Genomic DNA, 54,754 nt, shown 5'->3' with positions numbered 1-54,754 from the left:
TTCGAGCGGGCCCTCGCCGACCTCGTCGCCGACCGCGACGGCCTCCCGGCCGGCTCCACCCGCGCCGTCGTCCTGGCCGGCGCGTTCATGACCGCGCTGCGCATCGCCGCCCTCGCCTGGACCGAGCAGGACCCGCCCCGCCCCATGGCGGACGTCACCGACGAGACCCTCGCCGAGATGGCCACCTCCTTCACCTGACCGCCTCGACCGGCGCCGGCCCGCCCGCCGCGTCCGCCGCCTTCGGGGGTGCCAGGCGGCCCATCGCCATCAGCACCCCGAGGTGCGCGAACGGCAGCAGGAGCAGGAGGTCGGCCAGATGCGCGACGACCGCCTCGCGCGGGATCCGGCTCAGCGGGAACAGCACCGCCCCCACCGACATCAGGGCGGCGGCCGGCAGCGGGACGGCGCGCAGCCGCATCAGCACCGCGCCGAGCACGAACACGCTGATCGGGAAGAGCGGCCCCGCCAACCAGAACGCCGCCTGCGCCGCCGCCTGGTGATCGCGGAGCAGGTCCACGGCCGTGTCGTGCGGGACCCCGAACAGCTCCTCGCACAGCCCCTGCACGCCGAACGCCGCGCCCCCGACGCACCCGTACACCGCCAGCGGGAACGCGAACGCCGCGTACCGGGGAGCGCGCCGCTCGACGAGCCGGAACAGCGCCGCCAGCCCCGTCACCCAGAACACCGTCGCGACGACGACGAGCGCGCCCGCCGCGATCCCCTGATCGCCGCCGTTCCAGAAGAACGTCGACAGTCCCTGCACCGCCGGCGCCGCGACCAGGCAGCCCCCGGCGACGACCCTCGTGTGAGCGTCCGTTCTCGTGTGAACATCCATGGAAGCGACGCTAGGAAGGCGCGCCCGCGATTCCATCGGCCCCCGGAGCGGCCCCGGCTACCGCGTCCGCGGCACGGCCCCTACTCCGATCGCGGTACCCCGGCCAGCCCGGACTGGTAGGCGAGCACCACCAGCTGCGCGCGGTCCCGCGCGCCGAGCTTCGCCATCGCCCGGTTGACGTGCGTCTTCGCCGTCGCCGGACGCATCGCCAGCCGGTCGCCGACCTCCCGGTCCGACAGCCCGTCCGCGACCAGCGCCACCACCTCCCGCTCCCGGCCGGTGAGCGCCGCGAGGCGCTCCGGCGCCACCGAAGGCCGCCCCGCCCGGTCGGCGAACACCGAGATCAGCCGCCGGGTCATCCGCGGCGCGATCAGCGCGTCGCCCGCGTGCACCGTCCGGACCGCGTCCCGCAGCGCGTCCGGCTCCAGGTCCTTCAGCAGGAAGCCGCTCGCCCCGGCCTGGAGCGCCGCGAACAGGTACCGGTCCAGGTCGAACGTCGTCAGCACCACGACCTTCACCCCGGACGGCCCGGCGCCCGCCACGATCCGCCGCGTCGCCGCGAGCCCGTCGCACCCCGGCATCCGCACGTCCATCAGGACGACGTCCGGCCGCCGGTCGCGAGCCAGCGCGACCGCCTCGTCGCCGTCGCCCGCCTCCCCGACGACCTCGATGTCGTCCGCGCGCTCCAGCAGCACGCGGAACCCCGCCCGGACCAGCACCTGGTCGTCGGCCAGCAGCACCCGGATCGTCATCCCGTCCCCCCGCACGGCAGCCACGCCCGCACCCGGAACCCGGACTCCCCCGGCTCGGCGGTGAGCGTCCCGCCGAGGGCCGCCGCGCGCTCGGCCATGCCGCGCACCCCGTACCCGCCGCCGTTCCCCTCGCCGGATGGCGGGCCGCCACGGCCGTCGTCGTCGACCTCCACGTCCAAACCGTCCGGCCGGTACCGCAGCCGGACCCGCACCGACCCGGCGCCGCCGTGCCGCAGCGCGTTGGCCAGCGACTCCTGGACGATCCGGTACGCCGTCAGCTCCACGACCCCCGGCAGCGGCCGCCGCTCGCCCTCGACCTGCAGCTCGACGCGCGGCCCGGCGGAGCCGTGACCGCGCACCAGGTCGGGCAGCCGGTCGAGGCCGGGCGCCGGAGCCTCCACCCCGGCGCCGTCCGCGTCGCGCAGCACGCCCACCGTCGCGCGCAGCTCCGCCATCGCCTCCGCGCCGGCCCGGCGGATCGCCCGGAGCGCGTCCCCGGCCTGCTCCGGGTCCTCGGTCAGCAGCTCGGCGGCCACGCTCGCCTGGACGCCGATCACCGCGATCGTGTGGGCGGAGACGTCGTGCAGGTCCCGCGCGATCCGGATGCGCTCCTCGGCGACGCGCCGCGCGGCGGCGTCCTCCTGCCGGGCCGCGAGCGCCTCCAGCCGCGCCTCGTACTCCGCGCGCCGCTGCCGCCGGCTGCGGACGGCGTCGCCGAGCAGCAGCATCGCGACGAACACGACGGTCGTCCCGTCCAGCAGCGCGGTGAACGGATGGGCGCCGTGCTCCGAGCGGGCCGACACGTCCGAGAAGATGAGCACGCCCGCCAGCACGAACCCCGCCCAGCGCCGGGGCGCGACCGCGACCGAGTACAGCGCCGCCCACACCGGCACGGCCGGCGCCCCGCCCGGGTACCCGCGGCTGTGGTAGACGATCCACAGCAGCGTGACCAGGCCCAGCACGAACGCGGGCCACCGGCGCCGCGCGAGCAGCGCGACCGCCATCGCGAGCCCGATGCCGTAGGCGGCGACGTCCGGAGCCCGGCCGTCCGGGCCGGCGGTACCGGTGCGGATCCGGTACGCGGTCACGGCGAAGGCGGCCGCCGCGAGCGCCGCGTCCAGCACACAGGGCGCCACCGCCACCGAGCGGTGCCGCACCCGGATGCTCCCCACGGGACCACCCTAAGGACAACGCCCCGCCGCCGGACCTGTCCGGAGGCGGTCAGCCCTGCTGGGTGAAGCGGATGCTGTTGCCGAACGGGTCGCGCAGCGCGGCGTCGATGCCGTACGGGCGCTCGGTGGGCTCCTCGGTGAACTCCACCCCGCGGCCCCGCAGCGTCTCGTAGGTCTTGCGGCAGTCGTCGGTGCCGAACACGAGGTGGCCGCCCATCGCGCCCTTGGTCAGCAGCTCGCGGACCTGCTCGGCCGTCTCCTCCGACAGCGCCGGCGGGCCCGGCCGCTCCAGCAGGATGTGCCGGCCCGGGTCGCCGGGGACGCTGACGGTCAGCCAGCGCATGAAGCCCATGTCGACGTCGGCGCTCACCTCCAGGCCGAGCTTGCCGACGTAGAAGTCGAGGGCCTCGTCCTGGTCCAGGACGTAGATCTGGGAATGCGTGATCGTGGTGAACATGCAGCTCAGGCTAGCGACCGCGCCCCCGGAAGACTTATCCGAAACTGCTCATCCCGCCGGCCGCGTCCAGGCCATCGTGAAGCAGGTCGGCACGTCCACGGCCGTCGCCGCCCGGCGGTACTCGCGCGGCGACCGGCCGACGATCGCGCGGAACGTCCGGCTGAACGTGCCCGGGCTGGCGAAGCCGACCTCGAAGCAGATGTCCGTCACGCTCCGGTCGGTCTCGCGCAGCAGGAACATCGCCCGCTCGACGCGGCGGCGTTGCAGGTAGCGGTGCGGCGTCTCGCCGAAGGCGGCCCGGAACGCGCGGGTGAAGTGCGCCGGTGACACGTGCGCGATCCGGGCCAGCGCCGGGACGTCCAGGGGCTGCGCGTAGGCGCGGTCCATCGCGTCCCGCGCGCGCAGCAACCTGCGGTTGCTCTCCTCCACAGCACGGCTCACACCCCCATCCCACCACGCGGGTCAGGGGCGGGGGATGTTGCGGAGGTTGCTGCGGGCCAGGTCGAGCATCTTGCCGACGCCGCCGGTCAGGACGGTCTTCCCGGCGGCGAGCGCGAAGCCCTTCACCTGCTGCGGGGTGATGTGCGGCGGGATGGACAGGGCGTTCGGGTCGGTGACGACGTCCAGCAGGTACGGGCCGGGTGCGGCGAGCGCGGTCGCCATCGCGCTGCGGACGTCGGCCGGACGCTCGACGCGCGCGGCGTCGATGCCGGCGGCCTGCGCGATCGCGGCGTAGTCGACGGCCTCGTGGTCGGTCTCGTAGGACGGCAGGCCGTCCACCATCATCTCCAGGCGCACCATGCCGAGCGACGCGTTGTTGAACAAGATGATCTTGACCGGGATGCGGTGCAGCTTCACCGTGAGCAGCTCGCCGAGCAGCATGCCGAGCCCGCCGTCCCCCGACACGGAGACGACCTGGCGGCCGGGCGCGCCGTACTGCGCGCCGATCGCGTGCGGCAGCGCGTTCGCCATGGAGCCGTGGACGAACGAGCCCATCACGCGGCGGCGGCCGTTCGGCGTGATGTAGCGGGCGACCCAGACGTTGCACATCCCGGTGTCGACGGTGAATATCGCGTCGTCGGCGGCGAGGTCGTCGAGGACGTCCGCGACGTATTCGGGATGGATCGGAATGTGCTTCTCGATGTCGCGCGTGTAGGCGGAGACGACGCCCTCCAGGGCGCGCGTGTGCCGGTGCAGCATCTCGTCCAGATAGGACTGGTCGTGCTTCTGCTCGACCTTGTCCATGACGAGCCGGAGCGTCTCGCCGACGTCGCCGTGGACGGCGAGGGTCAGCGGCGTGCGGCGTCCCAGCTTGGCGGGATCGTCGTCCACCTGGATGGTGTGGCGGCCCGGAAGGAACGGGTCGTAGGGGAAGTCCGTGCCGAGCATGAGGACGAGGTCGGCCTCCTGCATCGCCTCGTAACAGGCGCCGTAGCCGAGGAGCCCGCTCATTCCGACGTCGAAGGGATTGTCGTACTGGATCCATTCCTTGCCGCGCAGCGCGTGCCCGATCGGGGACAGCAGCTTGTGCGCGAGCTGCATCACCTCGGCGTGCGCGTTCTGCACGCCGGACCCGCAGAACAGCATCGGCTTCCGCGCCCGGTTGAGGGCGTGCGCCAATTGGTCGACCTGCTCGGCGGGCGGTTTCACGATGCCCTTGCGGACGAGGAAGTCGTGCTCGCCGGTCGGGTTTTCGGCGTCCTTGCTCGCCACGTCCCCGGACAGCGCGAGGACGGCGACGCCGCCGAGACCGACCGCGTGCTGGATCGCGGTGCGCAGGATGCGCGGCATCTGCCCGGGCGTGCTGATCAGCTCGCAGTAGTGGCTGCACTCGGTGAACAGCCGCTCGGGATGCGTCTCCTGGAAGTAGCCGCTGCCGATCTGCGTGCTCGGGATCTGCGAGGCCAGCGCGAGGACGGGCGCCCCCGACCGGTGCGCATCGTAGAGGCCCTGGATCAGGTGCGTGTTGCCCGGGCCGCAACTGCCCGCGCAGACGGCGAGCCGCCCGGTCGTCTGCGCCTCGGCGGCGGCGGCGAACGCGCCGGCCTCCTCGTTGCGGACGTGTACCCACTCGATGTCGCCGCCGGTGCGGCGGACCGCGTCCACCACCGGGTTGAGGCTGTCGCCCACCACGCCGTAGATCCGCCGGACCCCCGCCTGGCGGAGCACCTGGATGAACTGGTCCGCGACCGTCGCCATGATCCCCCCACTCGCCGACTGCACAGGGAGACGTGCCCATGATCGTCCCGGCGACACGTCGCAGAGTGATCAAAGTCTGTATCACTTCGGCGGCCGCCCGCGGCTAGGCTGGCGGCCATGGACGACGAGCGCGCGGACCTGGACTTCTGGTCGTTCGTCGATCTCGCCGGCGGCCGGCTGGCGGACGAGTTCGGCTTCCCGCACCGGCTCGCGACCCGGCTGCTGCTGACGCTGAACCGGGCGTCCGCGATCGTCACCTACGACCTGGAGTCCACGGTGCACCGGCCGCGCGGGCACTCCTGGGCAGGGTTCCGGCTGCTGTTCGTGACCTGGCTCGCCGGGCCGCTGGAGCCGGGCCGCGCCGCCACGCTCGCCGGGATGAGCCGCGCCGCCGTGTCGAACCTGGCGAAGACGCTGGTCGCGGACGGGCTGATGGTGCGGACGCCGGGCGAGCGGGACGGCCGCTCGGTGATCCTGTCGCTGACCGAGGACGGCCGCCGCCGGATGCTGGAGATCTTCGCCGGCCAGCACGAGCGGGAGCGGCAGTGGGCGGGCGTGCTCACCGAGACCGAGCAGCGGATGCTGATCATGCTGCTGGACAAGCTGATCGAGGGCCGGCACGCGTTCGACGTCCGCGAGCGGAGCTGACCCGCGGGCCCGCCCGGCCCGCCGGCTCGCCGCTCCGCGGGGCCCACGCTCGCCGCTCCGCCGACTCGCCGCGCCGCCGCTCGCCGCTCCGCCGATCGTCTCCGTGGCCGGAACCGGGGCCTTTCCTCGGCCCGCCGGGAGCCGTAGTGTCGCAGGGAGATAGTAAACGCATTAATCATCTGCGGGAGGCGAGGGACCCATGGCGCACTATCGGCGGGTCGGCGACGTGCCGCCGAAACGGCACACCCAGCACCGGGACGCGTCCGGCCGGCTCTACTTCGAGGAGCTGATGGGCGAGGAGGGCTTCTCCTCCGACTCGTCGCTGCTGTACCACCGCGAGATCCCGTCCGCGATCGTCGACTCGCGCCCCTGGGACGTGCCCGACCCGTCCACCACGCCGAACCAGCCGCTCAAGCCGCGCCACCTCCGGCTCCACGACCTGTTCCCCAAGGAGGCCTGGGCGGGGACCGACGCCGTCACGGGCCGCCGGCTGATCCTCGGCAACGCCGACGTCCGGCTCTCCTACGTCGTGGCCGCGGCCGAGTCGCCGCTGTACCGCAATGCGACCGGCGACGAGATCGTCTACGTCGAGTCCGGCGCCGCGACCGTCGAGACGATCTTCGGCGCGCTCGACGCCAAGGAGGGCGACTACGTCGTCATCCCGACCTCGACCACGCACCGCTGGCTGCCCGCCGGCTCCGGCGACGAGCCGCTGCGCGCCTACGTCATCGAGGCCACCGGCCACGTCGCGCCGCCCAAGCGGTACCTGTCCCGGTTCGGGCAGTTCCTGGAGAACGCCCCGTACTGCGAGCGCGACCTGCACGGCCCCGGCGAGCCCCTCACCGCCGCCGGCACCGACGTCGAGGTCCTCGTCAAACACCGCACGTCCCGCGGCATCGGCGGGACGCGCTTCACCTACGCGAACCACCCGTTCGACGTCGTCGGATGGGACGGCTGCCTCTACCCGTTCACGTTCAGCGTCCACGACTTCGAGCCGATCACCGGCCGCGTCCACCAGCCGCCGCCCGTCCACCAGGTGTTCGAGGGCCACAACTTCGTCGTCTGCAACTTCGTCCCGCGCAAGGTGGATTACCACCCGCTGTCCATCCCGGTGCCGTACTACCACTCCAACGTCGACTCCGACGAGATCATGTTCTACTGCGGCGGCGACTACGAGGCGCGCAAGGGGTCCGGCATCGGGCAGGGCTCGGTGTCGGTGCATCCCGGCGGCCTCGCGCACGGTCCGCAGCCCGGCGCGTACGAGCGCGGCATCGGCGCCGAGTTCTTCGACGAGCTGGCCGTCATGGTCGACACCTTCCGCCCCCTCGAACTCGGCGAGGGCGGCCTGGCCTGCGAGGATCCCGCATACGCGTGGACCTGGGCGGGAAGGCGGACCCCGTGAGCGACCTGCCCGCCTTCGCGCGCGGCCTGTGCGACGACGCGGCCGTGTTCCCGCCCGGCCTCGCGCCGCTCACCGACGCCGTCCGGGACCACCGCCGGCACCGGTCCGCGCCGTACGCCGCGCTCGTCGGGCCGCTCGTGCTGCCCGCGACCGCGCTGGACCAGCTGCACCCGCTGCTCACCGGCGACCCGCTCGACCTGTCGATCACCGCGCCGAACGGGCCCGCGCAGGCCGCGCGGGCGGTCGCGGCCGCCGCGGACCTGCCCGTCGCCGTGCACGCCGTCGAGGTCGCGGTGCCGACCGGGATGACGGCGGCCGACCTGCTGTGCGGCCTGGAGCGCATCGACGTCCCGGTGTTCGTGGAGGTGCCGCGCGACGAGCGCCGTCCCGCGATCCTCGCCGCGCTCGGCGAGACCGGGCACCGCGCGAAGTTCCGCACCGGCGGCGTCCACGCGAACCTGTACCCCGCGCCGGACGAGCTGGCCGCCGCGGTCCTCGCCGCCGTGCGCGCCGGCGTCCCGTTCAAGGCGACCGCCGGGCTGCACCACCCGGTCCGCAACACCGACCCGGAGACGGGCTTCCACCAGCACGGATTCCTCAACCTGCTGCTCGCCGCCGACGCCGCGACGCACGGCGCGGACGTCCCCGAGGTCGCCGCGGTCCTCGCCGACCGCGACGCCGCGTCCATCGCCGCCCGCGTCGCCGGACTCGGCGAGGCGCGCGCGTCCTTCGCCCGCGCGCGCTTCCTGTCGTTCGGCACGTGCAGCATCACCGACCCGCTCACCGAGCTCGCCGCCCTCGGCCTCCTCCCCGCCTCGCTGATCAAGGAAGACGCATGACCCGCATCCCGATCCCGGACGGTTCGCTCTACGGGCTCGACAACCTGCCGTACGGCGTGTTCGCGCCGGACGGCGGCGAGCCGCGCGTCGGCGTCCGGGTCGCGGACTCCGTCGTGGACCTCGCCGCCGTCCTCGGCGACGACGTGTTCTCCCGGCCGTCGCTCAACGCGTTCATGGAGCAGGGCCACGAGCGGTGGGTCGAGGTCCGCGAGCACATCATCGACGCCGTGTCGGACGATCTGCCGGACGGCGCCGTCCACGCGCTGGACACGGTGACCCTGCACCTGCCGTTCGAGGTCGCCGACTACGTCGACTTCTACGCGTCCGAGCACCACGCGTCGAACCTCGGGCGGCTGTTCCGGCCGGACGCCGAGCCGCTGATGCCGAACTGGAAGCACCTGCCCGTCGGCTACCACGGCCGCGCGGGCACCGTGGTGCCGTCCGGGACCGGCATCGTCCGGCCGAGCGGGCAGCGCAAGGCGCCGGACGAGGCCGCGCCCACGTACGGGCCGTGCCGCCGCCTCGACATCGAGGCGGAGGTCGGGTTCGTCGTCGGGACCGGCTCGCCGCTCGGCGCGCCGGTCGGCGTGGACGACTTCGCCGAGCGGGTGTTCGGGGTCGTGCTGGTCAACGACTGGTCGGCGCGCGACGTCCAGGCGTGGGAGTACGTGCCGCTCGGCCCGTTCCTCGGCAAGAGCTTCGCGACGTCGGTGTCGCCGTGGGTGGTGCCGCTGCTCGCGCTGGAGGCGGCCCGCGTCCCGACCCCGCTCCAGGACCCGGAACCGCTGCCCTACCTGCGGGAGAAGAACCCGTGGGGCCTGGACCTCGACCTCGTCGTGGAGTGGAACGGCCAGGTCGTGTCGCGCCCGCCGTACCGGGAGATGTACTGGTCGCCCGCGCAGATGCTCGCGCACATGACGGTGAACGGCGCCTCGTCCCGCACCGGGGACCTGTTCGCGTCCGGGACGGTGTCGGGCCCGGAGAAGGACCAGCGCGGCGCGTTCATCGAGCTGACCTGGGGCGGGAAGGAGCCGGTCGAGGTCGGCGGCGAGCCCCGGACGTTCCTGGAGGACGGCGACACCGTCACCATCTCCGCCACCGCGCCGGGCCCGGGCGGCGCCCGCCTAGGCCTCGGCGCGGTGACCGGCCGCGTCCTCCCCGCACGCTGAGCCGCGGCGCGCCGTCGTCATGGCGGGCCGCATGACGACGGCTCGCCGCAGGTCATAGAGGTTCGGGATGGTCGTGGCCATGAGGGTCGCGGCGGCGAGGGCGGCCACCGCGGCGAGCAGCGCGGCGGCCGCGAAGCCGAGCGACGCCGACAGGGCACCGAACGTGAACGGGGCGATCGTCGCGCCGGTGTAGACGCCGACCTGGACGGTGTGGCCCGCGTTCTCGGCGCGGTCCGGCAGGAGGCGGAGCGCCGCCGACAGGAGCAGGCCCGTCCAGCCCCATCCGGCGGAGAACGCCAGGACGGCGCCGGCGAGGAACGCGACCGGGTTCCCGGCCGCGATGAGCGCGAGCCCGGCGGCGCCGCTGAGCATCATCCCCGCGATGACCGCGCGGTCGCCCCGGGGTGCCCGGTCGGCGAGCGCGCCCGCGACCAGCCGGACCGCGATCGCGATGACCGCGCTCAACGCGAGGAGTTCGCCGGTGAGGCCGTCCGGTACCCCGGAGTGCGCGCCGAGCTGCACGAAGTACGAGGCCACCGCGTTGTTCCCGGTCGCGGACAGCGCCGCCGCGACGGCCCACAGGACCAGCGTCCGCCGGACGGCGCGCGGCATCGGCGCGGACGCCGCCGCCGTGCGCCGCCGGTCCGCCGCGGGCGTGCGGGTGAGCGGGGCCAGCGCCACGGGGGCGAGCGCGAGCAGCCCGGCGATCGCCATCGCGGCGCGCCAGCCGTAAGGGTGGACGACGAGCGCGACGAGCAGGCCGGGGACGAGGGTGCCGGCGCCGAGCGCGGCGCCGATCGTCCCGGCGGCGAGGGAGCGGCGGCGGTCGGGCGCACGGGCGGCGATGAGGCGCCCGGCGGCGGGCTGGACGAGCCCGTTCGCGAACCCCGCGACGACCAGCACCGGGAAGAGGACCGCGACGTGCCCGGCGCGCGAAAGGGCCAGCATCGACAGCGACGCGACCATGGCCGCCGCGGACAGCGCGACCGGGACGGGCAGCCTCGCCGCCAGCCGCTTCGCGACCGGCGAGCCGAGCGCGCTCGCCGCGTAGAACGCGCTCATCGCCAGCCCCAGCGTGGTCCTGCTCGTGTGCAGGGCGTCCTGCATGGACGGGGCGAGCGCACCGACCGTGAACCCGGGCATCACCGCCGCGGTCGCGGCGAGCGCGGCGGTGATGATCGCGGGCCAGCGCCGCCGGGCGAGGCGGGTCATCGGGACTCCGGGCGCCAGCCGGGGGTGCCGGGGACGACCCGTCCGAACTGCACGTCGGCGAAGTGGATGCCGAAGCCGAGGGTGTCCGGCCCGGCGAGGTCGGCGACGAGCCGGCGGCGGACCTCGGCGGACAGCACCGGGTCGTGGTCGGGCGCGGCGGACCACTCCGGGTGGTCGATCTGGACGGGGCTGTGCAGCGCGTCGCCGAACGCGATGAGCCGCCGCCCGCCCGAGGCGATCTCGTACGTGGCGTGCCCGGCGGTGTGGCCGTACGTCGTCCGGACCCGGACGCCGGGGAAGATCTCCTCGCCGCCCGCGACCGTCTCGACCTGGTCGGCGAACCCGTCGAGGATGTCGGCCCCCGTGCCGGACAGGTGCCGGTGCTCCCATTCCGCAGCGGTGAGCAGGACGCGCGCGTCGGCGAACGGCGGGCGGCAGGCGGGGGCGGCGGGCCAGAGCCAGCCGACGTGGTCGCTGTGCAGGTGGGTGACGGCGACGGCCTCGATGCTCGCGGGGTCGCGGCCGAGCGCGGCGAGGCCGTCGAGCAGCGCGCCGCCGCGGGCCGCGCCGAACGGCTCGGCCGGGTCGTCGGGCCAGGACCGGGGCCCGACGCCCGCGTCGATCAGCAGGGCGCGGTCGCCGCGCTCGACCAGCAGCCCGCCGATGCTCGCGACGAGGTTCCCGGACGCGTCGAGGTACTCGGGGTGCGCGTCCCAGAACTCCGCGGTCGAGCCCGGCAGCCAGGCCCGGGGCTTGAGCGCGACGGCGCCGTCCGGGACGTAGCTGACCTTCAGGTCGCCGAGCTGGATCGTGCTGGGGCCGGCCTCGGTGGCGAGCCGGTTCCGCGTGCTGGTGGGCATGGCTGTCTCCCTTCGTCACGGCCGCGCCCTGCGGCCGCCGCACGACGAGAAACTTACAACTAGAACTATTCAAGCTGCAACCATTGCAGCTTGATGTAAGCTCGGGCCATGAGCACCGATCCGGAGTTCGCCGCCACCGCCGAGCGGGAGCTGTGCGGGCTGGTGACCGGGCTGTCCCGGCAGATCGAGGAGCACGTCCGCGAGCGCGCCGCGACGCTCGGGCTCACCGGCCCCCAGGCCACCGCGCTCCGCGAGCTGACCGGGCCGATGACGATGCGCGACCTCGCCGACCGGATGAGCTGCGAGCCGTCCAACGCCACGTTCGTCGTCGACAAGCTGGAGAAGCGCGGCCTCGTCGAGCGCCGCCCGCACCCGCAGGACCGCCGCGCCAAGCAGCTCGTCCTCACCCCCGACGGCACCGACCTGCGCGCGCGCCTGCTCGAACTGCTCGCGAAAGACTCACCCCTAGGCGGCCTCGGCCAGGACGAACTCGGCGCACTCCAAGACCTCCTCCTACGCGCCCGCCAGCCCCACTGACGGCTCGCGGCTCACCTCCCGATCGCGCGTCCCGGCCGGCCGCCGTTCTCCTTGACTGCTCTCAGGCGCCTTGGGCGCGGCGGCGGTAGTAGGCGAACGTGACGGCCGCGAGCAGCGGCCCCCAGGCGACCAGCGGGACGTAGGCGACGAAGACCAAGGCGCCCTGCCAGGTGTGGACGTTCAGCGGCGAGTCGGCGGCGAGCCGTTCGCCCGCCAGGTTGCGGCCGAACGCCAGCATCGCGAACACCCACGTCCACAGGCACGTCAGGATGGTCGCGCCGATCGCGCCCGGGACGACGGCGGCGAGCGTCGGCACGCGCCGTCCGCGCAGGAACGGCACCCATCTAGGGAACACCTCGCCCCATGTCGAGACCAGCCCGACGGCCGTGAACGCGAGCAGCTCCGAGAGGACCGACAGCAGCACCACGTACAGCTCGATCGGCAGCCAGGACGGCAGGTTGCCGCTCTCGTCGCCGCCCGTGTCCCGGACGATCGGCACGTGCAGGGCGACGGCCGCGATCCGCCACAGGCTGGACGGCAGCACGACGAACGGGACGGCCAGCGCGGCGGTCCGCGCCCAGCGCGGCGTCCCGGCGGCGGGCGCGTGCGCGGAGGACCACATGGCTTGCAGCCGCCGGGGGCGCGCGGCGGCAACAGCGGAATCAGTCATGCCTCGACGGTCGCGCGCGCACCCCCCGCCGCACCTCCCCCGCCGGCACGACCCGCCTCCCCCACGGGAGGGAAACCGCCACCGCACCGCAGGGAAGGGCGAGGCCCGGCCGGAGTGGGAGCGCACCGGCCGGGCGTCTGAGGGGAGCGGTCAGGTGATGTTCTTCGGGCGGTACGCCTTGTACTGGCTGCCCTTGGCCAGCCCGTAGGTGCGGGTGCGGTGGTCCGTGCCGTAGTGGCCGCGCTGCTCGTAGGCCCAGTAGGCCGTGTGCTTGCTGCTCGTCCACTTCTCGAAGATGACGACGTGCCGGGTGGTGTTGCTCCCGATCGCGTCGATCACCAGGTCGCCCGTCTTGAGCTGCGACATCGAGATCCGCTTGCTGTAGGTCGAGGACGCGAGGCCGACCGTGTTCGGGCCGGGCTTCGGCAGCCGCAGCGCCATGGACGCGTAGCCCGAGCAGTCGGTGCGGTAGCCGCCATGGGTCTTGGACTGGCTGTAGGGGACGCGGCTGCTCGTGTGCGGGTGCCAGGTCTTGGCCCGGGCGATGACCTGCGCGCGGGTCACCTTCGGGACGGACGCGACCGCGACGGTCCCGCCGGCGTCGGCCTGCAGCCGCGCGCCCTGCGGCGCCGCGGAGTGCTCGGCGGGGGACGTCAGCCCGATCAGCCCGGCGGCGGTGCCGGCGGCGAGCGCGAGGGAGCCGGCCCCGATGAGGATGGCCCGAGGGGAAGCCATTGATGAACCTCCGTGAATGGTCGTTGAATTGCGTCCGCGAGGACGCCGTGAGCGGGTTTCGTCGATCGACCCGGCAGACGTTAGAGACCGTTCTGCGGAGCTGCGGAGACCTTGCGGCCAGGTTGGGACAAAGAGACACGCGCAAGGCTCTGACCAGCAGAGACACCCCTCCGAACGGGACGCGGACGGGACAGCCGCGCCTTTGCGGGACACCGCCGCCGATCACCCTTGGTGCGCATTCGGGAACGCACGGCGACGATTGCCGTTCCGGCCATTCCAGCGGCCGGACTGGGCATAATGGTCCGCCGCGACGGAGAGTGCCGGGCGTTGCCCGCGGCCCATTGCGGGCCTGCGGTCCGACCTGCAGGAGATGCACCGATGAGCCGAAGCCGCCCGCCGGCCCCACTGCCCGACGACCTGCCGGACGCGGTCCGCGTCCTGCTCACCGAGCTGCGCGAGCTGCGCACGGCGTCCGGGCACGACCTGCGCTCCCTGGAGCGCCGGACGCACGCCAGCCGGTCGTCGTGGAGCCGCTGGCTCGGCGGGGAGACCTTCGTGCCGCGCACCGCCGTCACGGCGCTGGCGCAGCTGTGCGGCGGGGACCGGCACCGCCTGGAGGCCCTCTGGGACGTCGCCGATCAGGCCCGCGAGGCGGCCGCCGCGTCCGGAACGCCCGACGTCGCGCCATCGACCGCGCCGCGCGGCGAACCGACCGCGCCGCCCGGCGAGCCGAGCGCGCCGGCCCGCGAAACGGCCCCGTCGCACGGCGAGACGGCCGCGCCCGATGGCGGACCGCCGGCGCCCGACAGCGAGACGCCTACGCCGACCGCTGGCGCATCGACTGAATCGCCAGCCTCCCCGCCGGTGCCGAGGAGGCGTGGTCCGAAGGTGGTGCTCGTCGGTGCCGTGGCGGGGTGCGTGCTCGTCTCCGGGGCCGCCGGCGTGCTGCTCGGGACGACGCTGCGCACCAACGCGCAGGAGTCCCCGGACGGGCCCGCGCGCGCGTCCGCCTCGCCCGCGCGCGCTACTCGCGCCACCGTCCACGCGATCTACCGGCACGAGGTCGTCGCGCGCGCGCAAAGCTGGCATCCGCACGCGCCCGGCCGGGTGCCCTATGACCAGGCGGCCAGCTACCAGGGCTACCGGGCCGACGGGTCGGGGTACGCGTCCATGGCGCTGGGGTTACCGGCGCCCGGCCCGAACTCGGCCGCGCTGCTGGCGTCCTACTGCGACCGGATCCCGCCCGCGCGGCTCGGGCCCGGCGACCTCGTCGTCAACGCGACCGGTGGCCCGGACGCCCGCGAGGTCATGATCTTCGAGCGGTGGACCGGCCCGTCCCGCACCGCCTACTGGGCGTACCAGCAGCGCCGCGGCTACGGCACCGACCACCTCGTGCGCGGCGCCGGCCTCACCCGCGACGGGCGCCACGTCGCCTGCCATCCGCGCAACCTGCGGGACGACCCCGTCGGCTGACGCGGCCGAGCGGGTCGAGCGCGGGTCAGATGCGGGACGCCAGGTGCCCGACGAGGTCTGCGGCCGGGGCCTCGGCGGCGGCGCGGAACGCGGTGCCGGCCCAGAGGTTGACGATGTCCGGGTCGCCCTGCGCGGCGGCGGCCTTGCGGAGCGGCGACGTCACGTAGTGGACGTCCGGGTAGGCGGCGGGCGCTCCGGCGGAGTGCTCGGTGAGGAACCGGTTGACCAGGCCGCGCGCGGGCCGTCCGCTGAACGCCCTGGTCATCGCGGTGGAGGTGAAGCGGGGATCGGCGAGCGCGGCCTCGTGCAGGGCGCTCGCGCCGCTCTCCGGGCAGCGCAGGAAGGCCGTCCCGAGCTGGGCCGCGACGGCGCCGAGCGACAGGATCTCGGCCACGTCGTCCGGGGTGCCGAGGCCGCCGGCGGCGATGACCGGACGGTCCGTGACGGCGAGGACGTCGCGGAGCAGGTCGCGGAGCGGGAGCGCACCGTCGAAGGTGTTGGTGAACGAGCCGCGGTGGCCGCCCGCTTCGGTGCCCTGCGCGCACAGCGCGTCGGCGGCCGACGCGAGCCGGGCCTCCTCGGCGGTCGTCACGGTGACGGCCACGACGACGCCGCGCTCCTGGAAGGCGCGGACGACGGCGTCGTCCGGGCAGCCGAACGTGAAGCTCACGACGGCGGGCGGGTCGGACAGCAGGTCGGCGATCTTGGCGTCGTAGGCGTCGTCGCGGGCCGCCGGGGTGCCGGGGTCGACGCCAAGCCGCCGCGCCTCGGGCGCGAGGGCGTCGCGGTAGGCGGCGACGGCGGCCGGGTCGACGTCGTCGTGCGACGGCATGAAGAGGTTCACGCCGAACGGGCGGGACGTCAGCGCGCGCGTCCGGTCGATGTCGGCGCGCATGGCGCCGGCCGTCTTGTAGCCGGCGCCGAGGAAGCCGAGCCCGCCCGCGTCCGACACGGCGGCGGCGAGCTCCGGCGTGGACGGCCCGCCCGCCATCGGCGCCTGGACGATCGGCAGGTCGGGAAGCCAGGATGCCGTCATACCGGTTCCCTTTCCGGGGCGCGGCGGACCAACCACCGCCAGCGCGGCTGCTCGAACGCGACGACCGCCGCGCACAGCACCGTCACCGCGACCGCGACGGGCATCGGCCAGGCGGCCCAGGACGCGGCGACGGCCGCGGCGAGCTGGAGGAGCACCAGCCCGATCGTCACGACACCGGGCACCGGGACCATGACGCGGGCCTTGTCGCCGGGCGTGGAGAACACGGTCGGCAGGCCGATCAGGACGACGTCGGCGAGCACCGCGAGGACGATCGAGTGCGGTGCGAGGGCCCAGGGCGCGGCGACCCAGGCGATGATCTCGGCGAGGAAGCGGAGCGCGGAGGCGGCGCGTCCGTCGGGGGCGGCCCCTCCGGGGCTCGCGGTATGCGTCACGATCGGAAAGATAGCCCGCGGAACACCGGTCGCGGCGGCCGGGTTCGGCGAACGTGAACCGACCGAGAGGGACCAGGATGCGGGTGCTGCTGCACTACGACATGGACCACACCGAGCCCGGCCTGGACATCGTCTCCTGCTCCGAGCAGGACGACGCCCGCTTCCGCGAGCTGCTGCCGGACACCGAGGTCATCTGGCACGTGCTGCGCCCGCTGACCGCCGCCGACATGGACCGGGCGCCGAAGCTCAAGCTGATCCAGAAGCTCGGCACCGGGGTGAACACCATCGACCTGGACGCCGCCGCCGGGCGCGGGATCGCGGTCGCGAACATGCCGGGCCGCAACGCGCAGGCCGTCGCGGAGACGAGCCTGCTGCTGATGCTCGCGGCGCTGCGCAAGCTGGTCGCGTTCGACGCGCGGACGCGGCGCGGCGAGGGCTGGCCCGCCGCCCGGTCGCTGGTCGGCGGTGAGCTGAGGGGCCGGACGGTCGGGCTGCTCGGCGGCGGCGAGATCGCGGGGCTGCTGCGCGGGATGCTGGAGGCGGTCGGCGCCCGCGTCCTGTACACCTCGCGGCGGCCGCGCCGCGACGACCCGTCCTGGCGGGAGCTGGACGACCTGCTGCGGGCGAGCGACGTGCTGTCGGTGCACGTCCCGCTGACCGACGAGACGCACCACCTGCTGAACGCCGAGCGGCTCGCGCTGCTGCCGCCCGGCGCGGTCGTGGTGAACACGGCGCGCGGCGCGGTGATCGACGAGGCCGCGCTGGTCGCGGCGCTGACGTCCGGGCATCTCGGCGGCGCCGGCCTGGACGTGTTCGAGCGCGAGCCGGTCGATCCGGGGAACCCGCTGCTCGCGCTCGGCAACGTCGCCGTGATGCCGCACGTCGCGTGGCTGACCGGCGAGACGTGGGACCGGTACTTCGAGGTCGCGGCGGAGAACTGCCGCCGCCTCGCCTCCGGCCGCGACCTCCTCCACCGCGTCGTCTAGGGGACGTCCAGGGGATGCCTACGGGATCAGGACCGGCTTGACGACCTTGCCGGACGTCACGTCCGCCTCCGCCTGGTTGATCTGGTCGAGCGGATAGGTCTCGATGAGGCGGTCGAAGGGGAACAGGCCCTTGCGCCACAGGTCGATCATCATCGGGATGAAGGTGTGCGGGACGGCGTCGCCCTCGATGATGCCCTTGACCGTCCGGCCCATGAGCAGCAGGTTCGGGTCGAGCCGGTACTCCTCGGACCCGACGCCGACGAGGCCGCAGACGCCGGTGGTGCGCAGCGACGCGACGGCCGCCGACACCACGGACGGGACGGCGGTCGTGTCGAAGGAGTACTGGACGCCCTCGCCGCCCGACAACCCCCGGATCCGACCGGCGATGTCGTCGTCGGCGCCGTTGATCGTGTGGGTGGCGCCGAGCTCGCGGGCCAGGTCGAGGCGCGCGTCGTTCAGGTCGACCGCGACGATCGTGGTGGCGCCCGCGACCTTCGCCGCCATCACCGCCGAGAGCCCGACCGCGCCCGCGCCGAACACCGCGATGCTGTCGCCGGCGCGGACGCCGAGCGAGACCAGCACCGACGCGGCGCCCGTCTGCACGCCGCAGCCGAGCGGGCCGAGCTTCTCCAGCGGCACGTCCTTGGTCACCGGGACGACGTTCCGCACGGTGCCGAGCGCGTGCGACGCGAACGACGACTGCCCGAACCAGCGGTTGCCGACCGCGTTCCCGCCGGCGTCGAGAGCGCGGGGCGTGCCGTCCAGCGGCACCGCGATCATGTTCAGCGCGGCCATCTGCGGGCACGCGCCGGGCTTCGCGTCCCGGCAGTTCGCGCAGGTCCCGCACGAGTCGAACGACATGACCACGTGGTCGCCCCGGGTGACGCCGGCGACGCCCGGCCCCACCGCCTCGACCACCCCGGACCCCTCGTGCCCGAGGATCACCGGCTTGCCGACCAGGTCGCCCGGCACCCGTCCGAGCAGGTCGGTGTGGCACATCCCGACGCCCGCGATCCGGACGACGATCTCGCCCGGCCCCGGGTCTGCGAGCTCCACGCGCTCGATCGTGTAGGGGGCGTCTGCGGCGCGCAGCACCGCGGCGTCGATCTGCACGAGGGCGTCCTCTCAGGCCAGCGAGTAGCGGACGGGCAGCCGCTTCAGGCCGCCGACGAACGTGGTCGCGATGCTCTCCGCCGGGCCCGCGAGCTCGATCGAGCCGAGCCGCGGCAGCAGCTCCTCGAAGAAGGCGCGGACCTCGATGCGGGCCAGCGCCGCGCCCAGGCAGTAGTGCACGCCGAACCCGAACGCCAGGTGCTTGTTCGGGTCACGGCCCACGTCGAACGCGAACGGGTCGTCGAACACCTCCTCGTCGCGGTTCGCGGACGGGTAGGACAGCAGCACCGCGTCGCCCTCGCGGATCGTCGTGCCGCGCAGCTCGTAGTCGCGGGTCGCGGTCCGCATGAACTCCTTCACCGGCGTGACCCAGCGGATCATCTCGTCCACCGCGAGCGGCATCAGCTCCGGGTTCTCGGTGAGCCGTTTCCGCTGGTCGGGGTGCTCGATGAGGGCCTGCAGGCCGCCCGCGATCGTCGCGCTGGTCGTGTCGTGCCCGGCCGTCGCGATGATGACGTAGTACGACGCGGTGTCGAAGTCGTTGAGCGGCTCACCGTCGATCCGCGCGTTCGCGATGGCGGACGCGAGGTCGTCGGTCGGATGCTTGCGGCGCTCCTCCGTCAGGCCCTGGAAGTACGCGAAGAAGTCCAGCAGGACCTGCAGCTTCTCCTCGTTCGACTGGCCGCGCTGCAGCTCGTCGTCGTCGCCGCCGAACAGCTCCTGCGTCAGCTTCAGCATCCGGTCGAAGTCGCTCTCCGGCAGGCCGAGCAGCGACAGGATGACGTACAGCGGGAAGTGCACCGCGACCTGCCGCGCGAAGTCGCACTCGCCGCCGAACTCCACCATCCGGTCGACGTACCGCTTCGCCAGCTCCTTCACGCGCGGCTCCAGCGCCCGCATCGCGCGCGGCCGGAACCAGTCCGCGCCGATCGCCCGGACGACCCGGTGGTCGGGGTCGTCCATGTGGATCAGCGTGCGCAGCGCGATGCCCTGCTCGGCGCGCTGCCGGTTCAGCTCGTCGAACTCGGCGGTGCCGAGCAGCGGCCGCGGCGCGTTCAGGAAGATCTCGTGGTTCCGCTCGATCTCCAGCACGTCCGCGTGCTTCGTGATCGCCCAGAAGGGCGTGTAGTCCGGCGCCTCCACCCACCGCACCGGCGCCTCGCGCCGCAGCAGCGCGAGCGCCTCGTGCAGCCGCGCGTCGTCGGCGTACGCCTTCGGATCCGCGAGCGCCCGGCCCGCCTCGTCCACGCTCAGGGTCATGCTGCTCCTTTTGGCACTGCCCTCGGCGTCAGGCCCTGGAGGGCCTTCCTTCAACGGGCATTGCGGCGATCGCTGCATCGCTCCGGCTCGCCCAGGGGCTCGCTGCGCGATCGGATTCTCGCAAGCTCGAATCCGGCTTCGCTCGCGATCGCAACGCTCGGGTGGTTGAAAGTCGAGCTTAGAACGCCGTGGGCGTGACCGTAAGTGCCGGGTTACTCGCGGGCGCCATTAGCCCAGGTCAGTGAAGTCTCCGTGGCGGCCCTGGCCGGCGGTGAATCGTCCGGCGCCTTCGAGGGCGTCCTGCAGGGAGCCTAGGCCGTGGCGGTACTCGACGGCGAGCGCCTCGTCCTCCGGCAGGCCCTCCGCGTCCAGGACGGACATGCGGTCGTTGCGCAGGCACGCCTGCGGGAACCGGGCGAGGTCCGCCGCCAGCTCCTCCGCCGCCTCCCGGGACGTCCCCGGCGGGACGAGCCGGTTCGCGAGGCCGATGTCGAACGCCTCCCGCGCGCCGACCGGACGGCCCGTGAGGATCAGGTCCATGGCGCGGCTCGTCCCAATGAGGCGGGGCAGCCGGAACGTCCCGCCGTCCACCAGCGGCACGCCCCAGCGGCGGCAGTACACGCCGAACGTCGCGTCCTCCTCGACGACCCGCAGGTCGCACCAGAGCGCCAGCTCCATGCCGCCCGCGACCGCGTGCCCCGCGACGGCCGCGATCACCGGCTTCGACAGCCGCATCCGGGTGCAGCCGAGCGGGCCGTCGGCGGGCGGCGCGTCCACCCGCGGGCTCCGCTCGGTGCCGATCGACTTCAGGTCGGCGCCCGCGCAGAACGTCCCGCCCTCGCCCCACAGGACGGCGACGCTCGCGTCCGGGTCGGCGTCGAACGCGCGGAACGCCGCCGCGAGCCCGTCCGCGGTCGCCCCGTCCACGGCGTTGCGCGCCTCCGGACGGGACATGATCACGGTCGTGACGGGCCCGCGGCGCTCGCTCCTTACCTGCATCTCACTCCCCAACGTGGACGAACGCGCCGTCCGCGAGGTCCTTGAAGCGGTCGAGGTCCTCGGCCGGCGCGTCGATCGCCCGCAGCGGGCCCGCGTCGGCGAGGTGCCTGCGAGCATAGAGGCGCGCGACGAGCGCCTTGCGGTCGGCGCCCGAGTCGGCGCGCTCCCAGCCGGCCTGCTCCAGCAGCAGCGCCGCCGCATAGACGTCGGCCATGTACTGCGCGAGCGGGTACAGGCGCGCCTCGGCGGTGGTGCGGTCGAGGCCGCGCCACTTCTCGATCGCCTCGCGGACGTGCCCGATCCGCTCGTTGACGAGGTCGGCCGTGGCGTCGTCGCCGGCGGGCGCGTTCGCGACGGCCTCGGTGAGCCGGTCGAGGAGCGGCTCGTGCGCGTCGTTGCGTTCGATGGCGCGGCGGACGTCCAGGCACAGGATGTTGTCGCCGCCCTCCCAGATCGGGTTGACCTGCGCGTCCCGCAGGATGCGCGCGACCGGCCACTGCTCGATGTAGCCGTTGCCGCCGTGGATCTCGATCGCGTCGCTCGCCGCCGTCACCCCGAGCCGCGCCGCGCGCAGCTTGATGAGCGCGGCGCCGATCCGCAGCCGGGGCCTGCCGAGGTACCCGTCGAACACCAGCGCCTGGACGGCCTCCGTCTCGACGATCATCTCCGCGAGCTTGCGGCGCATCAGCGGCTGCTCGTCCAGCGCCGCCCCGAACGCCTCGCGCGCCCGCGTGTAGCAGAGCGACTCCACCAGCGACCGGCGCGCGCAGCCGAGCCCCATCATCGAGATGCCGAGCCGGGCGCCGTTCGTCAGCTCCATCATCCGGGCGAGGCCCTTGCCGTCCCCGCCCTCGCCCGCGCTCGACGCCGGGGCCAGCAGGAACGCCTCCGCGTCGGTGAACTCGATCTCCGCGGACGCCACCGACCGGGTGCCGAGCTTGTCCTTCAGCCGGCGGATCCGCACCCCGTTGCGCGACCCGTCCCGCCGCTCCCGCAGCACCAGGAACGGCGCGATGCCGCGCACCCCGTCCACCGCGCCCTCCGGCTTCGCGAGGACGACGAACGCCGACCCGTTCGCGTTCGACGCGAACCACTTGAACCCGTTGAGCCGCCACGCGTCGCCGTCCCGCGTCGCCGTCGACTCCAGCGCCCCGAGGTCCGAGCCGCCCGACCGCTCGGTGAGCATCTGCGCGGCCTCGCCGGAGAACGCGCCCGCCGCGAACAGCTCCCGGACGCGCTCCTTCACCTCGTCCGGCGCGAACAGCTCGGTGAGCCCGACGACCATGTCGCCGCCCGTGCCGAGCGCGCACGCCATGCCGATGTCGGCCTGGTCGAGCAGGTAGCTCCAGGCGACGCCGAGGGGCGCCGGGTCCACGCCGTTCGCCTTCGCCTCCGCGATGAAGTCCGGCCTGGTGAACGACGTCGCCACCAGCTCCCGCCGGGACGCCTCGAACGACCCGGGCATCACGACCTCGCTGATGTCGCGGCCCCACCGGTCGTACTTCTCCAGCCGCGGCGGGTTCCGGTCGGTCTCCTCGGCCCACGCGTTCACCGGGCCGCCCATGAGCGCGCCCAGCTCGCGGAGCCGCGGCTCCGCCCAGCCGAAGCCGTCGCCGAGGTGGCGCCGCATCAGGAAGCGCAGCGTCGGGTCGCAGTCGTACCAGTTGAGGCCCGCCGCCCCCTGGTAGCGCTCCGTCGCGTACCGGCGGGCCTTGTCCGCGCCGCCGAACGGGAGCCGGTCGAACGGCTCGGTCAGGTAAGAGGCCATGCCCCGGACATTACGCTTCTTTGTCACGTGATGGAAGACTGTAATCTCACCGGTGTCCGCACCCGGACGCCGCGCCCCGCCGGGCCCGCACCGGATAAAGTCCGCAGCAGCCATGGACACGCTCCAGATCCGCCCCCTCACCGCGCGCTCGGTCGTGCTGAGCACCCTGCTGGGCGTCCACCCGCCCCGCCTCGCCGCCCGGCACCTCGTCCGCGTCGGCGACCTGTTCGGCATCGCCGAGGGCACGATCCGCGTCGCGCTCTCCCGCATGGTCACCTCCGGCGACCTCGTCCAGACCGACGGGAAGTACGCCCTCACCGACCGGCTCCTGCGGCGCCAGGCCCGCCAGGACGAGAGCCGCCGCCCCCGCACCCGCCCCTGGGACGGCACCTGGGAGATCGCCGTCATCACCGCCGAGCGCCGCCCCGCCGCCGACCGCGCCGCCCTCCGCCAGGCCATGTCCGCGCTCCGCCTCGCCGAACTGCGCGAGGGCACCTGGCTGCGCCCCGCCAACCTCGACCGGCCCCGCACCGAGACCGTCGTCCGCCAGTGCACCTTCCTCGAAGGCCGCCCCGAGCAGGACCCCGCCGTCCTCGCCCGGACGCTCTGGGACCTCGACGGCTGGGCCGCCACCGCCGAGGCGCTCCGCGCGTCCCTCACCGGCGCCGGCACCATCGCCGAGCGCTTCACCCTCGCCGCCGCGGCCCTCCGCCACCTCCTCCACGACCCGATCCTGCCGCCGGAACTCCTCCCGCCCGGCTGGCCCGGCGACGCCCTCCGCACCGGCTACGAACGCTTCGAGACCGACTTCGCCCGCCTCCTCACCAGCGAACTCCAGCCCTGAACCCCGCTCACGGCGCCGCGAGCACCCGGAACCCCGCGTCGACCGGGATGCGCGCGCCCGCCACCGCGGGCAGCGACCCGTCCACCACCGCGGCGATCACCGCCGCCACGTCGTCCGGCTCCACCATCCGCCCCAGCACCGACCGTCCGGCGAGCGCCTCCTCGATCTCCGGCGTCCGCGCGGCCGACGACCCCTCGGTGCGCACCGCGGCCGGCGCGACCACGTTGACCGCCACCGGGCTCGCCTCCGCCGCCACGTGCCGGGCGAACGCGTCCAGCGCCGCCTTCGCCGTCGTGTGCGCGCCGGTCATCGGCCGCGTGAGGTCGGCGCTCAGGCTCGACACGTAGACGATCCGCCCCTGCGCCGGCATGTCCGGCAGCACGGCCTGGGTCACGTGGTACGCGGCGGCGAGCTCGCCCTCCACCTTCCCGATGAACGCCTCCCACGGCAGCGACCGCACCGGCCCGAACGACGGGTCGATGTTCGCGTTGCACACCAGCGCCGTGACCGGCCCGCACGCCGCCACGAGCGCCGCCACCTCGGCCGGGTCGCGGACGTCGGCGCGGATCGCCGTCCCGCCCGTCTCCGCGGCGACGGCCTCCGCCGACGCCTCGTCCCGGAAGTAGTTGACGACCACGCGGTATCCGCGGCGGGCGAGTCTCCTTGCGGTGGCGGCGCCGATGCCACGGCCCCCACCGGTCACGAGCGCGACTGGTTCCATGCCGGCCACGCTAGGAGACAGGGCTAACCTTTCGAAAGTACGTACCTATAGGTAAGCCCATGCCGCGAGAGTTGGTGCCCTGATGGACGACGTCTTCCGCCGCGACTGCCCCGCCCGTGTCGTCCTCGACCACGTGACCCGCCGGTGGGGCATCCTCGTCCTCACCGCGCTGGACTCCTCCGACCTGCGCTTCTACGAGCTCCGCGACCGCATCGAGGGCGTCAGCGAGAAGATGCTGTCGCAGACCCTGCGCACCCTCGTCCGCGACGGCCTCGTCCTGCGCACGGTGGAGCCGACCGTCCCGCCCTCGGTCACCTACGCCCTCACCCCGCTCGGCCGCGGCATCACCGTCCCCCTCCGCGGCCTGACCGGCTGGATCCGCGAGCACGCCGCCGAGATCATCACCGCCCAGCACGCCTACGACACCGCGTCCCACTCGAACGTCACCGCCACCCCCTAACCTCCTCCCGACCTGGGCGACTCGGAGTTCGAGGCTGGCCGGGAGGCGCTGGAAGGGCGGGAGCGGTACCTGTTCCAGTTCTGGCTCGAAGAGCCCGTGGCCCGGCTCGTCGACTGGTCCGTGCTGAAGACGGACGGCGCGTTCCAGCGGCTCGGCCTCGTCGGCGCGGCGCCCGGGTCGGCGCCCGGGTCCCTGGAGGAGGCGGAGCGGCTGTGCGACGAGGAGGGCGTCGTGGTGAGCGTCGACCCGGCACGGTGGCAGGCGGTGCGCGTGTCCCTCTGGGACGGGCCGCCGCCGGTTCCGGAGCGGGATCACGGCGTCGTGGACGGTGGCCGGCCGCGTACCTCCGGGCCGTTGGCACTGTTCCGGCTCGACGGGAGGATCGCGCGCCTATGGCCGGTCGAGCTCGGCACGGCGCCCGGGGCGTACCGGGTGCGGGTGGTCGAGGCGGCGGGGCAGGCCTTCGTCCAGGTGTGGCCGGACGGGCGTCAGTAGCCGGCGGGGAATCGGTCCTTACCGAGGAGGCGGCGGCGGGTTTGGGGGGCGGGGGGCGGGCACATGATCTTCCGTGGCGACGGTGCCTGGGAGGTGGCTGCATGCCTTCGGTCCTGGACGGGATGGTCCGGCGGAAGCCGATCGAGCAGATCGAGGACGAGCCGGGGAGCGCGGGCCTGACCCGGACGCTCGGGCTGTGGCAGCTGACCGCGATCGGGGTCGGCGGCATCATCGGCGCGGGGATCTTCTCGCTGGCCGGGGCGGTCGCCAACGAGAAGGCCGGGCCGGCGGTGCTGATCTCGTTCCTGGTCGCGGGGGTGGCGAGCGCGGCGGCGGCGTTCTCGTACGCGGAGTTCGCCGGGCTGATCCCGAAGGCGGGGTCGGCGTACACGTACGGGTACGCGGTGCTCGGCGAGTTCACCGGGTGGGCGATCGGCTGGGACCTGCTGCTGGAGTACACCGCGATCGTGGCGGTGGTCGCGATCGGGATATCCGGCTACTTCGACGACCTGCTCGGGTTCATGCACGTCCACCTGCCGCTGTGGATGAGCGGGGCGCCGGGCACCGAGCCGAAGGGCGTGGCGGACGGCAGCTACAAGGTCAACCTGTTCGCGGCGCTGCTGTGCCTGCTGATCGCGTGGGTGCTGAACCTCGGGATGCGGAACGCGGCGCGGTTCGAGACGGCGCTGGTGTACCTGAAGGTCGGGATCGTCCTGCTGGTGATCGTGGTCGGCGTCTTCAAGATCCGGAGCGGGAACTACTCGCCGTTCTTCCCGTTCGGGCTGTCCGGCGCGTTCACCGGGGCCGCGACGGTGTTCTTCGCCGTGTTCGGCTACGACGCGATGAGCACCGCGGCGGAGGAGTCGCAGGAGGCGCGCAAGCACATGCCGAAGGCGATCATCTACTCGCTGGCGATCTCGATGGTGCTGTACGTCGCGGCCTGCCTGGTGCTGACCGGGATGGTCGACTACCGGGACATCAACCCGGACGCGGCGTTCTCCTCGGCGTTCAAGTCGGTCGGTCTGAACACGGTCGGGATCATCATCGCGGTCGGCGCGATCCTCGGCGTCCTGACGGTGCTGTTCACGTTCATGATGGGCGCGACGCGGGTGTGGTTCTCGATGAGCCGGGACGGGCTGCTGCCCGGCTGGTTCGCCCGCACGCACCCGGTGCGGCACGTGCCGACGCGGATCACCTGGATCCTCGGCGCCGCGTCCGCGGTGATCGCGGGGTTCCTGCCGATCGCGGAGGCGGCGGAGCTCACCAACATCGGGATCCTGCTGGCGTTCATCGTGGTGTGCGTCGCGGTGATCGTGCTGCGCTACCGGCGGCCCGAGCTGCCGCGGGAGTTCCGGACGCCGGGGATGCCGGCCGTCCCGGCCGTCGGGATCGTGTTCTCGGTCTGGCTCATCACGTTCCTGGAATGGCAGACGTGGGTGCGGTTCGCGGTGTGGTTCCTGGTCGGCTGCGTCATCTACTTCGCCTACAGCCGCCGGCACTCGCTGCTCAACCGGAAGTGACGGCCAGCTTGGACATCTCGGTGCGCATCGGCTCGGCGATCGGGACCGGGCGGCGGGTCTCGCGGTCGACGAAGACGTGCACGAAGTGGCCCTCGGCGATGAGCGCGTCGTCGGACGCCCGGTACATGCCGATCTCCCAGCGGACGCTGGAGGTGCCGAGCTTGCCGATCCGCAGGCCGAGCCGGATCGTGTCCGGGAACGACACCTCGGCCTTGTACTGGCAGTGCGACTCCACGCACAGGGCGATCGACGGCGCGTCGAGCGGCGCGAACCCCGCCTTGCCGATCATCCACTCGTTGATGGCGGTGTCCATCAGCGAGTAGTGCACGGCGTTGTTGACGTGGCCGTAGACGTCGTTGTCCTTCCAGCGCGTCGGCACGCTCACCTGGTGCGGGTAGTCGCTCATCACGCGCGCCAGTCTATGTACCCGCTGGTAACACGCGGCACGGCGCCCTCCAGGCCGCAAGGAAAGGGTTCTGAGCACGATCCCGGCCTGGAGAGCGCCGTGGTCCCGGCGCCCGCGGCGCCTACGCCGCTCGGGCCTTGTCGAAGCGGGCCTTGACGTCCGTCCAGTTCACGAGCGACCAGAGCTTCTCGACGTAGTCCGGACGCACGTTCCGGTACTGCAGGTAGTACGCGTGCTCCCACGCGTCGAAGACCAGCAGCGGCGTGGTGTTCATGCCCACGTTCCCGTGGTGGTCGTAGACCTGTTCGACAACGAGGCGCTTCCCGAGCGGCTCCCACGCGAGCACGCCCCATCCGGACCCCTGGACGGTGGATGTCGCGGTCGTCAGCTGCTTGCGGAAAGCGTCGAACGTCCCGAAGTGCTCGTCGATCGCGGCGGCCAGTTCGCCGTCCGGGCGGTCGCCGCCGTCCGGCGACAGGTTGTCCCAGAAGATCGAGTGCAGGACGTGCCCGGACAGGTTGAACGCGAACGTCTTCTCCAGGCCGACCAGCCCGCCGAACTGCTCCTTGCCGCGCGCCTCGGCGAGTCTCTCCAGCGTGTCGTTGGCGCCCTTGACGTAGGCGGCGTGGTGCTTGGAGTGGTGCAGTTCGAGGATCTCCCCGGTGATCGCGGGCTCCAGCGCGGCGTAGTCGTACGGCAGGTCGGGCAGCGTGTAGTCAGCCATGCCGCCACTATTGCAAATGATTCGCAGTTACGTCCAGCACGCAACAAGCGCGCCGCCCGACCCGCCGCGCGATCAGCGCGAGGTCGCCTCCTCGAGGTCGGCGATCACTTCGGAGGCCGTGACCGGGTCCAGCTCGCCGAAGCGGTACGGCCCGCCTTCGGGGCTGAGATGGGAGAAGTGCTCGGGAGCCGGGTCGGCGCCGATCCAGACCGCCTCGAACGTCTGGTCCCCCGAGGCGCGCACGTCCCCCGCATAGAGGCCCGTCGCCAGCGTGACGACGACGTACCGCCGGTCCGCGACGGGGCGGACCATGCAGTCGATCCCGCCGTCGGAGTCGACCGGGCCCCGGTGCCAGCCGCGCCGCTCCAGCCCGAGGACGTTCCCGAACGGGACGGTCGCCTTCTCGAACCGGGCCAGCCGCCCGCCCGCCTTCTCCTCCTCGGTGAGGGCGTGCACGACCCGTCCGAGCTGCGGGAACGGCTGCGTGATCTCGTAGTCGGCGAAGACTCCGGACCAGTCGTCCAGCGCGTCCGCGAGGTGCAGGGGGTGGGCGATGCCGATGGCGGCGCCGTCCGGCAGCGTGACGGCGGTGTCGGTGACGTCCGCGCAGGTGCGGTCCTCGGCGAGGCGGAACGCGGTCGCCGTGCCGCCGTGCTCCGCGAGCCAGACGAGGCGCCGGGCGATGTGCCACACCAGCGGGTGCCGGACGAAGAACGCGGTGAACTCGTCCGGCGTCCACCGGCGGCCCGTCGTCATCGCCAGTTCCAGGCGGCGGAGCTGAAGGCCCGCGATCGCGCGGACGTCCTTCTTCAGGTCCATGTACCGCCGGTGGGCGGCGGGGGCCAGCGCGGGGTCGTCCCGCACGCCGGGCTTGGGCGGGTCCGCCCGCCATCCGCCGTTCTCGTCGAGGACGTACGGGCGCAGCGTCTCGTCGAAGCCGGCGGCGAACCGCCGCGGCCCGTAGTCGAGGACGAGCGTGCCGGCCGCGTCCAGGCCGAAGTCGGGGACCAGCCGGTCGCCGAGCTGCTCCGGGGTGAGGCCGCGAGCCGCCGCGATCTCCTCGATCTTCTCCTGCGCGCGCTGCTTGAGCCCCTTGTATCGGGCCTTCTGGGAGATGGCGTGGAGCTCGCGCAGGGCGAGGTCCGTCCCGATCCGGGCGAGGACGTCGAGCCCGCGCACCGCGTGATGGTGGCCGCCCTCCCCCGGCCAGGCGCGGATCAGGGGCACCAGCGCGCGCACCACCTCGTCGTCGCCGAGCAGGCCGAGGACGGTGAAGCGCCATGCGTCCTTCGGCGCCGCGCCGTCCTCCCGCCAGCCGCGGAACAGCGCCCAGCCGAACGCGGCGAGCGACCGCTCGTCGCACGCGTCGAGGACGCCGTCGAGCCCGGGTTCCGGCTCGCCCGACGCCGACATCGCCAGCAACGTGAGCAGGTGCCGGACGGCCGGGACGGGCAGCGCCCGCTCGCCGCCCCGCAGCAGCACCTGGGGAAGCGCCTCGGCGTTCACTCCGGTGGCCTCCGGGACCTTCTTCCGGGGAACCAGGTCTTCCGGGTCGCCGGACAGCACCGACTTCACGGCGGCGACGGCCTGCTCGCCGTGCGGGCGCGCGGCGTCGACCACCGCGTCCTCGCCCTCGCCGCCCGCGACGAAGTGGAGCGCGTACTCGGCGGCGGTGCGCGCCCGTCCGGCCTTGCCGAGGGCCGCGGGGAGCAGGTAGGGCAGCGCCGCCCGGCCGTGCCGGGCGAACCAGGCGGACGCCGGCTCGCGGGCCCCGGCGACGCGCAGCAGCCAGCCGGGCATCGCCTCGGCGACCTCGGCGTCCAGGAACGGCAGCAGCAGCCCGGCGCCGCGCGCCGGGCGGGCGCGGGCGAAGCTCAGCGCGACCGGGAGCGCGTCGAGGCCGAAGCGGGCGATGATCGGCCGGAGCCAGTGGTCCGGGCTCCACGCGTTGCGCGTGCCGAGCCCCCGCTGGTTCCAGTCGGCGGGCCGCCACTCGCGCAGCGCCGGGCGGACCAGCTCCTCCGGCCCCTTCGCCAGCATCGCGCCCTGCCAGTAGAGCTCCCGCTCGACCGGGTGCAGCACCACGCCCGCGCGGATGTTCGCGATCCGCTTCTCCCAGGTCGGGTCCACCGCGGCCGTCGGCCGGACGGCGTGGATCGTCACGCCGCCCCCGCCGGGATCGGCGATCGGCGTGGCCAGCCAGGCGTCGCGTTCGCCGGGCTCCCACACGACGTCCTGCCGCTCGGGGACGGCGAGCCCCTTCACGACCACCGGCTTGCGTTTCGGCTGCGTGCGGGCCCACGGCGGATCGATCAGGAGGCGGGGCAGGTCGCCGGCCGAGGCCTCGGGGACCCGGCCGTCCGCCGCGGTCAGCTTCTCCACGACCGCGCGCGCCTCCGCCGGGAGGTCGGGCGGGACGGGCACGGCGCCGCTGCGCAGATGGTCGGCCAGCAGTTCCCCGGCCGTGGCATCGCCCGCGGCCGCAGCCGTCGCCAGGACGCGGACCGCGCGCACCGGGAACCGCCGCATCGTGTCGCGCAGCGCGGCGCGCATGTGCGTGTTCCCGCAGCGCGCCAGCATGAGCCGGAACGCCTCGTCGCTCGGCAGCCGGCCCAGCGCCTCCAGCAGCCCCTTGCGGCGCGGCGCGCTGTCGTGGTGGTGGTCGAACGCCTCGGCCATGAACGGCGCGATGGCGGGACCCACGCCCTCGGCCAGGGTGACGAGGTTCGCTATGGAGTAGCAGTCGGAGACCGAGATGCGCGCGGCGGCGCCCAGGATCTTCAGGTGCTCGGGCGACCCCAGGGACCGCAGCAGCAGCTCCCTCGGCACCGTGTGCTCCGGGAGGGCGCAGCACTCGGCGACCCAGTCCAGCTCGGTCGGGACGAGGTAGGCGGCGATCATCCGGCGCATCGGCGTCGTGCGCAGCCCCGCGAGCACCTCGACCGCCTCGCGGTACGCGGCTTCGTCGGCGCCGGCCAGCACCGTCCGGAGCCGCTTGGCGGCGTCCCCGAGCTGGTACTCGTTGAAGCTCGGGGCGTCCAGCGCGACCACACCGCCCCTGCCGGTGCCGTAGGCGCTGCCGGACGCGACGCCGACCCGCTCGACGAAGGCCCGGACGGCGAACGGCAGCCCGTACGTCGTGATCCAGGCGTCCAGGAACCGGACGGTCGCCTCGCCCGAATGGGTCTCCGACTCCGGGACGACGGCGACCACCGCGGCGCCCAGCGGATCGGCCTTGCCCGCGAGATGCTCCCGCGCCGCCGCCGCGAGGGCCGGGTCGGTCCTGGCGTGGCTCAGCGCCGTCTCGATCGCAGCCGTGTAAGGGGCGACGATCTCCGCCTCGGGCGTCCCGGAGATCTCGGTCTTCGGCCCGGGGTGGCCGCCGCGCCGGGGATGCAGGTGCCGCCTCCAGGACCGCGGGACCTCCAGGACGTCCTCATCGGGCGGCGGAGGGCTCTTCTTGATCATGCTCGGACACCGTAGTGGAGGGTCCCGACATCCCCCGCCGGTTCAGATTTCGCGGGCGTCCCCCGGCGCGAGGAGCGCCATCTCCAGGCCGGTCAGGCCGTTCAGCATCGCGGCGACCGAGTTCTGCCCCAGCTCGCTGAGCATCAGCTCGTGGATCTGCAGCAGGCGCGCCGGCCGGACGCCCCGGACGAAGTCGACGGCCTCGCCGACCTTCGTCCACGGCCCGCTGGTCGGCAGCAGCAGCGTGTCGACCGGGACGTCGGGCACGTGGTAGGCGTCGCCCGGGTGGTAGACCCGGCCGTCGATCAGGTAGCCGGTGTTGTCGACGATCGGGATGTCGGAGTGGATCACCGCGTGCCGCTCGCCGTGCACGGTCACCGCGAACTCCCCGATGTGCAGCGCGTCGCCGGACGCGACGGCCCGCACCCGCCCGCCGTGCTCTCCCAGCTTGCCGCGCACCGAGGCGGGACCGTAGACGTGCAGGTCGGGACGCTTGTCGAGGGCGGCGCCGAGCAGGGCGTCGTCGAAGTGGTCGAAGTGCTCGTGCGTGATCAGGACGGCGTCCGCGGCGGCGACGGCGGCCTCCGCGTCCGGGGTGAACTTCCCGGGGTCGATGACGATCGTGGTGCCGTCCTTCTCCAGGACGACGCAGGCGTGGGCGTGCTTGGTCAGCTGCATCGGCGGCCTTCCTTCCATCAGCTGCTCGGGAGCTCATACAGCAAAGGTGTACAGCTTCAACTGTACACCTTTGCTGTATAGACTGGCTCGGACGCCGCATCCCCGAAGCCCGGAGGCCGCCATGCCGGACCACGAGCACCTCGCCGAGCGCCTGCGCACGTCCATCGGCGCGCTGGTCCGCATCACCCGGTCCCAGGCCGACGCGCTCGCCCCGCCGGTCGCGCAGACGCTCGGCCTCCTCGACCGCGACGGCGAGGCGAGCATCGCCTCGCTCGCGCAGCGGCGCCGCGTCCGGCACCAGAGCCAGAGCCGGACGGTCAAGGACCTCGAAGACCTCGGCTACGTCCACCGGCGCCACGACCCGCACGACGGCCGGGGCCGCGTCATCGCGATCACGCCCGAGGGCCGCGCCGCCCTCGACCGCGACCGCCGCGCCCGCCGCGACTGGCTGGCCGCCGCCATCGCCACGACCCTCACCCCCGCCGAACAGGACGTCCTCGCCGAACTCCCCGCCCTCCTGGACCGCCTGACCGCCCACGCCGCCGACACCGCCGAGCCGCGCTGACCTGGTGGTCGCCCGAGGTCAGCCGCGGGATGCGCCGGCGGCCGTGTCGCGGAGCAGTTCCAGCACGCGCCGCAGGTCGGGGCGCTTGCCGGTGCCCGCACGGCTGACGGTGTAGATCGTCCGGGAGACGGGCTGGGCCAGGGGATGGAGGCTGACGGCCCCGACCGTCTCCGGCAACGCCATGCGCGGGACCAGCGCGGCACCCGCACCCGCCGCGACCAGGGCGGTCAGCACGGCGAAATCGCTGCCGCAGGCACGGATGTCCGGGACGAAGCCGGCGGTACCGCAGGCTCGCTGGATCATCTCGTGGCAGGACGTCTCCGGCCCGGGCGCCAGCCACGGCACGCCCGCCAGGCGCGAGAGGTCCGCGGGCTGCCCGGTCGTCAGGTGCAGCGCGTCGGCCTGGGCGGGGTGCAAGGCGAGCAGCACCGGCTCCTCCATCAGGACGGCCTGCTCGCACGCCGCGGGGAAGTCGCGCGGCAGCACGGTGTAGCTGTGTACCAGAGCGAGGTCGGTGGAGCGCTTCCGCAGCTGGTCGAGGGCTTCATCGGGCTCCACGACGGACAGCCGCAACGAGGGGGCCTGCGAGGCGTCCGCGTCGGCCAGCCGCCGCCACAGGGGCGCGATGAGAGCGCGGGCGGCGGAGGGGAAGGCCGCGATCCGGACGATGCCCTGCCTGCCGGTCTGCAGGGCGGCCAGCCCCGACTCGGCCGCCGCCAGCTCCGCCAGGATGATCTCCGCATGGGCCACCAGCAGCTCTCCGGCCGCGGTCAGCCGCAGCGTGCGCCCGGCCTTCTCCACCACGGGCGTGCCCGCTTCCTTCTGCAGGGCGGCGAGATGCTGCGAGACCGCCGGCGGCGTCAGATGCAGGGCCTCGGCGGTGGCGGCGACGGTGCCGTAGGCGGCCAGGTGCTGGAGGATCCGCAGACGGCGTACGTCGAGCACGGACGGGCTCCTTACGTGGATCGCTCGAATCGGGCTGGTGACTCCAAGTGTGTCCCGGCGGCCTCGGGCGCGTCGCCGTCCGTTGCGTCGCTGTCCGGGGCGTCGCCGCCCGTTGCGTCGTCGGGGTCCGGAGCCGCCCCGCTCCGGTGGATGAGGATCACGCCCGCCGCGCTGACCGCACCGCCCGCCAGTTCGATCGGGTGGGGCACCTCGCCGAGCCAGACGAAGGAGACGACCAGCGCCACCGGCGGCACCAGGTACAGGGCCGCCGTGGAGGCCGCGAGCGGCAGGCGGGCGACGGCGTAGGCCCAGATCACGAAGCCGAGCGCGGACGGCAACAGGCCCAGGTAGACGGCGGAGCCCAGCGCGTCCGCCGGCGCGTGGACGGCCGCGGGCCACGCGGCGGGGAGCAGGGGCAGCGCGAAGACGGTTCCCGCGACCATCGCGTAAGTGGCGACCTCCAGGCCGGTGTAGCGGCGGAGCAGCGGCTTGGTCGCGAAGTGGTACGTCCCTTGGACGACGGCGGCGCCCAGGACGATGAGCGCCGAGACGGTGAACCCGCCGGCGCCCTCGGCCAGGCCGACCATGGCCGCGCCGGCGAGCGCGACGACGCTGCCGACGACGACGGTGCGGGTCAGCCGCTCCTTGAGGACCAGGCTGCCCAGCAGGACGCTGAACACGGGGGCGGTCGCGATCAGCAGGCTCGCGGTCCCGGCCTCCACCCGGACCTCGCCCCAGTTGAGCAGCGCCTGGTAGGCGGTGACGCCGGTGGCTCCGCACAGGGCGATCATCGGCAGGTCGCGGCGCCGGGGCGCGCGCACCTTGGCCAGCGGCGCCACCGCGCACAGCGCTATGGCCGCGACCACGATCCTCAGGAACGACAGGGCCGCCACGCCGAGGCCGTCGATGCCGACCCGGATGGCGGGGAAGGCCGAGGCCCACAGCACGACGGTGCCCGCCAGGGCGAGAACGTGAGCGGAACCGAAGCGGGAGAGCATGCCGCCAACGTCCCGCACCCCACAGCAAAGATCCAGTTACTTTTCATTGCGTAAAGGCTTAGCCGTACTTACGCATCGGAGAGCGCTGCTCCGGAGCGGGCCATGGCGGCGAGCCTCTCCAGCGCGGACCGCGTGGGCCCTTCCTCGGGGGCGGTGAGGGTGACGAACTGGTGGTCGGGCGTCCCCGGCAGGACCATGCCGATGTAGTCGAGGGACAGCCGGCCGACCACCGGATGCCGGTACTCCTTGCGGCCCATGCCCGGCCCCTTCACGTCCTGCCGGTCCCACCAGGTGCCGAAGTGCGGGGTCCGGAACAGCTCGCGGACCAGCGCCCGCGTCGCCGGGTCGTCCGGGTCGCGGCCGGTGGCGGTCCGCAGCTGCGCGATGCCGTGCCGGGCCACCTCCTCCCACTCCACGTAGAACGTGCGGGCGCGCGGGTCGCAGAGCGCGTACCGCAGCATGTTGCGGCGCGCCGGGGGCGCCTCCGCCAGGTGCGGCATGAGCGCGGCGGCCGTCCGGTTCCAGGCCAGCACGTCCAGCCGCGGGTTGATCACGTACGCCGCGACGGGATCGATCGCGTCCAGCAGCCGTCGCACCGACGGGTCGACCGGGCCGTCCGCCGCCCCGCCCGGGGCCGCGTGCGCTCCGGCGGAGGGCGGTGACGGCAGGGACAGCGCCAGCCGGTAGAGGTGGTCGCGCTCGTCGTCGTTGAGGACGAGCGCCCGGGCGAGCCCGTCCAGCACCGACGGCGAGGGGCGGATGCCGCGGCCCTGCTCCAGCCGCATGTAGTAGTCGGGGCTGATCCCGGCCAGCAGCGCCACCTCCGCGCGGCGCAGGCCGGGGGCGCGGCGCCGCCCGCCGTCGGGCAGGCCCACGGACGAGGGTTTGATGCGGTCGCGCCGGGAGCGCAGGAAGTCCGCCATCTCGCGTGTCGCCATGGCCTCCAGTGTGCCCGGAGGGTGGCCCTCCGGGTCCTAGCCATCGGCGGGCACTGGTCGTCGCGGCGGGCCCGAGGCAGGGTGAAGGCGTATCCCTGAGAGACGAGAGGTGGCTCACCAGTGCGCTATCGCACCCTTGGAACGGGCGGCCCGCGGGTGTCGGCGGTGGGGTTCGGCGCCATGACCCTGGCGCCGGTGTACGGCGGCGTCGAGGAGGGCGACGCCGCCGCCGACGCGCTCCTCGCCGCGCTGGACGCCGGTGTCACGTTCGTCGACACCGCCGACATCTACGGCGCCGGGTCCAGCGAGACCCTGATCGGCCGCATGCTGGAGAAGCGGCGGGACGAGTACGTCCTGGCGACCAAGTTCGGCGGGAACCAGGACGCGAACGGGATCCTCGTGCCCGGCATGGGGCGGCCCGAGTACGTCCGGAAGGCCCTGGACGCCAGCCTGTCGCGGCTCCGGACCGACCACGTCGACCTGTACTACCTGCACCGGCTCGACCCCTCGACCCCGATCGAGGAGACGGCCGGCGCGCTGGGCGACCTCGTCCGGGCCGGGAAGATCGGCGGGTACGGGCTGTCGGAGGTGTCGGCGCGGACGCTGCGCCGCGCGCACGCCGTCCACCCCGTGACCGCGCTCCAGACCGAGTACTCGCCGTTCCAGCGGGCGCCCGAGAAGGAGCTGATCCCGGCGTGCGCGGAGCTGGGCGTCGCGTTCGTCGCCTACAGCCCGCTCGGGCGCGGGCTCCTCGGCGGCCAGGTCCGCGGGTTCGACGACCTGGAGGCGGGCGACTGGCGGCGCGGCAACCCGCGCTTCCAGGCCGGCAACGTGGAACGGAACGTCTCCCTCGCGGACCGGGTGGCGACGCTCGCCGCCGAGCAGGGCGTCACGACGGCGCAGCTGGTGCTGGCCTGGCTGATCGAGCGGGGCGCGCTGCCGATCCCGGGGACCCGCAAGGCCGCGAACGCCCGCGCCAACGCCGCCGCCGGCGACCTGGCGCTGGACGCGTCCGTCTTCGCGCGGCTGGAGGAGATCGTCCCGCCGGACGCGGCGGCGGGCGCCCAGGGCAACGAGTCCTACCTCGCCAACCTCGACACCTGACCCGCACCCGACGGCCCGCCCCAGGCCGGGGCGGGCCGTCGGCACGATCAGTGGCGCCGCGGGCCGCCGCGCAGGCGCGAGAGAAGGTTGCGGGCCTTCTCCTGGTTGCGCGGGTCGTTGATGAACCGCTCCGCCTTCGCGCGCGCCTTCTGCGCCTGCGGGCTGCGGGCGAGCTGCTCCGCCTTGGCGCGGGCCTTCTGCCCCTGCGGACCGTGCGCGAACTGCTCCGCCTTGGCCCGCGCCTTCTGCCCCTGGGGGCTCTGGGCGAACTGCTCCGCCTTCGCCCGGGCCTTCTGCCCCTGCGGTCCCCGGACGAACTTCATGATCCGGTCGATGAGAGAAGCCACGTTCTTCCTCCTCGGCCTAGCTTCTCCCAGTTCAACGCGCGCCCCGGCCGGAAAGTTCGTCAGAACGCCTCGTCGAACGCCACCTCGCCCCCGACCCCGATCTGGTACGCCGAGACGCGGCGCTCGAAGAAGTTCGACAGCTCCTGGACGTCCTGCAGCTCCATGAACGCGAACGGGTTCGCCGTCCCGTTCCGGACGGGCAGGCCGAGCCGGGCGAGCCGCTGGTCGGCGACGTACTCCAGGTAGGCGCGCATGTCGCCGGCGCTCATCCCGGGCAGGCCGTCGCCGCACAGGTCGCGGGCGAACGCCAGCTCCACCTCGACGGCCTCCTCCAGCATCGTGGTGACCTGCGCGGTCAGCTCCGCGTCGAACAGCTCCGGCTCCTCCGCCCGGACGGTGTCGACGACGGAGAACGCGAACTCCATGTGCATGCTCTCGTCCCGGAAAACCCAGTTGGTTCCGGACGCGAGGCCGTTCAGCAGGCCGCGGGACCGCAGCCAGTACACGTAGGCGAACGCGCCGTAGAAGAACAGGCCCTCGATGCACGCCGCGAAGCAGATCAGGTTGAGCAGGAACGCGCGCCGGTCAGCGGCGGTGCGCAGCTCGTCCAGCGACCCGAGCGAGTCGATCCACCGGAAGCAGAACTCCGCCTTCGCGCGGATGGACGGGATGTGCTCGATCGCCGCGAACGCCCGGGCCCGCTCGTCCTGGTCGGGCAGGTAGGTGTCGAGGAGCGTCAGGTAGAACTGGACGTGCACGGCCTCCTCGAACAGCTGCCGCGACAGGTACAGCCGGGCCTCCGGCGCGTTGACGTGCTTGTACAGGTTGAGGACGAGGTTGTTCGCCACGATCGAGTCGCCGGTGGCGAAGAACGCGACGAGCCGGTTCACCAGGTGCAGCTCCGCCGGCGTGAGGCGGGCGAGGTCCGCGAGGTCGGAGGCGAGGTCCACCTCCTCGACCGTCCAGGTGTTGCGGATCGCGGCGCGGTAGCGCTCGTAGAAGTCGGGGTAGCGCATGGGCCGCAGGGTCAGGTCCATGCCGGGGTCCAACAACGCCATGCGGTGTTCTCCGGTTCGCGGTTCTCGGGCTCGCGCGCTCACTGGCACGCCTCGCAGGTCTCGGGGTTCTCCAGGGAGCAGACCGTCGCGGCGACGGTCGTCTGCGCGATCCGCGTGGCGGGCCGGGAGCGCAGGTAGTAGGTGGTCTTGAGGCCCTTGCGCCACGCGTAGGCGTACATCGAGGACAGCTTCCCGATCGTCGGGGTCTCCATGAACAGGTTCAGGGAGTGCGACTGGTCGATGTACGGGGTGCGGGCGGCGGCGAGGTCGATGAGGGCCTTCTGCGGCAGCTCCCAGGCCGTCCGGTACAGCTCGCGCATCTCCTCGGGCAGGTCGACGAGGCCCTGGATCGAGCCGTTCGCGCGCTTGATCGCCTCGCGGACGGCGTCGTTCCACAGCCCGAGCGACTTCAGGTCCTCGACGAGGTACCCGTTGATCTGCAGGAACTCGCCGGACAGCGTCTCGCGCTTGAACAGGTTGGACACCTGCGGCTCGATGCACTCGTAGCAGCCGGCGATGGACGCGATCGTGGCGGTCGGCGCGATCGCGATCAGCAGCGAGTTGCGCAGGCCGACCTCGGCGATGCGGGCGCGGAGCGCGTCCCATTCGGCGGGACGGGCCGGCGCGGCGTCCGGGAAGTGGTCGAGGTGCAGCTGCCCGCGCGCGGTGCGGGTCTCGGCGTAGGCGGGGAGCGGGCCGTGCGCCTCGGCGAGGTCGGCGGACGCGGCGTACGCGGCGAGCGCGATCTCCTCGGCGATCCGGGTGGACAGCTCGCGGGCCTCGGCGGAGTCGAACGGGAGCCGCAGCGTGAAGAACACGTCCGCGAGCCCCATCACGCCGAGCCCGACGGGACGCCATTTCCGGTTGGCCGTTTCCGCCTCGGGCGTCGGGTAGAAGCCGCGGTCGATGGTGCGGTCCAGGAACCGGACGGCGGTGCGGACGGTCGCGCGGAGCCGGTCCCAGTCGATCCCGGACGGCGCCACGTGCGCCGCCAGGTTCACCGACCCGAGGTTGCACACGGCCGCCTCGTTGTCCCCGGTGACCTCCAGGATCTCGGTGCACAGGTTCGACAGGTGGACGGTCCGGCCCGGCTCGGCGGTCTGGTTGCAGGCGCGGTTCGCGGCGTCCTTGAAGGTCATCCACCCGTTGCCGGTCTCCGCGAGCGTGCGCATCATCCGCCCGTAGAGCTTGCGGGCCGGGACCTGCCGGACGTACCGCCCCTCCTTTTCGGCCGCCCGGTACGCCTGGTCGAAAGCGTCGCCCCAGAGGTCGGTGAGCTCCGGAACCTCCTTCGGGTCGAACAGCGACCACGTCCCGTCCGCCTCGACGCGGCGCATGAACTCGTCCGGGATCCAGTTCGCCAGGTTCAGGTTGTGGGTGCGGCGCGCGTCCTCGCCGGTGTTGTCGCGCAGTTCGAGGAACTCCTCGACGTCGGCGTGCCACGGCTCCAGGTACACGCACGCGGCGCCCTTGCGGCGGCCGCCCTGGTTGACGGCGGCGACGGACGCGTCCAGCGTGCGCAGCCACGGGACGATCCCGTTCGAGTGCCCGTTCGTCCCGCGGATCAGCGACCCCCGCGACCGGACCCGCGTCCAGGAGATCCCGATCCCGCCCGCGTACTTGCTGAGCCGCGCGACCTGCCCGTACCGCTCGTAGATCGCCTCCAGCTCGTCGCGCGGCGAGTCCAGCAGGAAGCACGACGACAGCTGCGGGCGGCGCGCCGCCGAGTTGAACAGCGTCGGCGAGCTGGGCAGGTACGACAGCGTGCTGAGCAGCCCGTACAGCTCGGCCGCCTCCTCCACGCCGTCGGACAGGCCGACCGCGACCCGCAGGAAGAAGTGCTGCGGGCGCTCCAGGGGGAGCCGGGTGCGCGGGTGCCGCAGCAGGTACCGGTCGTAGAGGGTGCGCAGGCCGAAGTAGCCGAACCGGTCGTCCGCCTCCTCGTCGATCAGGGCGTCCAGGGCGGCGGCGTTGGCCGCGACGAACGCGGCCGGGCCGTCCGCGAGGAGGCCCTCGGCGTGCGCGGCGGCGACGGACTCCGCGAAGCTCCGGACGCCCGCCTCGGCGGTCTCGTCGCGGATCCGGCCGGCCAGCAGCCGCGCGGCGACCCGCGAGTACCCCGGCTCCGCCGCGACCAGCGCGGCGGCCTCCCCGATCGCCAGGTCCCGCAGGTCCGCGGCGCTCGCGCCGTCCCCCGCGCGGACCGCGCCGAGCACCCGTTCCGGCGCGGTCCCCTCGATGCCGGCACAGGCCGCCGCGACGTCGGCGGCGATCCCCGGCGCCGCCGGCGCCTGCATGGTGACTGTCACGTTCTCTCCCTCGTGAGCCGGCCTCGCGAGGGCATGCGAACGGGCGCGACGGCATGCTGCCGCGCACCGTCCCCCGGCTCACCCGCGAAGCCTCGGACGTACGGCGTGCATGGCAGGTCTTCGGACTCGCGGGCGCCGCGCCTCCCTCCGGAGGCACGACCTACTGGCCGTCGCTTCCCGATCCGGTCGCCCGGTTCAGTGCCTGTGACGGCGGTCGTTCCCGCTCACCGCTGCGGGGCAGTCCCGGACTCGCACCGGGTTCCCTCTTGCGACGCCCCCGCCGCGAGCGGCGGGGGCGAACCAGCACGGGATTGAACCCTACATCTTGTTGATCCTCATTGCGCAACCCCAACATGTAGGGCGCGTCGGGATCGGATCCCGGGGGTCGGATGCGGCCGCCCGGACGGAGGTGGGACGATGTCCCCGTCATGTCCCCGCGTCCCAGGCAGCCGGTCTTCCGCACCGCGCGCGCGGTCGTCTTCGCGACCGTGTGCGTCACGCTGGCGACCCTCGGCCACGACCTCGCCTCGCACGACCCCGTGCCCGGCTGGGCGGTGCTCGCCGGGTTCGGCGCGGTCCTCGCGGTCACCCTGGCCCTCGCCGGCCACGAGCGCTCCCTCCCGACGATCATGGGCGGGCTGCTCGGCGGCCAGTTCGCGCTGCACACGCTGTTCGCGAGCGCGACCGAGGGCATGCGCGACTGCGACACCACCGCGCATGCGGAACACGCCGCCGCGACGCCCGCGATGCACGGCTCCGGCACCTCCATGACCCTCGCGCACGTCGCCGCCGCCATCGCGGCCGCCTGGTGGCTGCGGCGCGGCGAGCGGGCCGCGTGGTCCCTCGCGCGGCGCCTCGCGTCCGCCGCCGACCGGCCGATCCGGCTGCTGCTCGCGCTGCTGCTGATCGAACCCGCGGAGCGCCCGGCGCGTACCCCCGTGGTGCCGGTGGCGGCCGGCGCGCTCGACACGGGACGCGCGCTCCGGCACCAGGTCGTCCGGCGGGGACCCCCGCCGCGTTCGAGGGCGCTCGCCCGCCTCTGAGGCGAGCGCCGTACGTCACCGGCCGCCGGACCCCCGGCGCCCGGCCATTCCCGTACGACTCGAACGGAGTTCCGTCTTGCCTTCCCGCACGCATGCCCGCCGGCTCGGCACGCTCGCCGTCCTCGCCGGCGCCGGCGTGGTCGCGTTCGCGACCGCCGCGTCCGCGCACGTCACCGTCAACCCGAAGACCGCCGAGCAGGGCTCCTACGCCAAGGTCTCGTTCCGGGTGCCGAACGAGGAGGACAACGCCGACACCACCAAGCTCGTCGTGAACCTCCCGACCGACCACCCGCTCGCGTCGGTGTCGGTGCGTCCCGTCCCCGGCTGGACGGCCAAGGTCGTGACGTCCACCCTGCCGAAGCCGATCAAGACCGAGGGCGGCGAGCTCACCAAGGCCGTCACGCAGATCACCTGGTCCGGCGGCAAGATCGAGCCCGGCCAGTTCCAGGAGTTCGACGTCTCGCTCGGCCCGCTGCCGACCGACACCGACACGATGATGTTCAAGGCCGACCAGACCTACTCCGACGGCCAGGTCGTCAAGTGGGAGCAGGACCCGGGCGACGGCACCAGCGAGCCCGAGCACCCGGCGCCCACCCTGAAGCTGACGCCCAAGGGGTCCGGCGACGCCGCCACCGCCGGGCTCACCGCCCAGTCGAAGCCGGCCGCCGCGAAGACCGAGGCGAGCTCCGACGACGGCACCGCGCGCGTCCTCGGCGGCGTTGGTATCGGCGTCGGCGTGATCGGCATCGCGGTCGGCGGCTACGGCCTGTCCCGCGCGCGGAGCCGGGCGTGAGCCGGGCCGTCCGGCGCACCGCCGCCGGCGCCGCCGCGGCCTTCGCCGCCTTGGCGCTCGCCGCGCCGCCCGCGTCCGCGCACACGTCGCTGACCGGCGCGAAACCGGCCGCGAACGCGACGATCGCGCCGCCCACCCAGATCGTCCTGACCTACGCCGACCCGGTGCAGCTGCCGCAGGTCGTGCTGACGGACGCGAAGGGCGGGCGGCACGAGGCGGGCAAGGCCCAGGCGGTGGACAACAAGGTCACCGAGGCGGTGAAGGGCACGCTGCCGAACGGGGTGTACACGGTCGGCTGGCGCGTCGTGTCGCCGGACGGCCACCCGATCAGCGGTACCTACACGTTCACCGTCACCGGGTCCACCGGCGCCGGCGCCGGGGCCGCCGGGGGCGCGCCCGCCGCGTCCGCGCCCGCGGCGAAGGCGTCCGGGAACGGCTCCGGCGGCTCGTCCGGCTGGCTGTGGATCGGCCTGGCCGCCGCCGTCGTCGCGCTCGCGGGCGGCGGGTTCGCCTGGTACCGGCGCGGCTCGGGGGCGTCCCCGAACGAGTGATCATGAAGTCTTCCGGTCGGGTGATTACGTTGTTACATTGATTACCCGACCGGAGGATCATTCATGGGGGCCCCGATGATCGTCGAGTACATCCGCTACCGGATCGACCGGGCGCGGGCGGAGGAGTTCGAGGCCGCCTACGCCCGCGCCGCCGTCCCACTCGCCGCCGCCCCGCAGTGCGTCGACTACGAGCTGTCCCGCTGCGTCGACGAACCCGAGTGCTACATCCTGCGGATCCGCTGGACGTCCGCCGGCGACCACTCCCAGGGCTTCCGCTCCGGCGAGCACTTCCCCGCCTTCTTCGCCGAGATCAAGCCGTACGTCCAGCAGATCGAGGAGATGCGGCACTACGAGGCGACGCCCGTCCACGGCAAGGGATCGTCCGTCCCCACCATGTACGACTGGGCGGGCGGCGCCGACGCCCTGCAGCGCCTCACCGAGGTCTTCTACACCACCGTCCTCAAGGACGACCTGCTCCGCCCCCTCTTCGAGCACATGGCGCCGGACCACCCGAAGTGGGTCGCGACCTGGCTCGGCGAGGTGTTCCGCGGCCCCGAGCGCTACAGCCGGGAGCGCGGCGGCTACCACCACATGGTCCGCCGGCACCTCGGCAAGGCGATCACCGAGGCGCAGCGCCGCCGCTGGGTGAGCCTGCTCATGGACGCCGCCGACGACGTCGGCCTGCCCGCCGACCCCGAGTTCCGCGCCGCGTTCGCGTCCTACATCGAGTGGGGCACCCGCATCGCGCTGGCGAACTCCCAGCCGGGCGCGTCCCCGCCCCTCGAAGCCCCCATGCCCCACTGGAGCTGGGGCGAAGCCCCGCCCTACACCCCCACCAAATAGCCGTTACCGCTCCGCCATCTCGCGCAGCCGCCGCGCCGCCTCAGCTGCCCGACCACCGCGCTCCGGTCCGGCGAGGATCGCACCCGCCAGCGCCTTCAACGCCTCCTCCGGCACCGGTGCCCGCCGCCGGGCATCGAACAGCACGACGTCGATGAGCCCCTCGTCCCCCTGGACCTCGAGGCGCGCGACCCGCGGAGCCGTCACGATCCCGGCGCCGCGGGCCGGCGGGTGCGGCACGTCCTCCACCACGACATGCCGCACGGTCGAGAGATCGCAGCTTCGCACCCCGTACTCCAGATGAGCGTGCAGCACCGTCCCGTCCAGCCACACCCGCGGATGGGCGAACCAGTGGCGCACGCCGAAGAGCGCCGAGACGAGGCCGATGGCCACGATCAGCGCGACGATGCCGGCCGCGTCGGCGAGACCCGCCACGGAATCGCTCCCCATCCGGCCGGCCTCGACGAGGAGGCCCGCGCCCAAGGACGCCACCACGAGCGGACCGAGAGCCAGCCCGAGGACGGCACCCGCTTTCCGGGCGCCCGTGAGGCCGCTCAGCACGACGACGATCTCCGGATCCACGGCGCCCCCTTTTAGCGGGAGGCCAGGGCGATCACCGCCTCCTGCGCCTCGGCCAGCGATTGTGCCGCCATTTCCCGGAAACGCGCCAGGTGCGGGACGAGGTCGGCGAGGGTCATTTCCGCATTGACGAAGGCCACGCCGTCGTCGGCGATGCCGAGATTGCCGAAATAGGCGCGCAGGTACGGCTCCTGGAAGTCGGATCCCTCCCGCGGCGTGCCGGGGCCGTACGCCCCGCCGCGCGCCGTCACGACGACGACCCGCGTCCCGCGCAGGAGGCTCCGGCCGCTGTCCGGGTCGGTGTACGCGCCGGGAAAGGTGATCCGGTCGATCCACGCCTTGAGCGACGCGGGGACCGAGAAGTTGTACATCGGGGCGCCGATCAGCACGGTCCCGGCGTCGAGGACCTGCTCGATCAGCGGCCGGGTCAGCGCCCATTCCCGCTCCTCGGCGGCGTCCTCGATGAGCGCGTCGACTTTCGCGGGCGGGACGTAGCCGTTCCTCTCGACGCGGCGCCCGAGCGCGCAATAGGCCGCCGAGATCGGCGGCACCGGATCGGCGACGAGATCGCGGTACCGGTGGCCGGACGTCCCGTGCCGTTCCCGCCACGCGTCCGCGAACCGCGCGGACAGGCGCCGGGTGATGGAATCGCCGGAGTGGCTGGAGTCCAGGTGCAGCAGCGAGGTGACCTGGTCGTGGGCCGATAGCATGGCGGAGCGCGTCTCCTTCGCTCTCGTGTCGTCCTTGTTCCCACACCTATGACGACCCGCGCCAACGAAAGGGGACCGATGGACGAGCAGGTGCTGGCGGAGCGGTTCGACGAGTGCCGCGGCCACCTGCGGGCGGTCGCGTACCGGATGCTCGGCTCGCTGGACGAGGCCGACGACGCGGTCCAGGAGACGTGGCTGCGGGCGTCCCGCGCGGGCGCCGGGGACGTCGCGAACCTGGCCGGCTGGCTGACCACGATCGCCGGGCGGATCTGCCTCGACATGCTGCGGGCGCGGCGGCGGCGCGACGAGGACCCCGCGGGCCTCGACGGCCTCGCCGCATTGGAGCGGGCGGACGGCCGCGACCCCGAGGAGGAGGCGGTGCTCGCCGACTCGGTCGGGCTGGCGATGCTGGTCGTCCTCGACCGGCTCGGCCCCGCGGAACGCGTCGCGTTCGTGCTGCACGACCTGTTCGCGGTGCCGTTCGCGGAGATCGCCGGGATCGTCGAGCGGACCCCGGAGACGACGAAGAAGCTGGCGAGCCGGGCCCGGCAGCGCGTCCAGGGGTCGCCGTCGGTGCCCGCCGCCGACCTCGCGCGGCAGCGGGAGGCGGTGTCGGCATTCCTCGCCGCGTCCCGCTCCGGCGACATGGACGCGCTGCTCGCGGTGCTCGCGCCGGACGCGTTCCGGCGCGCCGAGGGGGCGGCGGAGGTCCGGGGCGCCCGCCGCATCGCCGGGGAGACCCTCGCCAACCCCGTCCGGGCCCGGAACGCCCGTCTCGCCCTGGTGGACGGGCGGGTCGGCGTCGTCGTCGCTCCCCGCGGCCGCCTGGCGGCCGTCCTTCAGGTCGCGGTGGAGGACGGCCGCATCGCCAGCTTCACCGTGGTCACCGACCCCGCCCGCCTAGACCGCGTCCGCCTCGCCCTCCTGCACTGACTTGCGGACGAGGAGGTGGCCCTGGCGGTGGCGCTCGCCTTCGGCGGGCTCGCGGCGCTGCCGTGCGACCTCGGTGAAGCCGGCCTCGGCCGTCAGGCCGGCGAGGGTGTCGATGGGCCAGCGGGTCGCCGGGGCCACCTTGTGGTCGAACGGGACGGGCTCGCCGGTGTCGGAGACGAAGAAGCCGAGCAGCAGGTGGCCGCCGGGCGCCAGCATCCGGTGGAACGCGGCGAGCAGCCCCGGGACGTCCTGCACCGGCGCGTGGATGATCGAGTACCAGGCGAGGACGCCGCCGAGCGCGCCGTCCGCGACGTCCACCTCGGTCATCGGAGCGTGGTCGAACCGGACGCCCGGGTGCGCCGCGCGGGCGATCCGGATCATCTCGGCGGACACGTCGGCGCCGAACGCGTCGCAGCCGAGCGAGCGCAGGTGGGCGGTGAGGTGCCCGGGGCCGCAGCCGAGGTCGGCGACCGGCCCGGCGTCCCGGGCGAGCCGCCCGAACGCGTTGATCATGCCGAGGTCGAACGGCATGTCGAGGTAGGCGGTGCTGAACAGGTCGGCGTACAGGTCCGCGACGGAGTCGTAGCCGGCGCGGGTCTCGTCCAGGTGGGAGGCGGTCATGGACGACGACCCTACGGCGGCCGCACCGGCTGGTGACCGCGTACGGCGGGCGCGGTCCGCCTTCGCCGCCGAGGGGTAGGACTACCCCCGTTCGGGGGTGGCGTGGGTCACTCCGGATGTTCGACCATGCCCCTGACCAGGTGTCCGTGCGGCTACGAGGAGAGACCATGCCCGCAGTCGAGTTCCGCGCGGCGCGCGACTTCCTGCTCGCGCATCGCGACGACTACGCGACCGCGTACGAGAAGTTCCGCTGGCCGGTGCTGACCGGGTTCAACTGGGCGCTCGACTGGTTCGACAGGATCGCCGAGGGGAACGACTCGCCGGCGCTGTGGATCGTCCAGGAGGACGGCGCGGAGGAGCGGTACTCGTTCGCGGAGATGGCGCGGCGGTCGAACCAGGTCGCGAACCTGCTGCGCGGGGCGGGGGTGCGGCGCGGCGACCGGATCGTGCTGATGCTCGGGAACCAGGTCGAGCTGTGGGAGACGGTCCTCGCGGCGATGAAGCTCGGCGCGGTGCTGATCCCGTGTACGCCGCTGCTCGGCCCGGCCGATCTCCAGGACCGGCTGACGCGGGGACGGGCCCGCCATGTGGTGACGGGCTCGTCCGACACGGGCAAGTTCGCCGGTCTGGACGGGGAGTTCACCCGGATCGCAGTCGGCGAGCCGGTCGAGGGGTGGCTGCGGTACGCCGACGCGTACGAGGGAAGCGACGTGTTCTCCCAGTACGGGATGACGATGTCGTCGGACACGCTGCTGCTGTACTTCACGTCCGGGACGACGGCGCAGCCGAAGCTGGTCGAGCACACGCACGCGTCGTACCCGGCGGGGCACCTGTCGACGATGTACTGGCTGGGGCTGCGGCCCGGGGACGTCCACCTGAACATCTCGTCGCCGGGGTGGGCGAAGCACGCGTGGAGCAACATCTTCGCGCCGTGGAACGCCGAGGCGTGCGTGTTCATCTTCAACTACACGCGGTTCGACGCCGAGAAGCTGCTGGACGCGATGGAGCGGTGCGGCGTGACGAGCTTCTGCGCGCCGCCGACGGTGTGGCGGATGCTGATCCAGTCCGATCTCGGCCGGCTGCCGACGCCGCCGCGCGAGGTGGTCGCGGCGGGTGAGCCGCTGAACCCCGAGGTCATCCAGCGGGTGAAGGACGCGTGGGGCCGGACGATCCGGGACGGGTTCGGGCAGACGGAGACGACCGTCCAGATCGCGAACACGCCGGGCCAGAGCGTCAAGCCGGGCTCGATGGGGCGTCCCGTGCCGGGCTACAAGGTCGCGCTGATCGACCCGGTGTCCGGGGAGCCGGGCGAGGAGGGCGAGATCTGCCTCGACCTGGAGGACCGTCCGCTCGGGCTGATGACCGGCTACCACGGCGACGAGGCGCGCACCGAGGAGGCGATGGCGGGCGGCTTCTACCACACCGGCGACATCGGCTCCCGCGACGAGGACGGATACATCACCTATGTCGGGCGCGCCGACGATGTGTTCAAGGCGTCCGACTACAAGATCTCCCCGTTCGAGCTGGAGAGCGTGCTGATCGAGCACGCGGCGGTGGCGGAGGCGGCGGTGGTGCCGTCGCCGGACCCGGTGCGGCTCGCGGTGCCGAAGGCGTACGTGACCCTCGCGGCGGGCTGGGAGCCGACCGCGGCGACCGCGAAGGCGATCTTCGAGCACAGCCGGGCGCAGCTGTCCCCGTACAAGCGGCTGCGGCTGCTGGAGTTCGGCGAGCTGCCGAAGACGATCTCCGGGAAGATCCGCCGGGTGGAGCTGCGGACGGCGGAGATCGGCAAGCATCCGGGCGCGGACGACCGGCCGCCCGGCGAGTTCCGTGAGGAGGACCTGCGATGACGCTGTCCTACGCGTCGGGCGTCTCGGCGACGCCGCTGCTCGGCGACACGATCGGCGCGAACCTGGACCGGACGGTGGCGGCGTTCGCCGACCGCGAGGCCCTCGTGGAGATGGCGACGGGCCGCCGCTGGACCTACGACCAGTTCGCCGCCGACGCCGACGCGGTCGCGCTCGGCCTGCGCGACCTCGGGGTGACGAAGGGCGACCGGGTCGGGATCTGGGCGCCGAACTGCGCGGAGTGGATGCTCGTCCAGTACGCGACGGCGAAGCTCGGCGCGATCCTCGTGAACATCAACCCGGCGTACCGGGTGCACGAGCTGGAGTTCGTGCTGAACCAGGCGGGGATCCGCACGCTCGTCGCGGCGCCGTCGTTCAAGACGTCCGACTACGCGGCGATGATCGAGGAGGTGCGGCCGCGCTGCGCCGCGCTGGCCGACGTGGTCCTCATCGGGACGGACGCGTGGGACGCGCTGGTGGAGGCGGGACGGGCCGGCGACCGGCACCTGCTGCACGGCATCGGCGAGGGCCTCGGCGCGGACGACCCGATCAACATCCAGTACACGTCCGGGACGACGGGGTTCCCGAAGGGCGCGACGCTGTCGCACCACAACATCCTCAACAACGGGTTCTTCGTCGGCGAGCTGTGCGGCTACGACGAGGAGGACCGGGTCTGCGTGCCGGTGCCGTTCTACCACTGCTTCGGCATGGTGATGGGGAACCTCGCGGCGACCAGCCACGGCGCGTGCATCGTGATCCCGGCGCCCGCGTTCGACCCGAAGGCGACCCTGGACGCGGTGGCGGCGGAGCGCTGCACGTCGCTGTACGGGGTGCCGACGATGTTCATCGCGGTGCTGAACGAGCCGTCCGCCGACACCCTGGACCTGTCGAGCCTGCGCACCGGGATCATGGCGGGGTCGCCGTGCCCGGTGGAGGTGATGAAGCAGGTCATCGACCGGCTCGGGATGGCGGAGGTCGCGATCTGCTACGGCATGACGGAGACGTCGCCGGTGTCGACGCAGACCCGCGCGGGCGACTCGCTCGACCGCCGCGTCTCCACCGTCGGGACGGTCATGCCGCACCTGGAGATCAAGGTCATCGACCCGGAGACGGGCGTCACCGTCCCGCGCGGCACGCCCGGCGAGTTCTGCACGCGCGGCTACTCGGTGATGCTCGGCTACTGGGAGGAGCCGGACAAGACGGCCGAGGCGATCGACGCGGCCCGCTGGATGCACACCGGCGACCTCGCCGTCATGGACGACGAGGGCTACGTCAACATCACCGGCCGGATCAAGGACATGGTGATCCGCGGCGGCGAGAACGTGTACCCGCGCGAGATCGAGGAGTTCCTCTACACCCATCCCGACATCGTGGACGCGCAGGTCATCGGCGTCCCGGACGAAAAGTACGGCGAGGAGCTGATGGCGTGGGTGCGGCTGCGCGAGGGCGCGCCGGAGCTCACCGCCGAGGCGCTCCGGGAGTTCTGCCACGGAAAGCTCGCGCACTTCAAGATCCCCCGGTACGTGCACGTCGTGGACGAGTTCCCGATGACCGTCACCGGGAAGATCCGCAAGGTGCAGATGCGGGCCGAGGCCGTGGACATCCTCGGGCTCGGCGACGCGGCCGCCGCGAAGCACGCCTGAGTTTCCGGACGCGTGACCTTCCGTGATCGGCCGCGCGCGGGCATGCTGGTCGGCATGGGCGACGACGCCGGGGCGGTCCGGTCGGCGGTGCTGACGCTGCACCGCACGACCGGCCTGCCCATGGTGTTCGGCGGCGCGCTCAGCGGCCGGGACCGGATGCGCATCACCGAGCTGGTCGGCAACACCACCGACTCGCTGAACGGCCTCGTCGTCCGGCACGGCAACGGGCTCGGCGGCAAGTCGATGGCGACGGGCCGGCCGATGTGGGTGAGCAACTACCCGTGCGCGGCGTCGATCAGCCACGACTACGACAAGCCGGTCGGCCGCGAGGGGCTGCTGTCGATCGTGGCGGTGCCGGTGGTGGTGCGGCGGCGCGTCCGCGCCGTGCTGTACGGGGCGCTGCGCGAGCCGCTGTCGCTCGCGGACCGGATCGTCGGCGCGGCGGTGCAGGCGGCCCGCGACCTGGAGCAGGACCTCGCCGTCCGGGACCGGGCCGACGAGGCGCTGGCGTGGCGCCCGCCGGGGACGCCGGACGCGGCGGCGCGGTGGGAGGAGGTCCGCGCGGTGCACGCCGAGCTGCGGGCGCTCGCCGAGCAGGTGGCGGACGCGCCGACCCGCGACCGGCTCCGCGCGATGACGCTGCGGCTCGCCGCCGCCGGGCTGGACCCGGACGCGGCGGAGCCGGCGGCGGCGCCGCGCCCGGTGCTGTCGCCGCGCGAGGTGGACGTGCTGTCGTACGTGGCGATCGGCTGCACGAACGCGGAGGCCGCGGCGCGTCTCGGGCTGCTGCCGGAGACGGTGAAGAGCTACCTGCGGTCGGCGATGCGCAAGCTCGACGCGCACACCCGGCTGGAGGCGGTGACGTCGGCGCGCCGCGCCGGGCTGCTGCCCTGACCGCCGGGCCGGGCCTGCTCGCGGCGGGCGGCGAGCCATCCGGCGAGCCCGGCGGCGCACGCGGCGAGCGCGGTGCCCGCGAACGCGGCCGTCACGACGGTGAACGCGTGCCGGGGCGGGCCGCCGAGGCCGAGGTAGAGGGTGCCGAAGACGGCGACGCCCGCGACGGCCGACAGCTGCGAGTTGGTGTTGAGGACGCCGCTGAGGTCGGGGGCGAGCCGCGCCGGGACGTCCGCGGTGGCGCGCCCGAGCTGGGACGCGAAGCCGAGGCCGAGCCCGAGGCCGCCGAAGCCGAGCAGCACGGCGAGGAGCGCGCCGTCCGCGTGGGACAGGCCGGTGGCCAGGTACGCGGCGGCGAGGATCAGGTAGCCGGCGACGGGGGCGTGCGCGGCGACGCGGGCGGGGAGGCGCGGCAGCAGCGGTCCCGCGACGCCGAACGCGGCGACCCACGACACGAGCACCAGCCCGGAGAACGTCGCGCTCTTCCCGAGGCCCTGCTGCAGGTAGAGCGCGAGGGTGAACAGCATCCCGAAATAGGTGGACGTCGCGAGCGCGATCGACCCGAGCGACCAGGCGACGACAGGCCGGGCGAGCACGCCCAGGTTGACCAGCGGCGTCCCGCCGCGCGCCGCGACGTTCCGCTGCCGGCGGACGAACAGCGCCAGCACGGGGACGCTCGCGGCCAGGCAGATCCACGTCCAGGCGGGCCAGCCCGCCTCCCGTCCGAAGATCAGCGGGACGATCGCCAGCGGCACGCCCGCCGACAGCAGCGCGACGCCGCCGAGGTCGAGCCGGCCGCCGCCGTGCCCGGCGTCCCTGGGCAGGACGCGGACCCCTGCGGCGAGGAGCGCGATCCCCGCCGGCACGTTCACCAGGAAGACGGGCCGCCAGCCGAGCCCGAACAGGTCGGCGGAGACCATCACTCCTCCTAGGACCTGCCCCGCGACGGCGCCGCCGGACAGCGCCATCACCAGCATCCCCTGCGCGCGCGCCCGCGCCTTACCGGTGAAGTGGATCTGGATGCCGGACAGCACCTGCGGCACCATCAGCGCGCCCGCCGCACCTTGGACGAGCCGCGCCGCCGCCAGCGCCCCGGTGACGGGCGCGAGGCCGCACGCCAGCGACGCGGCGGTGAAGGCGGCGAGGCCGAGCAGGAACATCCGCCGGTGGCCGCGCGCCTGGCCGAGCCGCGCGCCGGTGACCAGCAGCACCGCGTAGGTCAGCGTGTACCCGGACACGACCAGCTCCAGCGCGCCGCCGGACGGGTGCAGGTCGTCCTGGACGGACGGGGCCGCCACGTTCACGATCGCGGTGTCGACGTTCACCAGGAACTGGCCGAGCATCAGCACCGCGAGCATCCCGCGCGGGGGCCGGGCGCCGTCGTCTGTGGGAGTCATGGCGGATCAACCCCGCGCGCGCACGGCCCGTTGCAGGGCGCCCGGTGCGGGGCGCGCGCCCGATGCAGGGCGCATGGCCTGTTGCGGGGCGGGCGGGGCCGGCGATCGGCCCGGCGACGGGGTCAGCCTTCGTGGTGCGGCGGCGGCACGCGTCGTCCAGTGCAGATCGGCCCCCGTGGCGCACTGCCTGGACGTAGCGACATCACCGCGCACCGGCTGCGCCGGGCCCTGATCGCTCGGCCGTCCCGCCGTACGCGCCGGCGGAGACGTCCGGCCCCCGATGTGCAGGGAAAACCGTAACATCCCCGCGAACACGATTGTTCGTGAAAGCCTCATCTACTGGGCGGAAACCGGGCGAACGGCTAGCGTTTGCGGCGTGAGGTCGGGCGGTGCGGGCGCGAGGTCGGGCGGCGCGGGATCGGAATACGGCGCGGGATCGGACTCCGGTGCGGGATCGGACTCCGGCGGCGCGGGGGGCGGGTCGCTGCCGCGCGGGCGGCACCATCTGAGCCGCGAGCAGGTCAGGGCGTCCCAGCGGGCCCGGCTGCTGGAGGGCATGACGGCGGCGGTCGGCGAGCGGGGCTACGCCCGCACGACGGTCGCGGACGTGCTGAAACGCGCGCACGTGTCGCGCGAGACGTTCTACGAGCACTTCGCCGACAAGCAGGAGTGCTTCATGTCGGCGTACGAACACGCCGCCGACCGCATCCTGGGCGTCGTGAACGAGGCGCTGAGCGCGCGCGACGAGCCGGTGATGGGCCGCCTAGAGCGCGCGCTGCGCGCCTACCTGCGCGAGCTGGCGGCGGACGCGGCGGCGGCCCGCACGTTCCTGCTGGAGGTCTACGCGGCGGGCCCCGCCGCCGCCGCGCTGCGGTTCCGGGTGCAGCGCCGCTTCACCGAGGTCGTGGACGGCCTGCTGGCCGAGGACGAGCGGTTCCGCGCGCTGCCCGACCCGGAGTTCGCCTGCCGGATGCTCATCGGCGGCATCGCGTCGCTGGTCACCGGCCGGGTCGCGCTGGGCGAGCACGCGACCCTCCCGTCCCTCTGCACGCCGATCCTCAAGCACGTCGCCTCCCTCCTCGACCGCTGACCCGCGGTCAGCAGCAGGCTCGGTCAGCAGCAGGCCCGGTTAGCAGCAGGCCCGGTTAGCAGCAGGCCCGGCCAGAAGCGGCGCGGTCAGAAGTAGGTGCGGATGTAGCCGGTCACGGCGGGGTGGTCGGCGTCCGCGTCGTCGACGACCGGGATGAGCGTCCACTTGTCGAGCGCGGTGCAGGGGTGCGACAGGCCCAGCCGGACGATGTCGCCGGGCTCGACGGACGCGTCCCGCAGGTAGGCGTGCTGGTCGTTCAGCGCGGTGACGCGCGCGCCCTCGACCGGCGCGGCGCCCTTCCCGCGGACGAGCTGCGGCCGCGGCAGGCCCGCGTCGAACGGGACGTCGCGGCGCCCCACGTCCAGCAGCGCGAGCGCGGGCTCCGGCGCGGACACGACCCGGCCCCACGCGTGCATGGCCGGGCGCAGCCGCTCGCCGCCCGCGCCGGCGCCCCGGCCGAACGGCGTGATGTCCTGGTAGAAGCCGTCGTCGTGGACGACGTACGCGCCGGACCGCAGCACCACCTGCGCGTCGAGCCCGCCGAGCACCTCGGCGACCTGGTCGAAGAACGCGCTGCCGCCGGCCGTGACGACCGGCTCGCCGGTCTCGTACTCCAGCCGCCCGTGCAGGTTCGCGAGCCGCCGCAGGTAGGCGTCGACGGCGGCGAGGCCCTCCTCGGACGCGTCGTGCGCGAGCGCGCCCTCGTAGCCGCCGATCCCGGCGAGCCGCAGCGACGGCGCCGCGCGGATCGCGTCGGCGACGGCCCGCGCGTCGCCGTCGTCGCGGACGCCGGTCCGGCCGTTGGGGCCGCCGAGCTCGACGCACACGTCGACCCGCCGCTGCGCCCGCGCGGCGCGCAGCGCCCCGTCCATCAGCTCGACGGACCGCACCGAGTCGGCCCAGCAGACGAACGCGAACTCGGGGTCGCCGTCCAGCTCGCCCACAAGCCAGGCGAGGCCGGCGGGGTCGAGCGGCGCGCCCGCGAGCAGCAGGCGGCGGACGCCGAACGCGCGCGCGACGCGCAGCTGCGGGAACGTCGCGAGCGTGATGCCCCAGGCGCCGGCGTCGAGCTGCCGGCGCCATAGCTCGGGGGCCATCGTCGTCTTACCGTGCGGTGCCAGTTCCATACCGGCGGCGCTCACCCAGTCCGCCATCAACCGGACGTTGTGGTCGAGCGCACCGGCGTCGAGGGTCAGCAGCGGCGTGCCGAAGTCGTCCAGCGGCAGCCGCGCGTCCCGCGCCTGCGCGACCGTCATCCCCTGCGCGGACGCCGGGATCGCCTTGAACCGCCAGTCGAGCGGCTCCCCGTCCAGCGCGTCCAGAGCCTTCGCGTCGATCCCCGTCACCGGCATGCCCTCCCCTGTCGCCTCCGCCCGCAATGATCCTTCCCCGTGCCGCGCGGGCCGACCCCCGCCCCGCGCGGCGGCTCCGGCGGTCCGGGGCCGCGGGTACGCTGCGCTCCGGCATCGGCCGCCGGGAGGAGGGAACCCGATGAGCCAGAGCCTCGGGCGCGGGCTGAGCATCCTGATCGAGCTCGGCGACGGCCCGCACAACCTGGACGAGCTGGCCGGCAAGCTCGGCGTCCACAAGACGACCGTCCTGCGGCTGCTGCGCACGCTGGAGGCCGAGCGGTTCGTGCGCCGCGACGAGCACCACCGCTTCCACCTCGGCGCGCGCCTCGCCGCGCTCGCCGACACCCTCGGCCGCGCCGACGCCGGC

56 protein-coding genes and 1 riboswitch (1 of these 57 cut by a window edge) are annotated in these 54,754 nt (G+C 73.8%); of the genes, 24 read left to right on the top strand and 32 right to left on the bottom strand.

Going from position 1 to position 54,754, the window contains the following annotated elements; all coding sequences use genetic code 11:
• Window positions 1-198 carry the 3' end of a TetR/AcrR family transcriptional regulator gene (locus F9B16_RS14200; protein WP_151540509.1) on the top strand. Its footprint begins 399 nt before the window's first position, so only the last 198 of its 597 coding nucleotides appear in the window; the start codon falls outside the window, past its left edge; the stop codon is at window positions 196-198.
• Here the strand turns inward: F9B16_RS14200 and F9B16_RS14195 are convergent.
• The 6 genes from F9B16_RS14195 to F9B16_RS14170 form a co-directional block, all read right to left on the bottom strand.
• Window positions 191-835 (bottom strand): hypothetical protein, encoded by a 645-nt coding sequence (locus tag F9B16_RS14195; RefSeq protein WP_192808784.1) that lies wholly within the window; start codon window positions 833-835, stop codon window positions 191-193. The genes F9B16_RS14200 and F9B16_RS14195 overlap by 8 nt on opposite strands.
• A gap of 80 nt (window positions 836-915) precedes the next feature.
• Window positions 916-1,587, bottom strand: a complete 672-nt coding sequence (locus F9B16_RS14190; protein WP_151540523.1) for a response regulator transcription factor — start codon at window positions 1,585-1,587, stop codon at window positions 916-918.
• On the bottom strand, window positions 1,584-2,759 hold the full coding sequence (locus tag F9B16_RS14185) for a sensor histidine kinase (protein ID WP_225991615.1): 1,176 nt from the start codon (window positions 2,757-2,759) through the stop codon (window positions 1,584-1,586). The genes F9B16_RS14190 and F9B16_RS14185 overlap by 4 nt, the downstream gene beginning before the upstream one ends.
• Window positions 2,760-2,808: 49 nt before the next feature.
• Complete coding sequence (locus F9B16_RS14180; RefSeq protein WP_151540508.1) at window positions 2,809-3,216, bottom strand: VOC family protein; 408 nt, start codon at window positions 3,214-3,216, stop codon at window positions 2,809-2,811.
• 48 nt (window positions 3,217-3,264) lie between these two features.
• A complete protein-coding gene (locus tag F9B16_RS14175; RefSeq protein WP_225991617.1) occupies window positions 3,265-3,603 on the bottom strand; it encodes a helix-turn-helix domain-containing protein in 339 nt (112 codons plus the stop codon).
• A gap of 75 nt (window positions 3,604-3,678) precedes the next feature.
• Window positions 3,679-5,415, bottom strand: a complete 1,737-nt coding sequence (locus F9B16_RS14170) for a pyruvate dehydrogenase (RefSeq protein WP_151540507.1) — start codon at window positions 5,413-5,415, stop codon at window positions 3,679-3,681.
• Window positions 5,416-5,532: 117 nt separating this feature from the next.
• On the opposite strand from F9B16_RS14170, the gene F9B16_RS14165 reads away from it, so the two are divergent.
• From F9B16_RS14165 to fahA, 4 genes are all read left to right on the top strand, one after another.
• Window positions 5,533-6,063 carry a MarR family winged helix-turn-helix transcriptional regulator gene (locus tag F9B16_RS14165; protein ID WP_151540506.1) on the top strand — a complete coding sequence of 177 codons (531 nt, stop codon included), beginning with the start codon at window positions 5,533-5,535 and terminating at the stop codon, window positions 6,061-6,063.
• Between the two features lie 199 nt (window positions 6,064-6,262).
• Window positions 6,263-7,465, top strand: coding sequence for a homogentisate 1,2-dioxygenase (locus F9B16_RS14160; RefSeq protein WP_151540505.1), 1,203 nt, complete (start codon window positions 6,263-6,265; stop codon window positions 7,463-7,465).
• On the top strand, window positions 7,462-8,304 hold the full coding sequence (locus tag F9B16_RS14155) for a hypothetical protein (protein ID WP_151540504.1): 843 nt from the start codon (window positions 7,462-7,464) through the stop codon (window positions 8,302-8,304). Before F9B16_RS14160 ends, F9B16_RS14155 begins: the two co-directional genes overlap by 4 nt.
• Complete coding sequence (fahA, locus tag F9B16_RS14150) at window positions 8,301-9,473, top strand: fumarylacetoacetase (RefSeq protein ID WP_151540503.1); 1,173 nt, start codon at window positions 8,301-8,303, stop codon at window positions 9,471-9,473. The genes F9B16_RS14155 and fahA overlap by 4 nt, the downstream gene beginning before the upstream one ends.
• Here fahA and F9B16_RS14145 read toward each other — a convergent pair.
• Window positions 9,429-10,685, bottom strand: a complete 1,257-nt coding sequence (locus F9B16_RS14145) for an MFS transporter (protein ID WP_151540502.1) — start codon at window positions 10,683-10,685, stop codon at window positions 9,429-9,431. The genes fahA and F9B16_RS14145 overlap by 45 nt on opposite strands.
• Window positions 10,682-11,545: an MBL fold metallo-hydrolase gene (locus tag F9B16_RS14140; protein ID WP_151540501.1), complete on the bottom strand. Its 864-nt coding sequence runs from the start codon at window positions 11,543-11,545 to the stop codon at window positions 10,682-10,684. Before F9B16_RS14140 ends, F9B16_RS14145 begins: the two co-directional genes overlap by 4 nt.
• A gap of 108 nt (window positions 11,546-11,653) precedes the next feature.
• On the opposite strand from F9B16_RS14140, the gene F9B16_RS14135 reads away from it, so the two are divergent.
• On the top strand, window positions 11,654-12,082 hold the full coding sequence (locus tag F9B16_RS14135; protein ID WP_151540500.1) for a MarR family winged helix-turn-helix transcriptional regulator: 429 nt from the start codon (window positions 11,654-11,656) through the stop codon (window positions 12,080-12,082).
• A gap of 61 nt (window positions 12,083-12,143) precedes the next feature.
• On the opposite strand, the gene F9B16_RS14130 is transcribed toward F9B16_RS14135, so the two are convergent.
• Window positions 12,144-12,752, bottom strand: a complete 609-nt coding sequence (locus F9B16_RS14130; RefSeq protein WP_151540499.1) for a hypothetical protein — start codon at window positions 12,750-12,752, stop codon at window positions 12,144-12,146.
• Window positions 12,753-12,902: 150 nt separating this feature from the next.
• Window positions 12,903-13,487 carry an NlpC/P60 family protein gene (locus F9B16_RS14125; protein ID WP_151540498.1) on the bottom strand — a complete coding sequence of 195 codons (585 nt, stop codon included), beginning with the start codon at window positions 13,485-13,487 and terminating at the stop codon, window positions 12,903-12,905.
• Window positions 13,488-13,865: 378 nt separating this feature from the next.
• Here F9B16_RS14125 and F9B16_RS14120 point away from each other — a divergent pair, with 378 nt between their 5' ends.
• Complete coding sequence (locus F9B16_RS14120) at window positions 13,866-14,960, top strand: helix-turn-helix domain-containing protein (protein WP_192808782.1); 1,095 nt, start codon at window positions 13,866-13,868, stop codon at window positions 14,958-14,960.
• 25 nt (window positions 14,961-14,985) lie between these two features.
• Here F9B16_RS14120 and F9B16_RS14115 read toward each other — a convergent pair whose 3' ends face one another.
• Entirely contained in the window at window positions 14,986-15,996 is a 1,011-nt protein-coding gene (locus F9B16_RS14115; RefSeq protein ID WP_151540496.1) for a nitronate monooxygenase, read from the bottom strand.
• Window positions 15,993-16,388 (bottom strand): hypothetical protein, encoded by a 396-nt coding sequence (locus F9B16_RS14110; RefSeq protein ID WP_151540495.1) that lies wholly within the window; start codon window positions 16,386-16,388, stop codon window positions 15,993-15,995. The genes F9B16_RS14115 and F9B16_RS14110 overlap by 4 nt, the downstream gene beginning before the upstream one ends.
• A gap of 77 nt (window positions 16,389-16,465) precedes the next feature.
• Here F9B16_RS14110 and F9B16_RS14105 point away from each other — a divergent pair, with 77 nt between their 5' ends.
• The gene (locus tag F9B16_RS14105; protein WP_151540494.1) at window positions 16,466-17,374 is read left to right on the top strand and encodes a 2-hydroxyacid dehydrogenase; all 909 of its coding nucleotides are present in this window, start codon (window positions 16,466-16,468) and stop codon (window positions 17,372-17,374) included.
• Window positions 17,375-17,392: 18 nt separating this feature from the next.
• On the opposite strand, the gene F9B16_RS14100 is transcribed toward F9B16_RS14105, so the two are convergent.
• The 4 genes from F9B16_RS14100 to F9B16_RS14085 form a co-directional block, all read right to left on the bottom strand.
• Window positions 17,393-18,487, bottom strand: a complete 1,095-nt coding sequence (locus tag F9B16_RS14100; protein WP_151540493.1) for an NAD(P)-dependent alcohol dehydrogenase — start codon at window positions 18,485-18,487, stop codon at window positions 17,393-17,395.
• Between the two features lie 12 nt (window positions 18,488-18,499).
• Window positions 18,500-19,747 (bottom strand): cytochrome P450, encoded by a 1,248-nt coding sequence (locus F9B16_RS14095; protein ID WP_151540492.1) that lies wholly within the window; start codon window positions 19,745-19,747, stop codon window positions 18,500-18,502.
• A 228-nt stretch (window positions 19,748-19,975) separates the two neighbouring features.
• Window positions 19,976-20,746 (bottom strand): crotonase/enoyl-CoA hydratase family protein, encoded by a 771-nt coding sequence (locus F9B16_RS14090; protein ID WP_151540491.1) that lies wholly within the window; start codon window positions 20,744-20,746, stop codon window positions 19,976-19,978.
• Between the two features lies 1 nt (window position 20,747).
• On the bottom strand, window positions 20,748-22,514 hold the full coding sequence (locus tag F9B16_RS14085; protein ID WP_151540490.1) for an acyl-CoA dehydrogenase family protein: 1,767 nt from the start codon (window positions 22,512-22,514) through the stop codon (window positions 20,748-20,750).
• A gap of 112 nt (window positions 22,515-22,626) precedes the next feature.
• On the opposite strand from F9B16_RS14085, the gene F9B16_RS14080 reads away from it, so the two are divergent.
• A complete protein-coding gene (locus F9B16_RS14080) occupies window positions 22,627-23,358 on the top strand; it encodes a PaaX family transcriptional regulator C-terminal domain-containing protein (protein WP_151540489.1) in 732 nt (243 codons plus the stop codon).
• A gap of 7 nt (window positions 23,359-23,365) precedes the next feature.
• On the opposite strand, the gene F9B16_RS14075 is transcribed toward F9B16_RS14080, so the two are convergent.
• Window positions 23,366-24,079, bottom strand: coding sequence for an SDR family oxidoreductase (locus F9B16_RS14075; protein WP_151540488.1), 714 nt, complete (start codon window positions 24,077-24,079; stop codon window positions 23,366-23,368).
• An 82-nt stretch (window positions 24,080-24,161) separates the two neighbouring features.
• On the opposite strand from F9B16_RS14075, the gene F9B16_RS14070 reads away from it, so the two are divergent.
• The 3 genes from F9B16_RS14070 to F9B16_RS14060 all read left to right on the top strand — a co-directional run bounded on the left by F9B16_RS14070 (window position 24,162) and on the right by F9B16_RS14060 (window position 26,554).
• Window positions 24,162-24,539 carry a winged helix-turn-helix transcriptional regulator gene (locus tag F9B16_RS14070; RefSeq protein WP_151540487.1) on the top strand — a complete coding sequence of 126 codons (378 nt, stop codon included), beginning with the start codon at window positions 24,162-24,164 and terminating at the stop codon, window positions 24,537-24,539.
• A 96-nt stretch (window positions 24,540-24,635) separates the two neighbouring features.
• Window positions 24,636-25,034 carry a hypothetical protein gene (locus F9B16_RS14065; protein WP_151540486.1) on the top strand — a complete coding sequence of 133 codons (399 nt, stop codon included), beginning with the start codon at window positions 24,636-24,638 and terminating at the stop codon, window positions 25,032-25,034.
• Window positions 25,035-25,135: 101 nt separating this feature from the next.
• Window positions 25,136-26,554, top strand: a complete 1,419-nt coding sequence (locus tag F9B16_RS14060; RefSeq protein WP_151540485.1) for an amino acid permease — start codon at window positions 25,136-25,138, stop codon at window positions 26,552-26,554.
• Here F9B16_RS14060 and F9B16_RS14055 read toward each other — a convergent pair.
• The 4 genes from F9B16_RS14055 to F9B16_RS14040 all read right to left on the bottom strand — a co-directional run bounded on the left by F9B16_RS14055 (window position 26,541) and on the right by F9B16_RS14040 (window position 31,830).
• Window positions 26,541-26,960, bottom strand: a complete 420-nt coding sequence (locus tag F9B16_RS14055; RefSeq protein WP_151540520.1) for an acyl-CoA thioesterase — start codon at window positions 26,958-26,960, stop codon at window positions 26,541-26,543. The genes F9B16_RS14060 and F9B16_RS14055 overlap by 14 nt on opposite strands.
• 121 nt (window positions 26,961-27,081) lie before the next feature.
• Entirely contained in the window at window positions 27,082-27,684 is a 603-nt protein-coding gene (locus F9B16_RS14050; RefSeq protein WP_151540484.1) for a superoxide dismutase, read from the bottom strand.
• Window positions 27,685-27,756: 72 nt separating this feature from the next.
• Window positions 27,757-31,152 (bottom strand): DUF4132 domain-containing protein, encoded by a 3,396-nt coding sequence (locus F9B16_RS14045; protein ID WP_151540483.1) that lies wholly within the window; start codon window positions 31,150-31,152, stop codon window positions 27,757-27,759.
• A gap of 42 nt (window positions 31,153-31,194) precedes the next feature.
• A complete protein-coding gene (locus tag F9B16_RS14040) occupies window positions 31,195-31,830 on the bottom strand; it encodes an MBL fold metallo-hydrolase (RefSeq protein WP_151540482.1) in 636 nt (211 codons plus the stop codon).
• A 121-nt stretch (window positions 31,831-31,951) separates the two neighbouring features.
• Here F9B16_RS14040 and F9B16_RS14035 point away from each other — a divergent pair, with 121 nt between their 5' ends.
• Window positions 31,952-32,395: a MarR family winged helix-turn-helix transcriptional regulator gene (locus tag F9B16_RS14035; RefSeq protein WP_151540481.1), complete on the top strand. Its 444-nt coding sequence runs from the start codon at window positions 31,952-31,954 to the stop codon at window positions 32,393-32,395.
• 18 nt (window positions 32,396-32,413) lie between these two features.
• Here the strand turns inward: F9B16_RS14035 and F9B16_RS14030 are convergent, their stop codons facing one another.
• From F9B16_RS14030 to F9B16_RS14020, 3 genes are all read right to left on the bottom strand, one after another.
• Window positions 32,414-33,340 (bottom strand): LysR family transcriptional regulator, encoded by a 927-nt coding sequence (locus tag F9B16_RS14030; protein WP_151540480.1) that lies wholly within the window; start codon window positions 33,338-33,340, stop codon window positions 32,414-32,416.
• Window positions 33,341-33,351: 11 nt separating this feature from the next.
• Entirely contained in the window at window positions 33,352-34,338 is a 987-nt protein-coding gene (locus F9B16_RS14025; protein WP_151540479.1) for a DMT family transporter, read from the bottom strand.
• Between the two features lie 68 nt (window positions 34,339-34,406).
• A complete protein-coding gene (locus tag F9B16_RS14020; protein ID WP_151540478.1) occupies window positions 34,407-35,276 on the bottom strand; it encodes a helix-turn-helix transcriptional regulator in 870 nt (289 codons plus the stop codon).
• A gap of 120 nt (window positions 35,277-35,396) precedes the next feature.
• On the opposite strand from F9B16_RS14020, the gene F9B16_RS14015 reads away from it, so the two are divergent.
• Window positions 35,397-36,380, top strand: a complete 984-nt coding sequence (locus F9B16_RS14015; protein ID WP_192808781.1) for an aldo/keto reductase — start codon at window positions 35,397-35,399, stop codon at window positions 36,378-36,380.
• A 47-nt stretch (window positions 36,381-36,427) separates the two neighbouring features.
• On the opposite strand, the gene F9B16_RS14010 is transcribed toward F9B16_RS14015, so the two are convergent.
• From F9B16_RS14010 to F9B16_RS14000, 3 genes are read right to left on the bottom strand one after another with little or no spacing between them, the layout of a single operon-like run.
• Complete coding sequence (locus F9B16_RS14010) at window positions 36,428-36,727, bottom strand: hypothetical protein (RefSeq protein WP_151540477.1); 300 nt, start codon at window positions 36,725-36,727, stop codon at window positions 36,428-36,430.
• Between the two features lie 59 nt (window positions 36,728-36,786).
• On the bottom strand, window positions 36,787-37,785 hold the full coding sequence (locus F9B16_RS14005) for a ribonucleotide-diphosphate reductase subunit beta (protein WP_151540476.1): 999 nt from the start codon (window positions 37,783-37,785) through the stop codon (window positions 36,787-36,789).
• A 38-nt stretch (window positions 37,786-37,823) separates the two neighbouring features.
• Window positions 37,824-40,094: a ribonucleoside-diphosphate reductase subunit alpha gene (locus tag F9B16_RS14000; RefSeq protein ID WP_225991614.1), complete on the bottom strand. Its 2,271-nt coding sequence runs from the start codon at window positions 40,092-40,094 to the stop codon at window positions 37,824-37,826.
• Between the two features lie 93 nt (window positions 40,095-40,187).
• Window positions 40,188-40,414: riboswitch (cobalamin riboswitch) on the bottom strand.
• A 108-nt stretch (window positions 40,415-40,522) separates the two neighbouring features.
• Here F9B16_RS14000 and F9B16_RS13995 point away from each other — a divergent pair.
• The 4 genes from F9B16_RS13995 to F9B16_RS13980 all read left to right on the top strand — a co-directional run bounded on the left by F9B16_RS13995 (window position 40,523) and on the right by F9B16_RS13980 (window position 43,324).
• Window positions 40,523-41,137: a hypothetical protein gene (locus F9B16_RS13995; RefSeq protein WP_151540475.1), complete on the top strand. Its 615-nt coding sequence runs from the start codon at window positions 40,523-40,525 to the stop codon at window positions 41,135-41,137.
• Between the two features lie 76 nt (window positions 41,138-41,213).
• Window positions 41,214-41,930, top strand: coding sequence for a YcnI family copper-binding membrane protein (locus F9B16_RS13990; protein WP_151540474.1), 717 nt, complete (start codon window positions 41,214-41,216; stop codon window positions 41,928-41,930).
• Window positions 41,927-42,481: a copper resistance CopC family protein gene (locus F9B16_RS13985; protein ID WP_225991613.1), complete on the top strand. Its 555-nt coding sequence runs from the start codon at window positions 41,927-41,929 to the stop codon at window positions 42,479-42,481. The genes F9B16_RS13990 and F9B16_RS13985 overlap by 4 nt, the downstream gene beginning before the upstream one ends.
• A 63-nt stretch (window positions 42,482-42,544) precedes the next feature.
• Window positions 42,545-43,324: a group II truncated hemoglobin gene (locus F9B16_RS13980; protein ID WP_225991612.1), complete on the top strand. Its 780-nt coding sequence runs from the start codon at window positions 42,545-42,547 to the stop codon at window positions 43,322-43,324.
• Between the two features lie 3 nt (window positions 43,325-43,327).
• Here F9B16_RS13980 and F9B16_RS13975 read toward each other — a convergent pair whose 3' ends face one another.
• Complete coding sequence (locus F9B16_RS13975; protein ID WP_151540473.1) at window positions 43,328-43,903, bottom strand: hypothetical protein; 576 nt, start codon at window positions 43,901-43,903, stop codon at window positions 43,328-43,330.
• Window positions 43,904-43,914: 11 nt separating this feature from the next.
• Window positions 43,915-44,610, bottom strand: coding sequence for an FMN-dependent NADH-azoreductase (locus F9B16_RS13970; RefSeq protein ID WP_151540472.1), 696 nt, complete (start codon window positions 44,608-44,610; stop codon window positions 43,915-43,917).
• 78 nt (window positions 44,611-44,688) lie between these two features.
• On the opposite strand from F9B16_RS13970, the gene F9B16_RS13965 reads away from it, so the two are divergent.
• Entirely contained in the window at window positions 44,689-45,543 is an 855-nt protein-coding gene (locus F9B16_RS13965) for a sigma-70 family RNA polymerase sigma factor (protein WP_151540471.1), read from the top strand.
• Here the strand turns inward: F9B16_RS13965 and F9B16_RS13960 are convergent.
• Complete coding sequence (locus F9B16_RS13960) at window positions 45,511-46,164, bottom strand: class I SAM-dependent methyltransferase (protein ID WP_151540470.1); 654 nt, start codon at window positions 46,162-46,164, stop codon at window positions 45,511-45,513. The genes F9B16_RS13965 and F9B16_RS13960 overlap by 33 nt on opposite strands.
• 167 nt (window positions 46,165-46,331) lie before the next feature.
• Between F9B16_RS13960 and F9B16_RS13955 the strand changes: the two genes are divergently transcribed.
• The 3 genes from F9B16_RS13955 to F9B16_RS13945 are packed head-to-tail and all read left to right on the top strand — an operon-like array spanning window position 46,332 to window position 50,548.
• Window positions 46,332-48,014, top strand: a complete 1,683-nt coding sequence (locus tag F9B16_RS13955) for an AMP-binding protein (RefSeq protein ID WP_151540469.1) — start codon at window positions 46,332-46,334, stop codon at window positions 48,012-48,014.
• Window positions 48,011-49,654: an AMP-binding protein gene (locus tag F9B16_RS13950; protein ID WP_151540468.1), complete on the top strand. Its 1,644-nt coding sequence runs from the start codon at window positions 48,011-48,013 to the stop codon at window positions 49,652-49,654. Before F9B16_RS13955 ends, F9B16_RS13950 begins: the two co-directional genes overlap by 4 nt.
• A gap of 12 nt (window positions 49,655-49,666) precedes the next feature.
• Window positions 49,667-50,548, top strand: a complete 882-nt coding sequence (locus F9B16_RS13945) for a helix-turn-helix transcriptional regulator (protein ID WP_318839232.1) — start codon at window positions 49,667-49,669, stop codon at window positions 50,546-50,548.
• On the opposite strand, the gene F9B16_RS13940 is transcribed toward F9B16_RS13945, so the two are convergent.
• Window positions 50,461-51,945 carry an MFS transporter gene (locus tag F9B16_RS13940; RefSeq protein ID WP_151540467.1) on the bottom strand — a complete coding sequence of 495 codons (1,485 nt, stop codon included), beginning with the start codon at window positions 51,943-51,945 and terminating at the stop codon, window positions 50,461-50,463. The genes F9B16_RS13945 and F9B16_RS13940 overlap by 88 nt on opposite strands.
• Window positions 51,946-52,321: 376 nt before the next feature.
• Here F9B16_RS13940 and F9B16_RS13930 point away from each other — a divergent pair, with 376 nt between their 5' ends.
• A complete protein-coding gene (locus tag F9B16_RS13930) occupies window positions 52,322-53,035 on the top strand; it encodes a TetR/AcrR family transcriptional regulator (protein ID WP_192808780.1) in 714 nt (237 codons plus the stop codon).
• Window positions 53,036-53,121: 86 nt separating this feature from the next.
• On the opposite strand, the gene F9B16_RS13925 is transcribed toward F9B16_RS13930, so the two are convergent.
• Window positions 53,122-54,387: an alanine racemase gene (locus F9B16_RS13925; RefSeq protein ID WP_151540464.1), complete on the bottom strand. Its 1,266-nt coding sequence runs from the start codon at window positions 54,385-54,387 to the stop codon at window positions 53,122-53,124.
• A gap of 139 nt (window positions 54,388-54,526) precedes the next feature.
• Between F9B16_RS13925 and F9B16_RS13920 the strand changes: the two genes are divergently transcribed.
• Window positions 54,527-54,754, top strand: a 228-nt coding sequence (locus tag F9B16_RS13920) for a helix-turn-helix domain-containing protein (protein WP_151540463.1), incomplete at its 3' end; no start/stop codon positions are given.

The sequence above is a fragment of the Actinomadura montaniterrae genome (assembly GCF_008923365.1).
Classification (GTDB): domain Bacteria; phylum Actinomycetota; class Actinomycetes; order Streptosporangiales; family Streptosporangiaceae; genus Spirillospora; species Spirillospora montaniterrae.
The sequence above is the reverse complement of the archived record's forward strand: the minus strand, read 5'-3'. Positions and strand labels throughout refer to the sequence as shown.

Excerpts from the sequence above, each read along its gene's own strand:
- F9B16_RS14195 (WP_192808784.1), bottom strand. The coding sequence starts at position 835 with ATGGATGTTCACACGAGAACGGACGCTCACACGAGGGTCGTCGCCGGG.
- F9B16_RS14190 (WP_151540523.1), bottom strand. The coding sequence starts at position 1,587 with ATGACGATCCGGGTGCTGCTGGCCGACGACCAGGTGCTGGTCCGGGCG.
- F9B16_RS14180 (WP_151540508.1), bottom strand. The coding sequence starts at position 3,216 with ATGTTCACCACGATCACGCATTCCCAGATCTACGTCCTGGACCAGGAC.
- F9B16_RS14175 (WP_225991617.1), bottom strand. The coding sequence starts at position 3,603 with ATGGACCGCGCCTACGCGCAGCCCCTGGACGTCCCGGCGCTGGCCCGG.
- F9B16_RS14170 (WP_151540507.1), bottom strand. The coding sequence starts at position 5,415 with ATGGCGACGGTCGCGGACCAGTTCATCCAGGTGCTCCGCCAGGCGGGG.
- F9B16_RS14165 (WP_151540506.1), top strand. The coding sequence starts at position 5,533 with ATGGACGACGAGCGCGCGGACCTGGACTTCTGGTCGTTCGTCGATCTC.
- F9B16_RS14160 (WP_151540505.1), top strand. The coding sequence starts at position 6,263 with ATGGCGCACTATCGGCGGGTCGGCGACGTGCCGCCGAAACGGCACACC.
- fahA (WP_151540503.1), top strand. The coding sequence starts at position 8,301 with ATGACCCGCATCCCGATCCCGGACGGTTCGCTCTACGGGCTCGACAAC.
- F9B16_RS14145 (WP_151540502.1), bottom strand. The coding sequence starts at position 10,685 with ATGACCCGCCTCGCCCGGCGGCGCTGGCCCGCGATCATCACCGCCGCG.
- F9B16_RS14140 (WP_151540501.1), bottom strand. The coding sequence starts at position 11,545 with ATGCCCACCAGCACGCGGAACCGGCTCGCCACCGAGGCCGGCCCCAGC.
- F9B16_RS14135 (WP_151540500.1), top strand. The coding sequence starts at position 11,654 with ATGAGCACCGATCCGGAGTTCGCCGCCACCGCCGAGCGGGAGCTGTGC.
- F9B16_RS14130 (WP_151540499.1), bottom strand. The coding sequence starts at position 12,752 with ATGACTGATTCCGCTGTTGCCGCCGCGCGCCCCCGGCGGCTGCAAGCC.
- F9B16_RS14125 (WP_151540498.1), bottom strand. The coding sequence starts at position 13,487 with ATGGCTTCCCCTCGGGCCATCCTCATCGGGGCCGGCTCCCTCGCGCTC.
- F9B16_RS14120 (WP_192808782.1), top strand. The coding sequence starts at position 13,866 with ATGAGCCGAAGCCGCCCGCCGGCCCCACTGCCCGACGACCTGCCGGAC.
- F9B16_RS14115 (WP_151540496.1), bottom strand. The coding sequence starts at position 15,996 with ATGACGGCATCCTGGCTTCCCGACCTGCCGATCGTCCAGGCGCCGATG.
- F9B16_RS14105 (WP_151540494.1), top strand. The coding sequence starts at position 16,466 with ATGCGGGTGCTGCTGCACTACGACATGGACCACACCGAGCCCGGCCTG.
- F9B16_RS14095 (WP_151540492.1), bottom strand. The coding sequence starts at position 19,747 with ATGACCCTGAGCGTGGACGAGGCGGGCCGGGCGCTCGCGGATCCGAAG.
- F9B16_RS14090 (WP_151540491.1), bottom strand. The coding sequence starts at position 20,746 with ATGCAGGTAAGGAGCGAGCGCCGCGGGCCCGTCACGACCGTGATCATG.
- F9B16_RS14085 (WP_151540490.1), bottom strand. The coding sequence starts at position 22,514 with ATGGCCTCTTACCTGACCGAGCCGTTCGACCGGCTCCCGTTCGGCGGC.
- F9B16_RS14080 (WP_151540489.1), top strand. The coding sequence starts at position 22,627 with ATGGACACGCTCCAGATCCGCCCCCTCACCGCGCGCTCGGTCGTGCTG.
- F9B16_RS14075 (WP_151540488.1), bottom strand. The coding sequence starts at position 24,079 with ATGGAACCAGTCGCGCTCGTGACCGGTGGGGGCCGTGGCATCGGCGCC.
- F9B16_RS14070 (WP_151540487.1), top strand. The coding sequence starts at position 24,162 with ATGGACGACGTCTTCCGCCGCGACTGCCCCGCCCGTGTCGTCCTCGAC.
- F9B16_RS14060 (WP_151540485.1), top strand. The coding sequence starts at position 25,136 with ATGCCTTCGGTCCTGGACGGGATGGTCCGGCGGAAGCCGATCGAGCAG.
- F9B16_RS14055 (WP_151540520.1), bottom strand. The coding sequence starts at position 26,960 with ATGAGCGACTACCCGCACCAGGTGAGCGTGCCGACGCGCTGGAAGGAC.
- F9B16_RS14050 (WP_151540484.1), bottom strand. The coding sequence starts at position 27,684 with ATGGCTGACTACACGCTGCCCGACCTGCCGTACGACTACGCCGCGCTG.
- F9B16_RS14045 (WP_151540483.1), bottom strand. The coding sequence starts at position 31,152 with ATGATCAAGAAGAGCCCTCCGCCGCCCGATGAGGACGTCCTGGAGGTC.
- F9B16_RS14040 (WP_151540482.1), bottom strand. The coding sequence starts at position 31,830 with ATGCAGCTGACCAAGCACGCCCACGCCTGCGTCGTCCTGGAGAAGGAC.
- F9B16_RS14035 (WP_151540481.1), top strand. The coding sequence starts at position 31,952 with ATGCCGGACCACGAGCACCTCGCCGAGCGCCTGCGCACGTCCATCGGC.
- F9B16_RS14025 (WP_151540479.1), bottom strand. The coding sequence starts at position 34,338 with ATGCTCTCCCGCTTCGGTTCCGCTCACGTTCTCGCCCTGGCGGGCACC.
- F9B16_RS14020 (WP_151540478.1), bottom strand. The coding sequence starts at position 35,276 with ATGGCGACACGCGAGATGGCGGACTTCCTGCGCTCCCGGCGCGACCGC.
- F9B16_RS14005 (WP_151540476.1), bottom strand. The coding sequence starts at position 37,785 with ATGGCGTTGTTGGACCCCGGCATGGACCTGACCCTGCGGCCCATGCGC.
- F9B16_RS13995 (WP_151540475.1), top strand. The coding sequence starts at position 40,523 with ATGTCCCCGCGTCCCAGGCAGCCGGTCTTCCGCACCGCGCGCGCGGTC.
- F9B16_RS13980 (WP_225991612.1), top strand. The coding sequence starts at position 42,545 with ATGGGGGCCCCGATGATCGTCGAGTACATCCGCTACCGGATCGACCGG.
- F9B16_RS13970 (WP_151540472.1), bottom strand. The coding sequence starts at position 44,610 with ATGCTATCGGCCCACGACCAGGTCACCTCGCTGCTGCACCTGGACTCC.
- F9B16_RS13965 (WP_151540471.1), top strand. The coding sequence starts at position 44,689 with ATGGACGAGCAGGTGCTGGCGGAGCGGTTCGACGAGTGCCGCGGCCAC.
- F9B16_RS13960 (WP_151540470.1), bottom strand. The coding sequence starts at position 46,164 with ATGACCGCCTCCCACCTGGACGAGACCCGCGCCGGCTACGACTCCGTC.
- F9B16_RS13955 (WP_151540469.1), top strand. The coding sequence starts at position 46,332 with ATGCCCGCAGTCGAGTTCCGCGCGGCGCGCGACTTCCTGCTCGCGCAT.
- F9B16_RS13950 (WP_151540468.1), top strand. The coding sequence starts at position 48,011 with ATGACGCTGTCCTACGCGTCGGGCGTCTCGGCGACGCCGCTGCTCGGC.
- F9B16_RS13940 (WP_151540467.1), bottom strand. The coding sequence starts at position 51,945 with ATGACTCCCACAGACGACGGCGCCCGGCCCCCGCGCGGGATGCTCGCG.
- F9B16_RS13925 (WP_151540464.1), bottom strand. The coding sequence starts at position 54,387 with ATGCCGGTGACGGGGATCGACGCGAAGGCTCTGGACGCGCTGGACGGG.